General features: G+C 41.6%; 54 protein-coding genes, 5 tRNA genes and 7 pseudogenes (2 of these 66 only partly in view). 35 read left to right on the plus strand and 31 right to left on the minus strand.

All coding sequences use genetic code 11. The features are described 5' to 3' along the window. The 3 genes from KUA50_RS16230 to KUA50_RS16240 form a co-directional block, all read left to right on the plus strand. On the plus strand, positions 1-421 hold the 3' portion of the coding sequence (locus KUA50_RS16230; RefSeq protein ID WP_256624202.1) for a hypothetical protein. 374 nt of this gene lie to the left of the window's left edge; only the last 421 of its 795 coding nucleotides appear in the window; the start codon falls outside the window, past its left edge; it ends in the stop codon at positions 419-421. Positions 422-811: 390 nt separating this feature from the next. Next, positions 812-1,165, plus strand: a complete 354-nt coding sequence (locus tag KUA50_RS16235) for a hypothetical protein (RefSeq protein WP_218456529.1) — start codon at positions 812-814, stop codon at positions 1,163-1,165. Positions 1,166-1,729: 564 nt separating this feature from the next. Next, a complete protein-coding gene (locus KUA50_RS16240; RefSeq protein WP_218456530.1) occupies positions 1,730-2,098 on the plus strand; it encodes a hypothetical protein in 369 nt (122 codons plus the stop codon). 58 nt (positions 2,099-2,156) lie between these two features. Here KUA50_RS16240 and KUA50_RS16245 read toward each other — a convergent pair whose 3' ends face one another. The 11 genes from KUA50_RS16245 to KUA50_RS16295 all read right to left on the minus strand — a co-directional run bounded on the left by KUA50_RS16245 (position 2,157) and on the right by KUA50_RS16295 (position 10,349). Continuing rightward, positions 2,157-2,759, minus strand: a complete 603-nt coding sequence (locus tag KUA50_RS16245) for a hypothetical protein (protein WP_218456531.1) — start codon at positions 2,757-2,759, stop codon at positions 2,157-2,159. 12 nt (positions 2,760-2,771) lie between these two features. Continuing rightward, positions 2,772-4,004 carry a relaxase/mobilization nuclease domain-containing protein gene (locus KUA50_RS16250; protein WP_218456532.1) on the minus strand — a complete coding sequence of 411 codons (1,233 nt, stop codon included), beginning with the start codon at positions 4,002-4,004 and terminating at the stop codon, positions 2,772-2,774. After that, positions 4,001-4,396: a plasmid mobilization protein gene (locus tag KUA50_RS16255; RefSeq protein ID WP_218456533.1), complete on the minus strand. Its 396-nt coding sequence runs from the start codon at positions 4,394-4,396 to the stop codon at positions 4,001-4,003. The genes KUA50_RS16250 and KUA50_RS16255 overlap by 4 nt, the downstream gene beginning before the upstream one ends. Positions 4,397-4,681: 285 nt before the next feature. After that, entirely contained in the window at positions 4,682-5,506 is an 825-nt protein-coding gene (locus KUA50_RS16260; protein ID WP_218456534.1) for a hypothetical protein, read from the minus strand. 64 nt (positions 5,507-5,570) lie between these two features. Then, positions 5,571-5,882 carry a hypothetical protein gene (locus tag KUA50_RS16265; RefSeq protein ID WP_250700101.1) on the minus strand — a complete coding sequence of 104 codons (312 nt, stop codon included), beginning with the start codon at positions 5,880-5,882 and terminating at the stop codon, positions 5,571-5,573. An 8-nt stretch (positions 5,883-5,890) separates the two neighbouring features. Next, the gene (locus KUA50_RS16270) at positions 5,891-6,208 is read right to left on the minus strand and encodes a helix-turn-helix domain-containing protein (RefSeq protein WP_004302115.1); all 318 of its coding nucleotides are present in this window, start codon (positions 6,206-6,208) and stop codon (positions 5,891-5,893) included. A 139-nt stretch (positions 6,209-6,347) separates the two neighbouring features. Further along, positions 6,348-7,616 carry a site-specific integrase gene (locus KUA50_RS16275; protein ID WP_218456535.1) on the minus strand — a complete coding sequence of 423 codons (1,269 nt, stop codon included), beginning with the start codon at positions 7,614-7,616 and terminating at the stop codon, positions 6,348-6,350. 28 nt (positions 7,617-7,644) lie between these two features. Then, the gene (locus tag KUA50_RS16280) at positions 7,645-8,817 is read right to left on the minus strand and encodes a site-specific integrase (protein ID WP_218456536.1); all 1,173 of its coding nucleotides are present in this window, start codon (positions 8,815-8,817) and stop codon (positions 7,645-7,647) included. Positions 8,818-9,015: 198 nt separating this feature from the next. Continuing rightward, on the minus strand, positions 9,016-9,456 hold the full coding sequence (locus KUA50_RS16285; protein ID WP_218456537.1) for a DUF4134 family protein: 441 nt from the start codon (positions 9,454-9,456) through the stop codon (positions 9,016-9,018). A 61-nt stretch (positions 9,457-9,517) separates the two neighbouring features. Continuing rightward, complete coding sequence (locus KUA50_RS16290) at positions 9,518-9,871, minus strand: DUF4134 family protein (protein WP_218456538.1); 354 nt, start codon at positions 9,869-9,871, stop codon at positions 9,518-9,520. Between the two features lie 4 nt (positions 9,872-9,875). Next, positions 9,876-10,349 carry a hypothetical protein gene (locus KUA50_RS16295; RefSeq protein ID WP_218456539.1) on the minus strand — a complete coding sequence of 158 codons (474 nt, stop codon included), beginning with the start codon at positions 10,347-10,349 and terminating at the stop codon, positions 9,876-9,878. A 632-nt stretch (positions 10,350-10,981) separates the two neighbouring features. Between KUA50_RS16295 and KUA50_RS16300 the strand changes: the two genes are divergently transcribed. The 8 genes from KUA50_RS16300 to KUA50_RS16335 all read left to right on the plus strand — a co-directional run bounded on the left by KUA50_RS16300 (position 10,982) and on the right by KUA50_RS16335 (position 13,288). After that, positions 10,982-11,296, plus strand: coding sequence for a sulfide:quinone reductase (locus KUA50_RS16300; RefSeq protein ID WP_256624203.1), 315 nt, complete (start codon positions 10,982-10,984; stop codon positions 11,294-11,296). Beyond that, positions 11,277-11,846, plus strand: coding sequence for a hypothetical protein (locus tag KUA50_RS16305; RefSeq protein ID WP_218456540.1), 570 nt, complete (start codon positions 11,277-11,279; stop codon positions 11,844-11,846). Before KUA50_RS16300 ends, KUA50_RS16305 begins: the two co-directional genes overlap by 20 nt. Positions 11,847-11,898: 52 nt before the next feature. Beyond that, on the plus strand, positions 11,899-12,234 hold the full coding sequence (locus KUA50_RS16310; RefSeq protein ID WP_218456541.1) for a hypothetical protein: 336 nt from the start codon (positions 11,899-11,901) through the stop codon (positions 12,232-12,234). A 560-nt stretch (positions 12,235-12,794) separates the two neighbouring features. Continuing rightward, positions 12,795-12,880 (plus strand) — tRNA-Ser (locus tag KUA50_RS16315). A gap of 6 nt (positions 12,881-12,886) precedes the next feature. Then, a tRNA-Arg gene (locus KUA50_RS16320) sits at positions 12,887-12,961 on the plus strand. Between the two features lie 7 nt (positions 12,962-12,968). Next, positions 12,969-13,054: transfer RNA gene (locus tag KUA50_RS16325), tRNA-Ser, on the plus strand. A gap of 81 nt (positions 13,055-13,135) precedes the next feature. After that, positions 13,136-13,208: transfer RNA gene (locus KUA50_RS16330), tRNA-His, on the plus strand. 5 nt (positions 13,209-13,213) lie between these two features. Then, positions 13,214-13,288 (plus strand) — tRNA-Thr (locus tag KUA50_RS16335). A 240-nt stretch (positions 13,289-13,528) separates the two neighbouring features. Here KUA50_RS16335 and KUA50_RS16340 read toward each other — a convergent pair. Then, positions 13,529-13,808 (minus strand): annotated as a pseudogene (locus KUA50_RS16340) (hypothetical protein); the annotation flags it as partial. A 1,090-nt stretch (positions 13,809-14,898) separates the two neighbouring features. Between KUA50_RS16340 and KUA50_RS16345 the strand changes: the two are divergent. The 4 genes from KUA50_RS16345 (at position 14,899) to KUA50_RS16360 (ending at position 17,707) form a co-directional block, all read left to right on the plus strand. Then, positions 14,899-15,735, plus strand: a complete 837-nt coding sequence (locus KUA50_RS16345) for a hypothetical protein (RefSeq protein ID WP_218456543.1) — start codon at positions 14,899-14,901, stop codon at positions 15,733-15,735. After that, positions 15,683-16,072: a hypothetical protein gene (locus KUA50_RS16350; RefSeq protein WP_218456544.1), complete on the plus strand. Its 390-nt coding sequence runs from the start codon at positions 15,683-15,685 to the stop codon at positions 16,070-16,072. Before KUA50_RS16345 ends, KUA50_RS16350 begins: the two co-directional genes overlap by 53 nt. A gap of 574 nt (positions 16,073-16,646) precedes the next feature. Continuing rightward, on the plus strand, positions 16,647-16,964 hold the full coding sequence (locus tag KUA50_RS16355) for a hypothetical protein (RefSeq protein WP_218456545.1): 318 nt from the start codon (positions 16,647-16,649) through the stop codon (positions 16,962-16,964). A 194-nt stretch (positions 16,965-17,158) separates the two neighbouring features. Then, entirely contained in the window at positions 17,159-17,707 is a 549-nt protein-coding gene (locus KUA50_RS16360) for a hypothetical protein (RefSeq protein ID WP_218456546.1), read from the plus strand. A 202-nt stretch (positions 17,708-17,909) separates the two neighbouring features. Here the strand turns inward: KUA50_RS16360 and KUA50_RS16365 are convergent, their stop codons facing one another. From KUA50_RS16365 to KUA50_RS16390, 6 genes are all read right to left on the minus strand, one after another. Beyond that, positions 17,910-18,497, minus strand: coding sequence for a hypothetical protein (locus tag KUA50_RS16365; RefSeq protein ID WP_218456547.1), 588 nt, complete (start codon positions 18,495-18,497; stop codon positions 17,910-17,912). Further along, entirely contained in the window at positions 18,463-19,035 is a 573-nt protein-coding gene (locus tag KUA50_RS16370; RefSeq protein ID WP_218456548.1) for a hypothetical protein, read from the minus strand. The genes KUA50_RS16365 and KUA50_RS16370 overlap by 35 nt, the downstream gene beginning before the upstream one ends. Positions 19,036-19,242: 207 nt before the next feature. Further along, a complete protein-coding gene (locus KUA50_RS16375) occupies positions 19,243-19,782 on the minus strand; it encodes a hypothetical protein (protein ID WP_218456549.1) in 540 nt (179 codons plus the stop codon). A 22-nt stretch (positions 19,783-19,804) separates the two neighbouring features. Further along, the gene (locus KUA50_RS16380) at positions 19,805-20,830 is read right to left on the minus strand and encodes a toprim domain-containing protein (RefSeq protein ID WP_256624204.1); all 1,026 of its coding nucleotides are present in this window, start codon (positions 20,828-20,830) and stop codon (positions 19,805-19,807) included. 17 nt (positions 20,831-20,847) lie between these two features. Next, positions 20,848-21,564, minus strand: coding sequence for a hypothetical protein (locus KUA50_RS16385; RefSeq protein ID WP_218456551.1), 717 nt, complete (start codon positions 21,562-21,564; stop codon positions 20,848-20,850). A 25-nt stretch (positions 21,565-21,589) separates the two neighbouring features. Then, positions 21,590-22,897, minus strand: a complete 1,308-nt coding sequence (locus KUA50_RS16390; protein ID WP_218456552.1) for a hypothetical protein — start codon at positions 22,895-22,897, stop codon at positions 21,590-21,592. A 1,172-nt stretch (positions 22,898-24,069) separates the two neighbouring features. Here KUA50_RS16390 and KUA50_RS16395 point away from each other — a divergent pair. Further along, entirely contained in the window at positions 24,070-24,378 is a 309-nt protein-coding gene (locus KUA50_RS16395) for a helix-turn-helix domain-containing protein (protein ID WP_218456553.1), read from the plus strand. Positions 24,379-24,460: 82 nt separating this feature from the next. Here KUA50_RS16395 and KUA50_RS16400 read toward each other — a convergent pair whose 3' ends face one another. From KUA50_RS16400 to KUA50_RS16410, 3 genes are all read right to left on the minus strand, one after another. Beyond that, entirely contained in the window at positions 24,461-25,633 is a 1,173-nt protein-coding gene (locus KUA50_RS16400; RefSeq protein WP_218456554.1) for an RtcB family protein, read from the minus strand. A gap of 255 nt (positions 25,634-25,888) precedes the next feature. Beyond that, the gene (locus KUA50_RS16405; protein ID WP_218456555.1) at positions 25,889-26,263 is read right to left on the minus strand and encodes a hypothetical protein; all 375 of its coding nucleotides are present in this window, start codon (positions 26,261-26,263) and stop codon (positions 25,889-25,891) included. Between the two features lie 25 nt (positions 26,264-26,288). Then, entirely contained in the window at positions 26,289-26,732 is a 444-nt protein-coding gene (locus KUA50_RS16410) for a hypothetical protein (protein ID WP_318346089.1), read from the minus strand. Positions 26,733-26,838: 106 nt separating this feature from the next. Here KUA50_RS16410 and amrB point away from each other — a divergent pair, with 106 nt between their 5' ends. The 3 genes and pseudogenes from amrB to KUA50_RS16425 all read left to right on the plus strand — a co-directional run. Further along, complete coding sequence (gene amrB, locus KUA50_RS16415; protein ID WP_218456557.1) at positions 26,839-28,314, plus strand: AmmeMemoRadiSam system protein B; 1,476 nt, start codon at positions 26,839-26,841, stop codon at positions 28,312-28,314. A gap of 54 nt (positions 28,315-28,368) precedes the next feature. Further along, positions 28,369-29,256, plus strand: coding sequence for an AmmeMemoRadiSam system radical SAM enzyme (gene amrS / locus KUA50_RS16420; RefSeq protein WP_134844270.1), 888 nt, complete (start codon positions 28,369-28,371; stop codon positions 29,254-29,256). 209 nt (positions 29,257-29,465) lie between these two features. Further along, positions 29,466-29,801 (plus strand): annotated as a pseudogene (locus KUA50_RS16425) (arylsulfatase); the annotation flags it as partial. 87 nt (positions 29,802-29,888) lie between these two features. On the opposite strand, the pseudogene KUA50_RS16965 reads toward KUA50_RS16425, so the two are convergent. After that, positions 29,889-30,063 (minus strand): annotated as a pseudogene (locus KUA50_RS16965) (WecB/TagA/CpsF family glycosyltransferase); the annotation flags it as partial. 501 nt (positions 30,064-30,564) lie between these two features. On the opposite strand from KUA50_RS16965, the pseudogene KUA50_RS16435 reads away from it, so the two are divergent. From KUA50_RS16435 to KUA50_RS16450, 4 genes and pseudogenes are all read left to right on the plus strand, one after another. Then, positions 30,565-31,519: pseudogene (locus KUA50_RS16435) on the plus strand (transposase). A gap of 332 nt (positions 31,520-31,851) precedes the next feature. Then, positions 31,852-32,352 (plus strand): RNA polymerase sigma factor, encoded by a 501-nt coding sequence (locus tag KUA50_RS16440; RefSeq protein WP_218456559.1) that lies wholly within the window; start codon positions 31,852-31,854, stop codon positions 32,350-32,352. A 48-nt stretch (positions 32,353-32,400) separates the two neighbouring features. Then, positions 32,401-33,213 (plus strand): hypothetical protein, encoded by an 813-nt coding sequence (locus tag KUA50_RS16445; RefSeq protein ID WP_218456560.1) that lies wholly within the window; start codon positions 32,401-32,403, stop codon positions 33,211-33,213. A 27-nt stretch (positions 33,214-33,240) separates the two neighbouring features. Further along, positions 33,241-34,188, plus strand: coding sequence for a hypothetical protein (locus KUA50_RS16450; RefSeq protein ID WP_218456561.1), 948 nt, complete (start codon positions 33,241-33,243; stop codon positions 34,186-34,188). A 166-nt stretch (positions 34,189-34,354) separates the two neighbouring features. Here the strand turns inward: KUA50_RS16450 and KUA50_RS16455 are convergent. Beyond that, positions 34,355-34,468 (minus strand): annotated as a pseudogene (locus KUA50_RS16455) (IS110 family transposase); the annotation flags it as partial. A gap of 285 nt (positions 34,469-34,753) precedes the next feature. Here KUA50_RS16455 and KUA50_RS16460 point away from each other — a divergent pair. From KUA50_RS16460 to KUA50_RS16470, 3 genes are all read left to right on the plus strand, one after another. Continuing rightward, the gene (locus tag KUA50_RS16460) at positions 34,754-35,212 is read left to right on the plus strand and encodes a PaaI family thioesterase (protein WP_256624205.1); all 459 of its coding nucleotides are present in this window, start codon (positions 34,754-34,756) and stop codon (positions 35,210-35,212) included. Between the two features lie 128 nt (positions 35,213-35,340). Beyond that, positions 35,341-36,381 (plus strand): threonine aldolase family protein, encoded by a 1,041-nt coding sequence (locus tag KUA50_RS16465; protein ID WP_218456562.1) that lies wholly within the window; start codon positions 35,341-35,343, stop codon positions 36,379-36,381. Positions 36,382-36,401: 20 nt separating this feature from the next. Next, positions 36,402-37,163, plus strand: a complete 762-nt coding sequence (locus tag KUA50_RS16470; protein ID WP_022110911.1) for a YaaA family protein — start codon at positions 36,402-36,404, stop codon at positions 37,161-37,163. 42 nt (positions 37,164-37,205) lie between these two features. Here the strand turns inward: KUA50_RS16470 and KUA50_RS16475 are convergent, their stop codons facing one another. Then, positions 37,206-37,583, minus strand: a complete 378-nt coding sequence (locus tag KUA50_RS16475) for an L-rhamnose mutarotase (RefSeq protein WP_022110910.1) — start codon at positions 37,581-37,583, stop codon at positions 37,206-37,208. Between the two features lie 202 nt (positions 37,584-37,785). Here KUA50_RS16475 and KUA50_RS16480 point away from each other — a divergent pair, with 202 nt between their 5' ends. The 4 genes from KUA50_RS16480 to KUA50_RS16495 all read left to right on the plus strand — a co-directional run bounded on the left by KUA50_RS16480 (position 37,786) and on the right by KUA50_RS16495 (position 41,470). Continuing rightward, positions 37,786-39,441, plus strand: coding sequence for a carboxylesterase/lipase family protein (locus KUA50_RS16480; protein WP_218456563.1), 1,656 nt, complete (start codon positions 37,786-37,788; stop codon positions 39,439-39,441). Between the two features lie 83 nt (positions 39,442-39,524). Continuing rightward, a complete protein-coding gene (locus tag KUA50_RS16485) occupies positions 39,525-39,818 on the plus strand; it encodes a hypothetical protein (RefSeq protein ID WP_218456564.1) in 294 nt (97 codons plus the stop codon). Positions 39,819-40,063: 245 nt separating this feature from the next. Next, entirely contained in the window at positions 40,064-41,053 is a 990-nt protein-coding gene (locus KUA50_RS16490; protein WP_218456565.1) for a TerC family protein, read from the plus strand. 255 nt (positions 41,054-41,308) lie between these two features. Further along, entirely contained in the window at positions 41,309-41,470 is a 162-nt protein-coding gene (locus KUA50_RS16495; protein WP_218456615.1) for a hypothetical protein, read from the plus strand. Between the two features lie 13 nt (positions 41,471-41,483). Here KUA50_RS16495 and KUA50_RS16500 read toward each other — a convergent pair whose 3' ends face one another. After that, a complete protein-coding gene (locus KUA50_RS16500; protein ID WP_218456566.1) occupies positions 41,484-41,702 on the minus strand; it encodes a hypothetical protein in 219 nt (72 codons plus the stop codon). Positions 41,703-41,821: 119 nt separating this feature from the next. Here KUA50_RS16500 and KUA50_RS16505 point away from each other — a divergent pair, with 119 nt between their 5' ends. After that, on the plus strand, positions 41,822-43,267 hold the full coding sequence (locus KUA50_RS16505; protein ID WP_218456567.1) for an AAA family ATPase: 1,446 nt from the start codon (positions 41,822-41,824) through the stop codon (positions 43,265-43,267). A gap of 544 nt (positions 43,268-43,811) precedes the next feature. Here the strand turns inward: KUA50_RS16505 and KUA50_RS16510 are convergent. The 4 genes and pseudogenes from KUA50_RS16510 to KUA50_RS16525 form a co-directional block, all read right to left on the minus strand. After that, positions 43,812-46,472, minus strand: coding sequence for a C10 family peptidase (locus KUA50_RS16510; protein ID WP_218456568.1), 2,661 nt, complete (start codon positions 46,470-46,472; stop codon positions 43,812-43,814). Positions 46,473-47,122: 650 nt separating this feature from the next. Next, positions 47,123-48,241 (minus strand): PDDEXK nuclease domain-containing protein, encoded by a 1,119-nt coding sequence (locus KUA50_RS16515; RefSeq protein ID WP_218456569.1) that lies wholly within the window; start codon positions 48,239-48,241, stop codon positions 47,123-47,125. Between the two features lie 106 nt (positions 48,242-48,347). Then, positions 48,348-48,515, minus strand: a pseudogene (locus KUA50_RS16520) (type I restriction endonuclease); the annotation flags it as partial. Positions 48,516-48,663: 148 nt separating this feature from the next. Continuing rightward, positions 48,664-49,708 (minus strand): annotated as a pseudogene (locus tag KUA50_RS16525) (alcohol dehydrogenase). A gap of 287 nt (positions 49,709-49,995) precedes the next feature. On the opposite strand from KUA50_RS16525, the gene KUA50_RS16530 reads away from it, so the two are divergent. The 3 genes from KUA50_RS16530 to KUA50_RS16540 all read left to right on the plus strand — a co-directional run bounded on the left by KUA50_RS16530 (position 49,996) and on the right by KUA50_RS16540 (position 53,464). Further along, a complete protein-coding gene (locus KUA50_RS16530; RefSeq protein WP_218456570.1) occupies positions 49,996-53,028 on the plus strand; it encodes a hypothetical protein in 3,033 nt (1,010 codons plus the stop codon). Between the two features lie 21 nt (positions 53,029-53,049). Next, complete coding sequence (locus tag KUA50_RS16535; RefSeq protein ID WP_218456571.1) at positions 53,050-53,241, plus strand: hypothetical protein; 192 nt, start codon at positions 53,050-53,052, stop codon at positions 53,239-53,241. Positions 53,242-53,320: 79 nt separating this feature from the next. After that, positions 53,321-53,464 carry a hypothetical protein gene (locus KUA50_RS16540; protein ID WP_218456572.1) on the plus strand — a complete coding sequence of 48 codons (144 nt, stop codon included), beginning with the start codon at positions 53,321-53,323 and terminating at the stop codon, positions 53,462-53,464. Between the two features lie 185 nt (positions 53,465-53,649). Here KUA50_RS16540 and KUA50_RS16545 read toward each other — a convergent pair whose 3' ends face one another. Both KUA50_RS16545 and KUA50_RS16550 read right to left on the minus strand, forming a co-directional pair. After that, positions 53,650-54,693 (minus strand): alcohol dehydrogenase, encoded by a 1,044-nt coding sequence (locus KUA50_RS16545; RefSeq protein ID WP_218456573.1) that lies wholly within the window; start codon positions 54,691-54,693, stop codon positions 53,650-53,652. A gap of 322 nt (positions 54,694-55,015) precedes the next feature. Beyond that, the gene (locus KUA50_RS16550; protein ID WP_218456609.1) at positions 55,016-56,155 is read right to left on the minus strand and encodes a rhamnogalacturonan acetylesterase; all 1,140 of its coding nucleotides are present in this window, start codon (positions 56,153-56,155) and stop codon (positions 55,016-55,018) included. Positions 56,156-56,662: 507 nt separating this feature from the next. Between KUA50_RS16550 and KUA50_RS16555 the strand changes: the two genes are divergently transcribed. Beyond that, positions 56,663-57,671: the 5' end (the start) of a SusC/RagA family TonB-linked outer membrane protein gene (locus tag KUA50_RS16555; RefSeq protein ID WP_218456574.1), read on the plus strand. 2,099 nt of this gene lie beyond the right edge of the window; only the first 1,009 of its 3,108 coding nucleotides appear in the window; its start codon is at positions 56,663-56,665; its stop codon lies off the right edge, out of view.

Consider the following 57,671-nt stretch of genomic DNA (forward strand, 5'->3'; position numbering starts at 1 on the left):
GGACGGAACAGGTGCCATTGAGTATTTCTATGGCAAGATTGGCGAGGTGACGAAGACCCGCCGCACGATGATTGTGCCTAACCAGGCGATAGCAACCTACGTGACGCAATGGACTTACGACAGCCACAACCGTCTGTTGGAGATGATTTATCCTGATGAGGAGAAAATCACTTACTCTTACAATCTCGGTGGTCAGCTTGAAAAGGTCCATGGCTACAAGTCATACGGCTATGACTATGTGAGCAAGATTGGCTATGACAAGTTCGAGCAGCGCAGCTACCTGAAGTATTGCAACGGCGCGGAGACATTCTACACCTTCGACAACCGCCGCCGTCTCAGCAATCTCGCGGTCAACAGCGGCAACACGTCCATCATGGACAATGACTATACGTTTGACGCGGTGAGCAATGTCCTCTCTTGAATCTTGCTGATTGTTCGTAACGTACTGATAATCAACACTGATTGGAATGATAAAATGACGAAAGAAACAAATTAGGAACAACATAATTGAGAAAACCCCCAAAAAAAGTATGGGAAAACAAAAATTAACATGGAAAACAACGAAATTTTTCCGATTTTGGCATTCATAAATCAACTACAAAAGAAGAATCTTATAAGTAGGCACATCTGTTTTCATTTTAACAGAATATAGTGATATGCAAGATAAAGGTAACTATTCAGTTCACCACTACACAGAATGATAAGATTGCTTAATAAATACGAAATAGTATAAACTTGTTTAATAAAAATAACAACATGTTTGTTTTTGGACTATATTTACAACAAATTTTAAAATTTATCAATTATGTATATGGCTAATACTGCTACGGATACGTTGTCAACGGAAACCATGAATCCTCCAAAAGGTTCTTATGTCAATATGGTTGGTCAAGCGACAGGGAAAAGAGTAAGTGGAACTATCTCCAATGTTTCATATGATGTTCTTAATGCAAGTAAGAAAGTGTTGCTTCAAGATGTTTATCTTGCGACATATACTTCAAAAAGCGGTGATAGTGGGGGTATTGTATATGCTCTACGTTCAGCACACAATCAACGTCTAACTGTAGGTATAAATATAGGTTCTGCAAAAATTAACCGTACTACTTATGGCATGTGTGTAAAAGCATCGAATATAAATAGAATTTTTGGACTTACAAGATACTAAAGGGCTGTCATGAATTTCTTATTTAAGACATTTTGCATTATGGTCATATTCACGATGTTCGTGGATATGACCGCTCTAAGTAATAACATAACGAATAGAGATGGTTTATGGCGTGTTGATTCAGACTCCGTCACAATTACCACAAGCTATAGTGAGAAACAGCCAGAAAAATTAAATGTATGCATTTATAATCACAGCAATTCGACGATATATATAGGGCGAACTTATGGATTGTTGATGCAAGTAGATGGGGAATGGAAATACATTGCCAAAGGTAGAAATCAAAAGTGCATAACTATATGGCCAGCGTCAAAACGTAACTTTCAAGTCAGTCTATGCGCTAAGAAAATAAAAAGCTCCTCTGGATGGGCATATAGAACAGATTCACTTTACAAAGTAAGATTTGACATGTATGACAGCGATGGCGTTTTTATTGACAAAATGGACTCTGATTTCAAAGTTTCTGGTAATATTGTTTGGCATCTGACTGACGGATTAGTGATTATACATTTAGATTGAATATTCCAAATGCGACATCTCAATTCTTCAATATACGTAGATTGGTTGGATCCATCAATGCCCGCTCGTACATGTGGAAGAACAGCAGAAAATATAAAAGAGAAAATAAAAAAATATGATAAGTTTATACTTGTTGCTACAGAAGGTGCTATTGCGTCAAAATGGTGCAATTGGGAATTAGGCTTTGGTGATGCTCAAAAGTATGCTTACGGTAAAATAGCCTTATTTCCTATCCGTTATGACGAAAAGGATTGGTCAGAAAGTGAATACTTAGAACTATATCCTGTTATAGGATATATTGATAGTTGTCAATATTCGGATGAGTTTAATCAATCCCTTTTTACAGGTTATTATGTTTTTTGTCATTATGGCACGAAGAAGGCAATAAAATTGGTTGATTGGTTATCGAGATAATAATAGAAATCGCCTAACTTTAAGTGCAAACTTAATGTTAGGCAGTAACTCGTCTATCTCATATATAGTTCTGTGCAATTATCATTCCAACACCTCCTGCAACAACAAAGATACCAATCGTGAAGAAAAAACAAAAGAACCATTGTGCATAGTGACCGAGATAGCAACCATCATATTCCTTGTAGCGTTCACGGACTTTCTTCCGTTCATCGGCAAACATGGAATTGACCTCACGGATATGCATCTGCATCTGTGCGGTCATCCATTGGCGTTCTTTGGCAAACAGTTCTTGGATTTTCTGCCAGTCAGCATCATTGACATTTACAGACACCTTTAATTTAGTGGAAGCATTCTCCAAGACCTTGTCTATGTGCTGATTGATGGTATCTACCTTTTTGCCGATGGTAGTCACAGCACCACCCAATTGAACTTCCGAACGCTGATACTGCTGAATGGCAGACTCCAGTTCAAGTGTGGCATTGATGAAGGTGTCGGTTGCCTTATCAATGTCCTTACTCAACTGCTTCAACTCAGGAACACGGTTTACAAGTCCGTCTTCGGCTTGCTGTTCCTCGACCTCGTTTTCGACATCATTCATCATGTTGTCGAAGTCGGATCTTTCTTCTGTGTCTATGTTTATCTTGCTTTTTCTGATTGCCATATTGTTATTGATTTATCGGTGGAAACTTCTACTGCGTGGTTTAGGCTTGCACATGGAATGAGCCATCTGTGCGCAACGGTGGGCAAACTTCCAGTCATCTTCATCGTCTTTCTTTCCCCAACCAGATTCAGGAGAAGAACCGCCACCGCCACATGACTCAGACATGGAAGTGGCTGCATCAATGTACCCTGCAAACAACAGCATTGCTACATGAGCGACATTCTCCGTTGTCGCTATATCATTATCCTCTGGAATCTGAGCCTCATTAGTAAAGACATCTTTGACAGAGTTCGGAATCCACACCTTCTTGACTCCATCGCCAATGTTAATTTGGAATGCTGTTTTTGAAGGTTGAACTTGTGCCTTTGGTTGTGATGCTGTTGAAGTCTGAGCGACAGGACGAACTGGGCGAGGCGTTGAAGCAACGGATGGTGAAACAGGCTTTTCCTTGACCTGTGTAGGTTGTGGGTGCAGTTTCTTCCATGTGTCTTCAATCTTTGACACCATGTACTTTCTGCCAATCTCAGAAGCCTTGAACACGGAAGCGTTCTTGCCGACTGTATAGCCGACAAGTTTCCGCTGCTTGTCGTAACGAGGTTTAACCTCATAGCCTTTCATGCGCAACAGATTGAAATATCTGTCAATGTTGAACTGCTGCATATCTTTGAGGATATGTTCGCAATCCTCCGCAAGTTCAGCCTTTCGCATATTCCGAATCTCCTGCGGTTGTTCCCATCCATGGCGCTTATTGATGATTTCCGCAGCCTTCATTGCCCGAAGGTGAATATCGTGTACATCATTGGTCTTACCCTCCATATCCACACGACAACAATCAATGTGAAGGTGCAGCATTCCAGACTTGGAATCAGAGTGCAGTCCGCCCACATTCATAGAATTGGTGAAGTTGGTCTTTATTTCATTGGAGAAACCGTTGGGCGAAAGTCCAACAGAATCCAAAACTCCCAATGCTTCGTCTTGGAGGTTTGCCCAATCTGCCATCGTGAAGTTTGCAGACTCTTCCTTTGATGGGGAAAGTACAAAAGTGGTCATGAACCTTTCCAACTTTCTGCCAACCGTCCTTTCCGCCTGATGATACTGGCAATGATGCTTCATCATGTACCAGATGGCGGTAGGGTCAAGACCATCGGGCATGTTGTTCACCTTGACCGTCTTTGCCTTCTCCTTTTCCAATGCGTACCTTACGGAATTGCCTCCATACGATACGACCTTTGCGAGCATAATCATGATTGTTCCTTTGATTTTGTCTGTACGTTTGTTGCGATATTCTCTTCAATGCTATACCAATGTTGGATAAGTCCTGCAACGGCATCAATCCACCAACGCATGAACTTCTCATTCTTGAAGAACCGAGCCTTTTCCTCAGCCGTTTTCTTGGATAGCACGTTGCTGATTTTTATCAAATCCGTCCTTGCGATGGCGAGAGAGTTGAGAGCGTCCACCTCTTCCTTGGTGAGCCTCATGCGTGGACGGTGCTTTAAGCCAGTCTCAACGACATAGCGGCTCAGGCTTAACCCACACTCCTTGGCATGTGTCTGGAGACGTTTCAATTCCTCTTCCGTGCATCGGTAGGTATGGACTTCCGTAGGCGGTTTTCTTATGATGTTCTTCTTTCTCATTTGTTCTTGTCTCAAATTAAAATGGGATGATTACAAGCATCTTACAAAGGTGGTCACGACTGCGAGCCTGCGAGTAGTCCGAGAAACTTTTAGGAATACAGAAAGACGGACACGGCTTCTGTATTACAAAAGGATTTCTCGAAAAGTACCTATAAAATGACGGCACTTTTAACAGCCTCCGTCCCCAAGGCTGCTTAAACGTATAACAGTTGGGCGGTAGCCTATGGCGGTTAATCGTCCTTTGGGATGATTTTTATGTATAGTGGCTTATTTGCCTCTGTATGCCTATTGATTGCCGTTATGGTATTCGTTAGGTTTGTAGCCATTGGCATTAGAACCGTTCGACTGTTGTGTTTGACCTCCAAACTGATGCTGTGGATATGTGTTGTGCTCTCCCTCATTCTGTTTGGCATCTGCTTCTTGCAGGGAAGAAGGATTGCCAACAGACTGTCTGGAGTAGTTTTGCTGTGGAGAAATTCCACCAGTAATAGCATCGGAAAGATTGCCATTAGTTCCGATCTTACCCACGCTTCCATTATCATTAGATGAAGCCGAATTTAGGGAAGAAGAAATATCTGCCGTAGAAGAATTGCCCTTTTTGTCTGTATCGGATATTCCATTGGAAAAATGCCCATCTTCCTTGTCCGACTTTGTATCAACCCCCGTTGTCGTAACAATTACTCTTACTTGTGGAACTTCCGTGTGGATGATTGCAGAGCCATCAGTATTGCGCTTCAATGAAAATCCGTTCTTGAAAAATCTTCCGTCCACATACCAACCAGAGAGGGAATGCAGGGTAATGATGCGGTTGTCTCCAACTTTTTGTGAAGAGGAAATCCCCACAGCCTCCATAGCCTGTAAAAGTTTGGGTACGGTCTTGCGGTCTTTATCCCAGAGTTTGGCAAGTTGGGTATTGTCAACCATACATTGCCCACACAAGATTTCCACTTGTTGGGTCTTGCTGATAGGTACAAGTGTTGTTTCACGTTCGGCAAGAGAGGCAAGAGACATGAAGCATTCCATGCGGTCAATCTTGTACTTCTTGCAGCGAAGATACTCCATCTGTACATCGGACAGCGTGAAGTAGTAATGTATCTTTTGTTTATCCATCTTCTGTAAATTTTGAATATTATAACCATAAATGGCAAGACTGTTTTTCTCAGTAAAGAGAAAATCATCTGTGCCGTCCTCTCCTTGGGGAAATGTCCTCTGCTATAACATAGAGCTCGCCTTGCAACCTGTCATTAGAATGGCTGCTTAATCGTGAAATGCACTCAATGCAGACAGACTGGGCAAGAAGTTTTCTTCTTCCGACAGTTGCTTCATCATTGATGCCCTTGTTGGCTCCGCATTGTTCGGCAAGCTGATTGAAAGCATCACGCATCCGAAAGTAGCCGTTGCCAGTATTGATGTAGCTCACGGCAAGGTCAGCGACATTCGCCAACTTGCTTCTGTACTCCTCATGGGAAATATCGTCCTTCATCATCGCCATGTCTATTTACAAAGTTCACTCATGTGCTTGGTCGCTGCAGCCTTGGTCTCAGCCTCGGACATACTGCGGTTCTGGCGCATCCAGTTCAAAAGTTCGGACTTCTCAAAGTAGATAATCTTGCCGTTGGGACGGAAGAACGGAAGTTCATGCTTGTGTGTCATCTTGTAGAGACTACTCTTTGATATACCCATGAATAAGGCTGCTTCCTCCAGTGTCAATACTTGCTTGGCATCACGGAGTAGGTTCTCCATTATCCCAATGCGGTGCTCATGTGACTCTACCTTCAAGAGAAGAGTCTCGGTGTCGATAGTTTTGTTCATTATCCTGTAATTTATTGTTTGTAATTCGTTGTACTGCTTGTTTTGAAAGTGTAGTCCCCCAAGACAGAGAGAATTCCCTGCCCGAAAAATGGGGACTACAAAAGTGAAATTTACTGGTTGTTATCCTGAAAAGTTCCGTTTACTTGTTATCCTGTAAAAAAGTTATTCTGCGTGGATGGGTGTTGGTGGCTGCTGTCCGCTTTGTCCTCGGTATTTGCTTGTTCTCCTCACGCTGTTTGCGACCTCGAAAGGCTTTCTTCGTGTTGTCAACAGCCTTGACCTTTTCATTCGTCAGCACATCTGCATAGATGGCGGTGGATTTGAGCGACTTGTGTCCCATCAGTTTCTTGGTAGTCTCAATGTTGCCGGTAACCGCCTGCACCAAAATTCCGAATGTATGTCGGGAACAGTGAAAAGAGATATTCTTCTCAATGCCCACCTTTTTGGCTATCCTTTTAAGGGCAGCATCCACATTAGCCTTAGCAGGAAGGTGGAACACAAAATCATCATCACCTTTGGGTGGCATCCATGACAAGGCGGTATTGCCGATTGGTACGGCATTGAGAGCCTTTGTTTTCTTTTGGACGATTACAAGCGTGTTCGTTTCCTTGTTTCTCTTGATGTCACTCCACCGCAGAGCCTTGATGTCGCTTATACGAAGTCCTGTCAGACAGGCGAAACCGAAAGCCTTTTGTGTCTCTGCAACTCCTGGACTTCTCTCATCTGAAGCCATGAACCTTTTCAGTTCATCGGGAGTGAGATACTGCTTATGTGATGACTTTGGCTTGGGAAAGATGTCAGACTTCTCCAACAGGTAGAAAGGGTTAGCCTTCAATTTACCGAACTTGACAGCCTTGTTGAATACCGCCACTGTGCGCTGTTGAACATTGTGAAGCGAGCCTTCACACAAAGGCTTGGCTTCAACTCGTACATACTTCTGTGGTACATAGTCGTTCTTCAGCCAAAGGAAGAAAGCCTTGAACCATTCCTTGTCGAACTTCCTCAGAGTGATGTGAGGTCTGCGCTTGTTGGCAAGGAACTCGCTCATTAGGTATTTCAAATACTTTGACTGGTCAACAATAGCCTTGGAGTAGTCTGTATTGTCGCTCATCCAGTCGATGTAAGTCTGGATCCAGTCCATGACTTCGGGAGACTCGTCATTGGGGATTTCCTTCACAATCATCAAGTGACCTACCTCTGGGATGGTCTCTGGATGAAGAATACGCTCTGCCCTTATCTGGTGAGCACGTTGCAATGTTTCTTCGTTTCTTGCTTTGGTCTCTGCATCAACCTCTGGCAACAAATAGAGAGAAAGAAATTCAAACTTGCGCTTGCCACCATCGTAGATGTCAAGATACAAGCTTATGTTGTCGTTGGCAAGTGCCTTTTGTCTGATAGTTATTGTCATGTCTATATATATATTCGTTGTCAATGATTTATGTGAACATACCGTCAATGAGGTTTATGGCTTCCTCCTTCTTCTTATCCACGATTTTAGCATAGATTTCCGTGGTCTGAATGTTGGAATGTCCCATCAGCTTGCTTGTGGTAAAAAGGTCTGCACCGAGAGTGAGCATCATCGTTCCGAACGTGTGCCGTGAGCTATGGAATGAGATATGCTTCTCTATCCCTGCCGCTTCCGCCCATTTGCGGAGAGCCCTGCCTATAACGGTCTGTGTGGTCGGTATGTCAAAGAAAGGAATATCATTTCCTCTTGGCTTTGGCAACCACCGCTTAGCCTCTTCCGAGAGAGGTATTATAACTGGCTTCTCCGTCTTTTGCATTTCCATGTCTATGTATTCGCCCTTTCCGTCAGCGGTCTTGAAGATGTGCATCGGAGCAAGATGGTACATGTCACTTAATCGCAATCCAGTAAAACAGGCGAAGATGAAAGCCTCCTTGACCTCTGGGCGGTAACTGTCCGTAGCCATGAGGGTACGAAGTTCCTCAATGGTCAGATACTCTTTCTTGCCGTCCTTGGGCTGAATGCGCTCACGTGCATCAAGTTCTTTCATAGGGTTGTTGCGAATAATGCCTTGTCGCACAGCGTTATTGAGAGCAGTGGAGAACATTCCGAGGTATCGGCTTGCCGTATTCTCGCTGATTGGTCTTGGCTCGCCATACTTGATATGGGAGTTTGGGAAGTTACGCAAGAACTTCACATATCCACGGCAGAACTCCGCATTGACCTCTTCAAGCGAAATGAAGCCTTTGTTGGTCTCGTCAAGATACTTCTCCACGGTGTGCAGCATTTCCACACGGCAATGGAGCGTTGACTTCTTGATGCCGACACCACCTTCACAATACTTCTTTATCCATGTGGTAAGAAGCATCGAGCCTTGTTTTACTGTCTCCCAGTCCTGTATGCCGTGACCATGCAGGGCTTTGATGCGCTCTGCCTTGATGCGTTCTGCAACTGCCATAGTCTGCTTGTTCTGTTCCTTGCAAATGGGATTGATTTCGGGAACGAGGTAGAGTTTGAGGTATTCATACTTCCTCACTCCCTTGTAGTAGATGTCAAGATAGATACTCTTGTTGCCATCTGCGAGCGACTTCAACCGAATTTTAATCGGTTCTTTCAGCTTTACTTGTTTCTTTGGTCTTGCCATGATGTATGAAGTGTTATTTTGTTTTTGTATTCTGCTACATTGGAGGGTCTTTCTCCCTCTTGTTGAAAGTTCATGTCAGATATGGTTTCCTATGCTGACATTTGCTTTTCTTTCTCTTCCCTTACTTCGGAAAACTGATGTAAAGATAAGAAAACAAACCGAGAAACGAGAAACAAAACGGAAACAAGAAACAGTCTTTTATGTCTTTTTAAGAGTGAGTTTAGCAAACATCGGAAAATTCAAATTGTCGCTTAAAGCATTGATACTTAGCGCATTTACTTTCATTTGCTTTCTTGTCTTTTCAAACGCATTTTGTAGGACTAAGATATTCTTGACATCCTGCTCCTCGTTGTTCATCTTCACATACACGGAGATAGCACCGATGATAGCTACGATACCTGCAATGGCATAGCAGAGGTTGGTGACCACAGGCACATACTTCTTCAAGCTATCTGTAGAGGTCTCGATGGCTGCAAGACCGGCATCCACATTCTGTGCGAAAGTGGAAATAGACACCACCAAGAGCATCATGGTCAACATACCCATGCGTGGGTTAGAAACGAAAGACTTGGCTTTCTTCACAGTGGCTGTGGCGCAACGTTTTGCGCCGCAAGCCAAATTACTGATTACTTTGTTCATTGCTAATTGTTTCTTAGATAAAATTAAATGATTAATATTGTTTTTAAATGAAAATTGATTCTTACCACAAATGATCGGTTACACCATAATGGAAACCGAAGAATGATGGGAAGACCACCGTGGAAACACATAGGAAAATCAAACTTCCTATCAGAATAATCACGCTCTTGGTGAATCCTTCCTCTCCAGTTTGCATCTTAATGTAGATGTTGGTAGCACTATAGAGCGACAGCAAGGTGGCAATAGCGTACATGAGCTGAGCCACGTAGGAGCACATGGTCAGCACATAGGTGACCATATCATATAGCCTTCCGGTATTGCCGCTATAATCTGTTGTACCACAGTTGGCCATCGCAACCTGAGAGCATAGAAGCATGAGCAGGGCTAATGCCAATAGTCTAAAGTTATCCTTCATACTTTTAACCCTCGTTTATTTGACTGAGTGAACCCAAGATTTCAGAAGAAGTTTCATCAAATTGCTGATGACCAATTTGAAAATCCTCAATAGAGTACTCTTTCTCAGCATCTGCCTTATATGTTATCATTTCCTCTTTTGCCTTCTCTATCTTTTCATGAAGTTCTGAGGCTTTGAGATTGTTGATTTCTTCTACCGAAGCTTGCGCAAAGGTGTCCTCTGAATGAGAATCGTTTTCTTGACTTGGAGATTGTTCATCCAAAGTGTTTGTTCCATGCATGAAACTATCCTCATCAACATCCACAGGCTTTTCTTCTTCCAAAGCTTCCGGAGCTTCCTGCTCCGTAGTATGGATGATTTCCACATCTTCTTTCTTTTCTTTTCGGGATTCCTTATGACAATCAAGAGTAATGATCACCACGTAATATCCCAATAAAATGATTGTTGCTACGATAGCAAATATGCCAAATGTTCCCATTGTAATTTAAATTGTTAAATTCCTGAATACGGCTGCAAAGGAATAGCTTTTTTCCCTCATAGCGAGCAAAAACATAATAAAACTCAATTTTTAACTAAAATCGGACGTTTTGGGGCAAAAAACGTCTGACAAGTGTTAAAATTATCAAGATACCATTATGAGATTTTTATCACCTCCAAGAACGTAATGGGAGAAAAACTGTCAGATTTGATAGATTTTATCCTATCTAGTTCTTCGTTTTGTTCTTGGATGGTTCACCTCAATCTTCTTTTCTTGTTATCCGGGTCGCATACCCATTTACTACCTGCTTTTTTCTTTGCAAAGGTACGGATGCCTTGACAGACACCAAACACCATCCCCAAAGGGGATTATGGCATAAAAAACTATTTGGAAGCCTTCCCGATTGCCTTGCAATAGGGTATTCCAAAAGTTTTTAATGGCATTGCTTGGTTTTCTGTCATCATTTGGCAACCGTATTTTAAAGCACGAAAAAAGGCATAGTGGTAAAGGATACGCCGGAATGTATCTTTTAAAAAAAAGCTCGGATTCTCCAAGAACAAAAGTCTTAAAAAGGCAGTGGTTGCAGGAAATCCAGAATATATTTTATTGTTGAACTTTTAAATTTTATAGAAATGGAAAGATTAATTTCTGAAAATGACCAAGAGTTTGCGGACGTGTTCTCACGATTTGTCAATGGGAAGATGGGCAGTGCTCAGCGAGTAGGGGAAAAGTTGGCTGATGACCACAGATTTCTCGTGAATGAGAAATTCAAGGTAGTCATGGCGTTTATTGACAAACTATCCTTCTGTTATGGCAAGGGTCACTATGACCTTAGAGACGAGTGGGCTTGTAAGTTGGCGGCATCCATCATGGAGCATTTGGAAGAGCATGAATTGTATTATTCACAAATAGATAATCAGGAAGAATATGACATATTGGGCAAGTAACAGCTATCGAATCGAGGGTAAGCAAGAGGACCTTCAGCAGATTTATGACCTTTTCGTTAAGTTTGACAAGGGAAGAAGAAAGCCGTTTGATGAGCAGACATCCAAAGACTGGGAAGGTAACATCGTTTGGGCTTTGGGAGGTGAAACAAAGGATTATTATCTCCGTGGTTTCATCCAGACTTGTGAGATTTCAGAGGGACTTTTATGCATCGAGGCAGAAGAGGCATGGGGAGCCACAGACTTCCGCCATTTCCTTGAAAAGCATTATCAAGACATGAGCGTCTATTTCTGTGTGGAAGAAGAAGGTGAAGAGATTTATGCCACCAATGACATTGAGGGCAAATACTTCAAATTTCGCTATATGGTTAATTCTTGCATTGATGGAGTGGATGAATGGGAATATTTCAATACTTCAGAAGAGGCACTTCAATATATTGCCAATCGTTTGGAAATAGACTCCTTAACCATTTCTCAGTTAGAAACATGGCAAGAGAACCATGTGAATGAGGATGATTACATCTGCTTCAATGAATATAAAATAGTAGCATAAACATTAAAGGTAACGGAGAGGCTAACCACCTCTCCACAAAATAACTCATGATATGAAATACGTAGATTTTACCAAGAAGAGAATGGAACTTCACAAGGAAATTGAGAATGCCATCAAGGACTTGATGAAAGAAAAGGAAGTGAAGGAGATAGATTTAACCACAGACGAGGATACCTATGATACTGGATGGATAGTAAGGTGCTTTTACGGTGAAAGCACAGTGGAAGAGGTTCAGGTTGCAGCTATCAAGTTAGATGGTAACACATTATTATATAAGGGGAAGAATACCTGGATAACAGATTCCGATTGGCTTCCATTTGATGTATCAGACAATGTCATTGCAGGTACAATAGATACAGTTTATGATGCGGTTTTCCAGCGTATCTAAGAATTTGATTATGGGTGGAGGGTGGGGAAGATGGGGGTGGTTAATACGGCGGCGCAGGCTCATTTCTTTGGATGGAAGAAATGAGCCTGCGCGCAGTTTATATCTAAGATGTATTCTTTGCTGTTGTTTTCGTGTCCTCATGGCTACCTATAGTATGATACAATCTGATATTTGATTTAATTTAGTTTACTCTGAAAAAAGTAGTACTATATCAAAAGAGTTAGTTACTTTTATAATGTAATGAACCTATGAGACCAATGGATATAACTCTCCTATAAGGAAATATCCAAATAATTAATGGCAATGATATAGCAGTTGGTATAGAACAATATTTTATACGTATAACGGAAAATCGCAAATGCTTTGCTTTTCGTAAATTTGCAATATCGTTTAAGAAAAGTTCAGCGTTATGATTAATTTCAAGAAGTTCAACAACATCATCTCACTTACAGCATACTTCAAAACGCAGTTACATTCCCAAAATTAACTTTTTTGAAACTTTTTTTGTGCTACGAAAAAAGACTTCACTCTCCCTTTATACCTTTGCATCGTCAAAACAAGGAAGTATGGGTGAGCGGCTTAAACCAGCACACTGCTAACGTGCCGGACCGAAAGGTTCCGAAGGTTCGAAATCCTTCTGCTTCCGCACTTTGGCTCGTTAGCTCAGTTGGATTAGAGCACGACGCTACGAACGTCGGTGTCGGGAGTTCGAGTCTCTCACGAGTCACAACATTGGAGGTTTGGCAGAGTTGGTCTATTGCACCGGTCTTGAAAACCGGCAGGCGGCAACGTCTCAAAGGTTCGAATCCTTTAGCCTCCGCAAACTTGCCCTATGGTATATGGTAGCACAACGGGTTTTGGTCCTGTTAGCGAAGGTTCGATTCCATCTGGAGTTTATATGGAGTTTGTAGCTCAGTTGGTAGAGTGCCAGATTGTGGCTCTGGTGGTCGTGGGTTCGATTCCCATCAAACTCCCAAATGCTTCAATAGCACAGTGGTAGTGCAGCTCACTTGTAATGAGCAGGTCGTAGGTCCGAATCCTACTTGAAGCTCCATATAAGAAAGGCTTCTCTTCAGGCAGTTTTGCTTGAAAAGAAGCCTTTTAGCTTTTTTGTAAGACGATGTTTTGTTGATATTCGTTCATAATTTCCTCCTTTATCCTTACACGAAGTTCAGAATAGATTTGAGTCTGTCCTGTGCCTTGTTGAGCACCTGAATGGTGTCTTCGTTATTCTTATCCTTCTTGTTTTCAAGAAGAATGATAGCCTTCTTTATCAACTTGCAGTCCTCTATGGATAAAGGCATTTCAGTGATAGAATAGTCAGGATCAGCGTATCTGTAGTATATTCTATCATAAACCTCGATAGGAGCATTGTAGCCCAGTTTGTCAGATCTCATAATCTGTATATCCATCTGAACAGTTCTGGCGCATACTCCTTTGATGATTCCCTCCATGTCGTAGAGAGCGTCGCTACATGCCTCCACGAGATCTTCGAGAGTCCATCTTCTGTATCTGTTTCTCAAACAGTTGTCTATAGTTTTGTACCTTATTAAGGCATTCTTATTTGCTGGCATAGTTCTTTCATTTTAAGCGTAAAAAATGGTTGGATTTCATCCAGCTTTTTCTCGCCATGTCAGAGCAGATGCAAGCATTTGGCTAAAATGAAAAAGTTGGATTCTCCCGGCAAGGAAACTCCAACTCTTTCGTATTATCTTTGTTCTCTGTGGGGCACGCTGTTACGATACCCGATAGAAATAACTATGCGAATAATGATGTGGGAATCCTATACCGGCTGTATCTGATGTACTTGATGTATGTACATAACTATTCCGTTCAAAGCGTCGATAGCTCTGAACGAATGATTGTGATGTTATGTGCATATTTAAATTCATTTCCGTATAGGATTTTTATTGTATTTTACTTCTAAATTCTTTTAATGGGTGCAAAGATACAAAAATAGTGCGAAATCTTTTTGCGTAGCAACAAAAAAATGGTATAAACATGCGGATTTTAAGCAAAAAGAGCAGTTCTGATAGTGATAATCGGCTGATTTTCCCTGATAATGCTTCGCCCCTCGCCATGAAGGAAGCTACTGGAGTTCCACCTGATAGACTTTGCATTTATGTCAGCAGAGCATGACGTAAGTGCAAAGTCCCTCAGTCGGAAGGTGCCCACGAAACGACATCCGGTAGCTTACAAACTGAGTAGGTGGGACGCAAGCGATTCCCACTTAATCAGTTTGCCACTACTGCATGTCCATTCGTCGAGAAGGGCACTGGCTCACAGCATCCTCCTTCATTTTCCCTCCCTTCCACCTTAATTATAATATACTGGTCTTCCTCTTTATAAGCATTCTGTCTTTCCTTCTTACTGAAACCAAAATCTTTGATTCCGTATCGTCTTTGGGATTTCGGGATTCTTTTTCTTCAAAGTTATCGCATATTTGGCAAAATCCTTTTGGAGTTGTTAATTAACGCAAATATGTAAAAATACTGGACTTATTTTTCTTTCTTTTCTCTTTCTTTTATTATAATTTTCTTTATCTATTTCTTTCTTTCAGAAAGTTTTTTTTTTACCGTATAGGGTAATGTTAATGGACTTTAATGGGATTTGGTGCGTAAATAGAAATGCCCTAAATTTGCTGCCAAGAAAATTTTTGGAGTTATGAAGACAAACAGAAACAGAAATGCAGAACTCATGCTTAGAATATATGAGTCTGTCATCTTTCCTGGCAAATGCCAGCACCTATCAAGAAACGAGCGAGAAGTATTTCGCTCAGTGTGGTCATACGACATCACCTATCTATATCCGTCGGTATACAAAAAGAATGATACGGATTGGATGGAGTTCGGCTTATTCGATTCCAAGAAAGTGGGACGGATGGTGCCGTTCTATAATATACAGCAAGAAAGGTTCTTGCAGCTTTCAGAAGAATGTGTTTGGATAGAGAACTTTGTGGAGTGTCCAATGGAAATTATATATCAGGATGACTTCACCTTGACATTTACCCCAGATTATCTTCTGAAGTTAGCGGACGGGAGCATCGTCATACTCATGCTGCAGTCTTACAAGTTGTTCTCCACGCAAGATGTGCAAAAGAAATGGCATAGTCTGATGGAATATTGCAAGAAACATGGCTACGGATGCGTCATGTTTGACCTAATTAAAGGCATCAGTCTCAAATGGCTTCTTGGAATCTGGCGAAACAAGGACATGAGCAGGTTTGAAAATGAGGTATTATCTATGCTGGACAGCAAGAATAGTCATTGGATGGATGGGATTACCCTATCTAAAATCATGGATAAGCATCATGCCAACTTGTTCGACTTTCAAGTACTAGTGCTTAAGAACAATCTCTTGTTCCTCCCACAAAATGGAAAAAGAAAAGTAGATCTAATAAAGAGCCACGAACAAAACCTCTTTGATTCACAACTAATGATAGACAGTTATGCAGAAAATAATACAGCACAAAGACGAAACCATATACGAGTTAGGATGTAGTTCTGAAGACTTGGCTTTTTGGTCATCTTTTGGTTTTAAGCCATACCTATATGACAAGTTTAAGGACAGTTATTCAATAAGGAAAGTCTGTCCCTTTAGAATTCATAGGAAGGTTAGCAGCTTATCCGTAGTCTCAAATGGCAGCAAGGAAGGTCTTGCCGATAGATGGGGAAATATCATTTTGGCCTGTAAGTACGAAAGGATAGAATTATGTATCAACGATGAAGCATCAGGTATTCATGTTTTACACTTTATGGCATATACCTCTCAAAGGGTAGAAATATTTAGATATATTGGTGGAAATCCGAAGAAAGTGCTTCAATTAGAAAAACTTTGAGATGACATCTAAGTTGTCATTCTTTCTCCAGTGGGCAATCCTCACCTTTTTATGCTCTTTAAAAGCAAGTCTTTACCTCTTTAGCTTTTTACGTAGCAAAGGTAAGGCAGCTAGCTTAGATGCCAAGTACCACCGTAAGTTAGATAACAGAAATCCTGCGGCAGCCTTCCACAATCAAAGATTGGGTATTCCGCAGGATTTATGTCATCTTCCTTGGCTTTCTAAGGCATTAGCCGCCTTGTGATAGAGCACGTAAAAAGGCTATGGTGTAAACGGACATGCCGGAATATCATAAAAAAAAGTTCGGATTTACTGGAAAAAGAAGCATATAAAAAGGGCTGATGTACCAGAAATCCAGAATCTTTTTTTGAGGAGTTTGAGAGTGTGTGGATGATTGCATTCCCTTTCACTTACTTCTAAACTGAAAATGGATAGATATACGCTTTAGAGGATTATTCTTGCATATATGCAGCATATAACCTCCAAGAGTGTTAAACTGGAGCTTTAATTCTGCAGAATGAGGATACCCGGATGAAATCCATTAACTTTGTACAGATATTTAGAGTGGAAAAATATGAAAGCAACGGAGATTATATGGAAGGAAGAGAGCATCTTGCCACATAGTGCAAATGCCTATCCTAAGGGGAAACCCTATATGGTACAGATGGTGCAGGGCAATGTATTTCCTATTTCCAAGGCTCAAGCCATCAGTTTTGTCAAAATGGGATGCTGCTTGGGCGTATTGAACAGCGAAGATGTAAGAGTTGTTGAACTTTTGCTGAAGAGACATCAACTTGAAGTCTGTTATAGATATACCAAAGGAAAAGACTTTGTCAAGCTCATCAACCAGCGTGATTTAGACAAGGCCCTTCAGGCTGAGTATGGGTTTTAAAGAAATGCCCTCCGAACTCATGTGAGAACAGAGGGCTGCCAAAGGAATTATATTTCCAGAAGCAATGGAATTTCCATCGCTGCTAAAATAGATGCAAAAGTACAAAAATAATTTCCTCAGCACAAGATTTTAAGTGACATTTTAATAATTAAATAATAGAATTAGAGTATTAATAGACAAAAATGAAAAAGATTATGAAGAAAACAATGGTAGCAATGATGATGTTCATCATCTCCAGCAGTGCTTCTGCACAGAACGTGAAGGAGCCAGAGTACAATGGGCAAGTGGCAATTCTCCAAGCGGACAGTTCTTTGGTGGTGCTACAAAAAGAAGTGGCCCAAATGAAGACCAAAACCACAGGTTTTGGATACATTCCCATACCAGGCAGCAGCTTGCTTGACAAGGGTAAGTCATTTTTGCAGGTCAAAGGCAATGCCTCACCTAATAAAGTGACCCAAGGAAAGGTAACCTTGGTCATTAGAGTCAAGGACAATAATGAAGACCCGAAGAACGCAATTGGGGTGTTTCAATTCGAGGCCAAGAAGAAGGAACGCAGATATCAACTGGCTGAAGTGGGTGTGCTATCCGGCATGAAGGCTACAACATCCTTCAACACCGTTGACTATGAAGTCAAAAAGTGGGGAACAAGTTCTTATCTTATAGCCATCAAGCATCTGCAACCAGGAGAATATGGGGTGACTGCAGCCGATTTGGGCAATATCACAACATTATCAGTTAAGTAAAAATACCAATCATTTAAAATTCAAAAGTATGGGAGCAATATTTTTAGTTCTGTTTTTCGCATGGCTCTTCAAGGGATTTGGCAAAGCCATGAAGCATAGCGGCGATACCTTCAGACCAGACAAATAATCATAGGTAAAGTTCAACATTTATCATAACTCCAGCCCACCAAGCCATCGTGAGAAGGCAGGTGGGCATTTTCATTTAGTCACACTCAAAACATATTTTTTTCTTAAGCTCATAGACTTTTTCTTCGGACAGAGGTCCACATAGCCTTTCTAACAGTGGTACCATCTTGCTGGACTGAGGAACATATCTTTCATAAATTTCCACTGGGATAGTACATCGCTTCAAGAAGGTCATCAGCAAATCCTTCATTAGTTGTCCGTTTACAGTTGAATGATCATCATGATACAGGGGAATGGCCAATGAAGTAATTCCCTTGTCCTCATAGGTAGCCAGTAACTTATCAAAGCTTTGACGAATGACATCCAAATCAATGAGTTCATTGGAGTTACAAAAAGGCATCGTCATAATGAGATGCTCCGTACTCCGATATATCCATAGCAACCCAGGTCTCAGAAGCTCTCGCTCGCAGAGGCTTTGATATTTCCTAACCATTTCTGGATACTTACGAATATAGCGCAAACCGGCCTCGCCCAATATAATGCCGTGGCAAGAAACAGGGACAACAAGGGTCTGGCAATGACTGAACAGTATGTCTCCATACAGGATTTTCACATTTCCCATAAACACACTATTTGACCAATCCCTCACACATAGCTTCCACATACAAAAGAATATCATCAAAGAGTACTTTCTCATCTGAATGAAGATCAGCTTTTTGTAACTTATCAGACAATCTTTGGAATACCTCAGGTTCATACTCAAAATGGTCTATCAGGAAATACCGAAGAAACTGCTTATCCTTGGGATGTGGCAACTGAAGGAAGCGATAGACAAAAGCCATAAGCTTTTTTTGTCGAAAGCGATCCATCGTGAAACTTCTGCCTGTATCCCAGTCGAACCATACGGTCAATAAGACAGCTTCACTCTTTAATCTGTCCAACTGGATTTGAATGACTTCTATCTTAAATTTCTCTGCCAGTACGGATTGCAAGGCTATGACATCCTCCAATTTCACATTCGGTGAAATTGGAAACCGAATTTCTCGAAAGAGTACCATATTGGCAAAACCGAGATTGTTATTAAACTGTCTGGCTCTTAAGAGGAGCTCGCGATGCTTATCTTCTACACTTACCCCCATCCAGAATTCATCCGACAGAGACAAATTTTTGCTCTTTGGTTGGATATTGAAAAAATGCTTCATAATTTCTAAACTCTATAACTACTTTTTCCAAAGGTCACCATCCCTATACGTATGCTTAATCTCGTAATAAACCGCTACCAGAATAGCTACAATGACAATGCCTAAAGCTACTATCAGTCCCATAACTCCTACAAACAAGTTGGAATTTCAGCAGAGGATAACTCCTTGACGAACTCCATAAGGTTTCTGTGTCCCTTATATAGGACATCACAGTTCTTGGTTTTTTTTTTGGTTCCTTTGCTGAAGGGTCTTGGAAATCGTTTTCCCCAAATCTGTGTTTGGGAAGAATAGATAGACTTCATCAAAGTCATCGCTATCCACAACCATGTGCATGAAGTTAGAAACATGTGACATGATGATACAGGTTGCTGCTTGAGGTAGGCGGAAGTGATTCATACCCTTGAGTTCACAAAAGGCAAGATAATCCAAGAAATCATAAAACAAGCAGCACACGTGTGTTACATTCTGCCTATGTGGACGAAGTGTTATGGTTGCCGTTGTCTTCAATGAAAAAGGGCGTTGCGTATATTCAGGATTGAAAACTTCATATCCTCCAATATCATTTTTCATGCCGATTCCCTGATAGCATTTATTTACACAGAGAAACTCTACCCTTGACAGGCTCAGCGGTAATCTTGAAAAGCCCATATCCTTGAGCATTTCCTTGTCTGCTTTGTTAAGCCTCACAAGTCTTATGTCATCAGTAGTGTAAATAAATGATGAAATTTTAAGGTTGTTCATTGTCATGTTTATTTTGGTTGTTATTATTTTATATTGCATCTACCTGATGGAGCATTTCCCAGAGATTCTCAGAATTGCCTCCACCTGCAAAAAAATCACTCACGTCTTTTGACTGTTTACTACCTGGCAACAGTAAGTCTATCTTAGCTACAGGATACTTATCCTTCAATTCACGGACTCTTGAACTTGACTCTGCTTTACCAGTAGAGTCCGTGTCGTACAGGAATATTATCTTTGAGAAACGCCTGGCAAGATCATCCATGATAGATGCATGCATCTTGGCGGTCTCACTATTCAAGCATATGGCAGGAAATCCATGGGCAGCCAAAGCTAGTACATCCTTTTCGCCGCCAGTTACGATTACATATTCACCAGAAGAGGGCAGTTGCTCCTTTCCAAAGAGATAAGGCGAAGGTAGCTTTCCTGCATATAGAAAACGGTTCTCAGATCTAGGTCTATAGACCTTGAGCCCCTGACCACCATCAAAGAAATAACCATAGCAGGGAGTCAATGCAGTGGAATAGATTCCATATTGACCTCCAGATGGGTTAGTAAACAAACAACTCTTCAAACTTCTAACATGATATTTTTGAAGAGTATCTTCGCTTATACCATAATGTTCCCAATAGGAAAGTCCATCCTGCGAGAAAGTTTTCTCTTCCGTCGCAAAAGTAATCAAACCGTCTTTCTTGGAAGACGGAATTATACGAATTTCATTGCAGGTGCCCTTTATGGGAAGTCTGGAGGCATCATGCTGATCACCAAATACCCCCAGGCACATATCTTGGTCGATAGCCTTCAACAGTCGAACAAACTCCATCTGAGGATTGATGCCAAGAACCAAACCGGCCACAGCAAAGCAATTTCCTGAGAACCTGCCATCGCCAAAATCCTGCAAATAATAATAGGGCAGACCACCCGGTTTCTGATTACAGTAGAGCTTGCATGATGGACGAATATCATCCTCACGGAAAGGACTACGAAATTTTGGCTTGAGACATTCCTTACCCAGATAATGGACAAAGATATCCAAACCACCTGAAGTCTTTCTCAAGATTATCTCTTTTTCAGTCATACTAAAACCTTGCTAAGCAATTGTGAATAATTGCGATAGTTAGTATCAGGCATGGTCACGACCTCCATCATATGTTTCACTCTATCTGCCGCTCTATCGCCATAACGATTTCGAATAACATCCGATGGCAAGTTTGTGGTAACGATGGTAATCAGACGATTCTCATAACGAAATGCCAATAACTCTGCAAACGGGTTGCATTGCTGTCCATAGTTCAGAATCTTCTCTGGCTCCGCACCCAAGTCGTCAATTGCCAAAAGTGCCTCTCTTTGATATCTCTGGAATTTCTTAGGCTCATTCACATAGACATTGCAAAGCTGAGTGGCAGATATGACTACAAGACCAGCCGAAACTTGATGGGATGGGTTTGACTTGATAGGATCTTGTATATCCAATGATAAAACGAGTTTCTGAATAGCCTTGACTATTGTCGTCTTACCAGTCCCACCTAAACCACATAGCCATAACCCACACTTATAGCTATATCCCACAAGCCATCCTGAAATCATAGCCAAAGCATTCTCATGCTCAGGGCGATGAATGTAATGAATACTGGCATCATTCACGCAATTTACATAAGCCTCCGTCAAGGCATAGTGGCAGAATGATTGGTTAAGGGGCAATCTGAAAATACCTTCTGGGGTTCGTGTTGAACGAAGGCGATTCATAATCCCAATCTGCTTAAATGTCAAATTCGTTTCTATTAATTCCATTTGTAATTGATGTATAAAATGTTAGTTAGAACTGATTTGTGTATATCTTTCCTGAACTTGATGACTTTGGGGTAAACTTGGAACCATACTCCAGAGTACCAGTTCGCGCCTTCTGTTTGTTGACCCAATCACAGAAATGACTCATATAATCTTGAAAATTTTCATGGGAATCTTTTCCTCTGCACAGTATATCAAGCTCAAAAGATTCCAGTAAATGCCTAACCACTTCAACTGAATCCAGCCGATAACGCTTACAAATACCTGAAAGCCATCTGCTGTTTTGGATCAAACTATCGTAGTAGCTTTCTTTGCTTGGTTTCTTTGCTTGGTTTCTTTCAACCTCCACCAATCCAGGGCTTTCTTGAAAAGCATCATACGCACACATACACGCGGATGATGATATTTTATCTTTTTCTTCTTTATATCTTTCTATATTATGTGTCAGTTGTTCGTCTCCACTTTGTCGGAAGTTCGTCGGTCGTATGTCTGTGCTTTGTCGGTTGTTTGTCACCAGTTTGTCACCTCTAAAATTTTCAGTCTTATAACCGTATGGTACACAACTGGTTACAGGATTACACCCGCTGGTTACTTCTTGTCCAAAATCAACATTTTGGAAATAAATATTATTTTGTTGGACAAAGTTATTTTGGATAATGTTTGTGTTTGATTCTGTATTGTTAGAACTGTCTTGATAATGGCAATAATTAGAAATAGTGATAAGGTTGGAAAGGAAAGCAGAGTTTGGAAGGATTTCAATCTCACCTGTATTCTGTAACTTTTTGAGACAAGTCTTTATGCTTTGCACAGAAATACCAGTTTCATGTTGGAGGATATTCTTGCTGAGAGCCAGCTGAGCACGCCCAAGGGGACCATTAGGCAAATCTTGTCTCTGATAAGAGGCTCTTAAAAGCAAGTGAACAAAAAGGTGAACCATTTCAGCATTGGCATACCAACTCCAATCAAGAATCTTTCTATAAAGTTTAATCCACCCCACAGCATTGCTTTCTTCATCGAACTGCTGAAAACTACCATAATCCAGCATGGTAATAATAGTACCGCGGCTGTTGGAAACAATAGTAACTTCATTTGTTTTGGACAGCTTTTGCAAGCAAGTGCGCACATTACGTGGTGAAAGACCTGTTCTGCCTGAAATCTGAGCATGGCTTGTCACCAATTGTCCAGGCATAATGGTCAAAGTTTTGTATTCGGTCTTTTTCACATTAGCCTGGAGCAACAAATACAGATATAGGTGAACCATATTGGACTCACTATACCATCGCCACGAAGTAAAACTTCTTGGCAGTTTTAGCCATGTACCATTTGTTTGTATCATTTCATTTCATTTAAAAACACCTACTTGGTAGGTTGATAATTTATTAAGTTAGTTCCTGAACAATTTTAAAGGAGAGACTATTTCTACCACTTTTTGTAGATAAAACAAGACTATCATCCAGGACTTTAACCACTCGGATCTGTGTGAGGTTTCTGCTTCCACGATGCCATCTCACAGAGGTGTTCTCTATAATGTTTTTAATAATGGTCAATCGCTTCTTACAAGCGTCTGTTGAGTCTTGCCAATCATATACCGTTGGAGGAATCTTATATAGCAGACACACCATCCAGGTTGGTTTAGTATCACAATGTATTGTTTTCTTTATCTTATACATTAGGAATGCAATTTATAACACCTATTAGTCAAGAGCGTATATATCCCTTATGGGGAATCATTCTGAAAATACCAATGATACTCCTTACTTAATTCTACATAAAAAGTAACTTAACTATATTTCAATCCTATGTTGATTTGACACAATATATATTTGGCCTTATTCTTCTATTTATTGCATCTATTTTCTTCTAGGTGTTGTTGTTAATACTTCTATTCTTGATATTATTATAATGTCAAACTATAAAAGTCTAAACATTTTTCATGTTGCAAAAATAATAAAATCCTATCATATCTATAATAAATATGTAATATATTAACATATTTTATAAACTTAAAGATACATATTTTAATAGCTTACTTACAATATGATTATTTTACATGACTTTTTAAGCCTAATTTTAACAAACTGTTACTTTAGTATATTATAACATTAGTTTATGATATAATCAGTATGCGTAGTCATAATGTCAACTATATTTGCTAATAAAGAAAAAAATACAGATAATATGACACGTATTTAAATCTTTATTCGTACCTTTGCATCGTCTTTCGAGACATCATTTTCGTGGGAAAAAGTAAAGTGCCTCAACACTGTAAAATCGCCAAAATTTAACATTAATGCATGAGGCACGGAGCAACTCATATACGTGGGTTGTCTTTACGTTATTTGCTGCATTATGGGGTTTGGCGATTCCAACAGTGGGTATGGTAGGCAGCCCACTTTTTATTTTTAGGAATTTCAGTATTCAGAAAGGCTATAGGGAGGAAATAATTTTCAACAAAATAATATATATCCTTTATTTAATCATTTTTTTGCCAAATTATAATTTGACTATATGAACGGAAATGAACTAAGGAACATACTTGCAGCAAAGGGAATCATACATAAAGACCTTGCGGAGAAAATGGGCATCACACAATCTTGTTTCAGCCAATTGTTAAGAGCACAGGACATACGAACAGGATTGCTGGAGAAGATTTGTGATATTTTGAATGTTCAAATGGATTTCTTTTATGGAGACACAAAATATCTAGCACAAAACAATCAACTCATAAGAGAAGACATCAAGTCTCTAAGTAAACAACTGGACAAGATACAAATCCAGTGTTCTCAAATCATTTATCAAAATACTAAAGCCAGGTAAAAGATATATATAAAGACGCCCTCATAGCCAAGTATATCTCAACTTTAGCATGAGGGCTTACAAAAATGTTAGACAAAGACTTTTATCCCTTGATGACGGCAATAGGCAGAAGATGGGTTCTTATTTTAACCAAGTCCATCTCTTGTGATAGAACCTCCTCGATGTTCTTATATGCAGAAGCAGCTTCCTCCAAATCCTGCTGGCATCTGATGGCATGAACGATGCCTTTTTCTTCAAGCTTGTTAATCTCATCCTCAAGGTTCAATGTTCTCACGGCCTCGGTACGGCTCATGGCTCTACCTGCCCCATGGGAACAACTCATAAAACTCAGTGGATTGCCAAGTCCCTCCACAATGTAGCTGCTGGTACCTTGTGAACCTGGTATGATTCCAATTTCACCCTCACGTGCGCTAGTTGCTCCTTTTCTATGCACTATACACATATCGTCAAAATGGGTTTCCCATGCCGCATAGTTATGGGCAATATTAATCATGGACTCAAACGTCACTTCCGGTAAGGCATCAGCAATGACTTCTTCTATACGCTCCATCATCAGTTTTCTATTGCACAGTCCAAAAGCTATGCAGTATTCCATCTCATGCCAATAATCATTGAATTCCTGTGTCTTCAACGGAAGGAAAGGTAAATTGATCTCTGGCTTGACCACAGAGAAATATCTCTCATTGAGCACGGCAGCCTTATTGTTATAATAGTCACCAACTTGCTTGCCTAGGTTTCTGGAACCTGAATGAATCATAATCCAAAGAAAGCCCTCGTCATCTTTCTGCAACTCTATGAAATGATTGCCTCCTCCAAGTGTACCCACCTGTTTGGTGGCTGAAACATATTGACGCTTGACCACTGTCATATTCTCAATATCAAATTCTTGAGGCATATACTTCTCGTCCTGGGCCGTCTTGTGATGTTCCATTCCAAGAGGTATCTGCTTTCTGATTCCACGCATAATTTTCTTGCGTAGAACGTCCTGTGCTATGGTCTCTACCTTAATATTAGTCTTAACTGCACACATGCCACATCCAATGTCCACGCCAACGGCATTTGGTATCACGGCATTCTTAGTTGCCAATACTGAGCCGATAGGCATACCTTTACCACCGTGCAAGTCTGGCATAAGCGCCAAGTGGTGATACAAAAAAGGCAAGCTACAGAGGTTCGTTATTTGCCTCCACGCCGTTGCATCACAAACAGATGCCCACATCTTAACAGGGGTGTTATTAATCAAAAATTCTTTCATTACTATAGTCTCCTATTCTTTAAAATTTGTACTGCAAAATTAGTCTATAAGTGCGCAGTATTTTTGCGCAGTTGGAAATAATTTCTTGCTTGGGTCAAAAAAAACTTAAGTGCGCAGATAGATTGCGCAGTTTTTGTTTCTCTTTGCAGCTTAAGAACAAAAGAATAGGATTATGATATTATAAGGTGGAGAATTGTCTCTCCACCTCTTTATGTTTATACTCAAATCCTTTATATGTTATTGCATGGATATCAACTACTCTGTTGGGGAGTATGCCAATATTCCAACTTGCATCCTAGTCAGATTGTATATGTCCTCGATAACAGACCAGGAGCATTTGTCTGAACCAAACATCTTCTGAGCTTGAATCAGTTGATGCAGTTCTTTTTGTATGTCTCGCTTACCGTAAGGAATACGAAGCACCATGTTGATGGTGCTGGCCAGTCTAGCTGAAGGATTTAGTAATGCATGCATAAAGAACACATTCAGATCACTATCACAATCATTTATAGCGAACCTATAGTTTCCTGTTTCCAAAATTTTGCAGATGTTCGTATATCCTTGTGCCCCAGCAATGATTATATCACCATCAAAGAAGAAATCCAATATATCTTTTTTCTCTTCATCCATATAGTAATATTTTAAATCATCATGCTTAAAAAGGAATCACTATACCAGGATTGTGCGATAACAATGTTTTCTCCTGGAAGTATGAAGGATTGTATGAAATGATCCTTTTACCTCCATAATGCGTAGAGGAGAACAGAGACTTGCATCTATCTTCCCAGTTTTTGAAAGCCTTTTCCGAATATACTTTTTGTGGGTACAGTTCGTCGAGTTCTTTTTCCCGGCCTACTTTCTCATTGAGAAATGATGGTCGTGAATTTCCTTGCTCGTCATATTTGCTCTTGGAGCACAACACGTAGGAAGAGAATGGCATTTCCCTGGATTTTTTCTCCATCCAATCAACACCCTTAATCAGACTTTCCATGTGAGCTTCCCTTATTCTAACCCATGCTCGCCTTGTTGGTTTTGCTGTTTCTTGCATGAAGTCAGAATATGCCCATTTTTTAAGTGGCCCCAGAAATAATTTAATCATTGCCGACATTTTTGCATTTTTTTAGCTGGATTTGTACATTCTATCATATTATTTTGTATCTTTGCCAAAAGGATGGAAAGTTGCCATTCTTCTCACGCTTTTAGATATGAGAAAAATTGTTTTAGTCGTTTTATTAACCATGTGTATGATGATGGAAGCAAAGATACGTAAACCTGCCGTAGCAGGACAATTTTATGCAGGCGATACCCGGGAACTTCGCCATGACTTGAAGGAGTGTTTTCTGCAATGCAAGGCTTCACCCTTGAAACCTGTGCAAGCTATCATTGTCCCACATGCCGGTTATGTCTTCTCTGGCGTAACCACAGCATCTGCTTTTGCCTGCATCCAACCAGACGCACAATATGAACACATTTTCTTGTTGGGACCTAGTCATCATGTTTATCTTGACAAGGCTTCGGTGAATATTGAAGCGACAGAATATGCAACGCCACTTGGTAATGTCCCGGTGGATACTGCACTCTGCAAATCTCTGTTGGAACAGAGCGATGCTTTTACCTATAATAATAAGGCACACGACAGCGAGCACTGTCTGGAAGTGGAGCTTCCTTTCTTGCAGTATCACTTCAAGAAGGTAGTTCCCATCGTTCCAATCATCATTGCCACGCAAAAGTTGAGCATACTTCAAAAGATAGCCCGTGTCCTCCAGCCATATATGAACGAAAGAAATCTGTTTGTCATCAGTAGTGATTTCTCACATTATCCAGCTTATCTTGATGCCAAAAGGGTGGATGGACTTACTAAGGATGCCATCATGACGGGCAAGGCGGAAGCATTCGTAAAAGCCATCTTGCACAACCAGGAATTGAACATCAACAGTCTTGCCACAAGTGCTTGTGGAGAAGCGGCTATTGCCACACTCCTGATGATGACAGAAAATGATGCCAACATCCATCCACATCACATCATGTACCGCAATTCGGGTGATTCGCCCTACGGAGGAAAGGATAGGGTAGTAGGGTATCATTCATTTATCTTTACAAGAGATGAAGTAAAGCCGGTTGAATCAAGAGAAAAAGACGAGGCAAACTTTTCACTAAGTGACGAAGACAAAAAGATGCTCAAGGAGATAGCTTACGATGCCATCAGGATGACCTTGGAGGGTAGGAGTTATCAATTTCCCAGCCATCTGTCGGAAAAACTAAAGACCCTATGTGGAGCTTTTGTATCTCTGCATAAGCACGGCAGGCTGAGAGGTTGCATCGGACATTTCGGAGAGGATATGCCACTTTATAAGACGGTCTGCCAAATGGCGAAGGCTGCAGCCTTTGAAGACCCAAGATTTCCAGCAGTCAATATAACCGAGCTTCCAGACATCGACATAGAGATTTCCGTGCTTACCCCGATGAAGCGCATCCATTCCATCGACAAATTTCAACTGGGCAAGCAAGGCATTTACATGCGTAAGGGCAATCGTGCAGGAACCTTCTTGCCACAAGTTGCCGATGAGGTGTCTTGGACTAAGGAGGAATTTCTCGGACATTGTGCGCAAGATAAAGCTGGCATTGGCTGGGAAGGCTGGAGAACTGCCGAACTTTATACCTACGAGGCAATCATATTCTGATTTTAAACATCCAAAGAATTCAAAATCGTATGATAAAACAAAAGGTTAGGAAACATGAAGGAATGTAGATATTATACGAAGATAGAGGAGGGCAAAGATGGAGGCAAGAGCCTGAAGGTAAGATGCGAGCTTTGCCCCCATCGTTGCGTCATCCCGGATGGAAAGCATGGGATATGTGGAAGCCGATGGAATTTCAAGGGCAAATTGTATTCCATTGTTTATGGCAAGCCATGTGCCTTGGCAGATGACCCTGTCGAGAAGAAGCCTCTCAATGAGTTTCATCCCGGCACCCGATGCCTGTCCTTGTCATGTACGGGGTGTAACTTTCGGTGTCTTAACTGTCAGAACTATGACATTTCGCAAGCGCTGCCCTCTGATGTGAATTTTTATGAGCTATCACCCCATGAAATTGTTGACATCGCCATGCAGCATCATCTGCCAGGAATCGCATTTACCTATACAGAGCCTCTTACCTATTATGAGTATATCCATGACATAGCGAAGGTATCACATGAGTATGGGCTATGGAATATTCTCGTCTCGGCAGGTTACATCAATCCAGAGCCCTTGCAGGAGCTCCTTCCTTATATAGATGCCGCTAACATAGACATCAAGGCTTTCTCCGATACGATGTATATGCATCAATGTGGTGGACATCTAAAACCAGTACTTGATACCTTGCTAGCCATGCAGAAGTCTGATGTTCATCTGGAGATAACCAATCTCTTGATTCCAGGTGTCAATGATAGTGAGAAGATGATCAGGAAGATGTGCCGCTGGCTCGTCTCGAATGGCTTTGCCCAGAATCCACTACATTTCAGCAGGTTCTTCCCTCTTTATAAGATGCAGGATGCTTCTCCAACGCCAAAAGAAACCATATATTTGGCAAAAAGGGTTGCATTGGAAGAAGGGATGAAATTTATTTACTTGGGAAATATATAGCAAATATATGATACCTGCACCATTCCATTTGTACCGATTGGAGCTATCATTGGCAGCAGCCGTGACAAGCTCTTCGTTATCAGCAAGGTCTGGAATACATGTACACATAAGGATGATTATGATAAATTATCTTTACGCCCTTATTCCTTGAACAAATATAGAAGTTTGTTATGGATAGCTTATGGCTACGTATGATGATGAATCCTGGAGGCACCCAATATCTGCCTCAGAACATCAACGGCATGAATATTCTGCCATTGTTCTATGGTAAGCAGATTGATACAGACGACCGAGTTCTTTATTGGGAATTCCCAGGTAAGCAGCGTGCTGCGCGCCACGGTGACTGGAAGGCTGTTACCATCAAGCCTAACAAGCCTCTGGAACTCTACAATCTGCATGAAGACCCAGAAGAGAAGCATGATCTCGCCAAGAAATATCCGGAAATGGTAATCGGTTTTGACAAGGTGATGAAGGAAATGCGTACTCCATCAGAGAACTGGCCAATACCGGAAGATGCGGAAAGTGGGAAAAGTAATCGGCTTTGAGTAAATATCAGTCACGCTATCTTTCAATTTAACATTCAACATTTCTCTTTCAGCATATTCCAAAGGAACAGCGCAACCATGCTCCTACCACCACATTGGCGCACGCTCCACAGTACCAGCGAAGAAATCAAACACAGCGCCTATAGTCCCCACATGACAATGGATGTTCGAGAGTACGTCCATTTTCCTGCTTTGGCGCTGTCATACCAATCCAGAGGAGATCAGGGTTAGCCGCATTGATAGCATCAATGATAGCCTTATTATAAGAATGAGCATTTACAGTATTAATGAGCAATTTGCCCTCTGGCAGCGAGGCGAGTTCCGCCTTACTACCCAAAATATCCAAAGATTTTAAACAAAACATTATAGTAATTTTTTAATTATCAAATATAAGCGAAGCTAAAGGAGTCTCAATCATAAGAATTTTACAGCGCCTTTCCAACCTCCGATAGGGAAACACCACAAAAACAGCAATCCTCTAGCAAGGCGGTCCCATCCCGCACAAAAAACTGACGAGACCTCTGATGGTCCGTCAACCCTAAAGCGAAGCGGTTAAGAGCGACAGGAGGGAGCGGTTACATCCTCTCCCTTCTGAGAAGGGCAGAGGCTTGGAGAGGGATGTGGAGCCCTCTTTGGAAAGAGCGGGCACTGAAAAAGTCCCTTTTGGGGTTATGGTAGTTTAACATTCTGCTTTTAAAAGAGCCTCCCTAAAAGTTGCATATGTGCAATATTTTTTGTATCTTTGTAGGAAAATGCAAGGACTATGCTAGAGCAACAACAGACCATATCATTCAGTGATTATTCAAGTTTGTATGACTTGATTATCCCAAAAGACAACCTGCTCCGCCAGATTAATGACCTGATGGACTTTAGTTTCGTATACCAGGAATTGCAAGACAAGTATTGTCATGACAATGGTCGTACAGCAGAGAGTCCTATTCGTATGTTTAAGTATCTCCTTTTAAAGGTGATCTATAACATATCGGATGAGGATGCCCGTACAGGACATAAAACAGCTCATTCTTCATTCTTTGGCTATAAGACGCATATGGCTATGAGCGATGAGAGAATTATCACCGCAGCTGCTGTCACTTCCAGCGAGAAGGGTGATGGACAGTAATTGCCAGAATTGATAAAAAAGACAGAGGAAGCAGGAATGGAAGTTGATTCCATAGTAGCAGATAAGGCATATTCCAGCAAGGAGGATCTCAAAATGGCAAAGGAAAACAATATGCGCCTCTCTGCTCGTTTAAGCTCTGCAATTGATGGTAAACGAACAAACAAACTCCCTTTTGAATACAATAAGGATGCAGATCTGTACGTCTGCCCAGCAGGGCATCTGGCGAAATGGAAAGAGATGAATAATCGCAAAAATGACAAGCGTCACAGAAACTCCAGCATTTTATTTTGATGTGGACAAATGCAAGGTCTGTCCATTACGTGAAGGTTGCTACAAGGAAGGAGCCAAGACAAAAACATATGCGGTTATCATCAAATCGGATGAACAGTTGGAGCAAATCGAATATCAAAAAACAGAAGAGTTTATAAATCTTTAGAGGAAACGATACAAGATAGAAGCCAAGAACTCCGAACTTAAGAATGTCTTAGGATATGACAGAGCCCTGTCATACGGTTTGTCGTGCATGGAAATGCAGGGAGCTTTGATTATTTTCGCTGCAAATGTGAAGAGAATCATCAAGTTGATGCAAAATGCATAAGGGGGAAGCAGATTCCTCTATATATTGCCGAATTAAGCGCCAGAAAACGCTATAGAAAGCTATTTGGGGCTATATTCCTGTCCCAAAAAGTATTCCACTTTTTTTAAAAGATGAAATGCTTCTTGGTCAAGAATTAAAGTTCAAAAACAAGCTATGCAACTTAAAATTGGGTACCTTTTTCAGTGCCTTCACTGGGCTAGGAACTTTTGGGCCTTCAGCCCGTACTTGAACCACATGCGAAGCTTCGTGTTAATATAGGTTAACTTCATTAACAAAAACACTTCTTTTCCGTTTATGTAGTAGTTTTGAACAAATAAAACAAGTGAGAGCAAATGACAGAGAATGAATTCATCCATATCGTTCCGCAGTTGCGGCAGATAGCCTTGCAAATCAGTCAGGGTTATGGCGTTGGCTGTGATGAGGCTGAGGACATCGCACAGGATGCGATGCTCAAGCTCTGGGCTATCAAGGAAGACATTCTGTCTGCTGCTCATGCCAAAGGTTCGATGGGCTGCATTACCAAGCATCTTTGCATCGACTTCTTTCGCAAGCGAAAGATGATTTCGATAGATGCCCAGCCTTTCGATAAGTCGCCTAGCTACTATGCGCCGCCCGATGTGGAAGTGGAAAACTCGGAGAACGAACAGTGGCTCCAAAAACGCCTCAAGGCGCTGCCCTCCAACCAGTATCAGGTGCTTTATCTGCGGCAAGTAGAGAAGAAAAGCTCTGAGGAAATAGCGCAAATCGTGGGTATCACCACAGAATCTGTATCCGTGTTGCTTTCGAGGGCAAGAAAGCAGATGTTGCAGGAAATCAAGAAAAGATGTCGATAGCCCTTATATATAAAAATAGGTATAATTAATAAAGGAGGAAAAATTGATATGAAAGAAAAAGATATACGTTTGTTGCTCAATTGGTTTATGGCTGGTGAGACTACTCTTGAAGAGGAGGCTCTGCTAAGGGAGTGGTTTCGCCAGCATCCCGATGTGAGCGATGACCTGAAGGAATACCAGATGATGTTTGGATATTTCGACGAGGGGATGCCCCTCGAACATGAGCCGGGGATGCCCCTCGAACATGAGGCTGAGAAGTGTGAAGAAAATGTCGCCCATCCAAAGACTTCAAGGACTTCAATGTCTAAAGCGAGAATGCGCCGCCTATGGTTGCCGATTAGCATGGCTGCATCCATCGCCCTGCTCATTGCATTTGCTGTTCCTCGCATAGGGAAACAGATAGGACAACAGGCAGGACATCAGGATGATTCGAAGATGGCTCAACTCGAAGGCAGAACGACTCCGGAGGATACAGATTCAGCTGTTGTTCAAAAGGAAAAAACGCCAGATGCCGATCTCTCCATGCCTGAAAAGATAAAAAAGTCGGGTGATTCCGTATCTCCCAAAACAAGGAAGCACAAGCAGAGGAAATATCGTCAGCATCTGTTTGCTCCTGCTCCTCCAAAGCTTTGGATAGCTCAGAATATTGCTACCGATTCTTTGTTGGCAGAGCCGGAAAAGCTTGCCGATAAGCATCTCTGTGAGATGGAGGCACAGCAGAATGAAATGTTCTTCAAACTCTATCTCATCAATGCTCTTCAGACCCAGTTGCTTAATGCCGATATTGCCAGTGCCTCGTTCGAAAGCGAGGAGAATGTGCATGATGAGGACCATGTGAGTGATGACCAGGAGGTTTATTAACAAGAAACAATTAAAAAGAAGAAGAATATGAAAACAACTTTTAAATTAGCATTTGTGGCTTGCCTGTTGGTGCTCTCTTCAGCTTGCCATGCCCAGAAGCCTATACCGAACATCGACCAGGCTTTTGATAAATTCGTACAGGATTTGTCGCAAGACGACCTCGTTACTTCTTCCACGATGAATACCTATAATATAGGTATGATGAAGGGATTTGAGTTCGCCGTTCCCAGGAAGAAGCAGAAAATGGTGGATACTTTTCATAAGGCTTTGTTGAGCAATAGTCGTCTCGCTTATATCAGTTTTACCAAGAAAGCGGGTTCTGCCAGCATTGAGACGAATCGGGTGGGATATGGCAATAACAATTCCACGACCTACGAGTTTGGTGCTCACAAGGACCGCAACTATAACCTGCAGTATTTCCGTGACTGCAAGGATTCTACCATGCGATATGTTTATGCCTTGGTATGGTATCCAGGAAAGAATGATGTGGTATTGGGCAGTGTGTATAAGTTCCACTCCAAGGATCCGCAAACCTATAAGAAGCCATCCGCCAATGTGAAGTCATTTTCTTATACGCAGCCATTCTCTTATACGAAACCGTCTGTTCAAAGTCTGGATTCTCTTGTCTTGCTGGCCAAGAACTTCAAGTTTGACAAGAGTTTGGCTGGCAGTTATTATTTCGATGAGACTCCTCCCAAGGATGCGGCAGAGTTTATGATGCAACTCAATACGCTTCGCGCTGCCTTTAAGAATGCCAAGGATTTATACCCTTATCTCGGAAATCAGGTGTTTCGGCGTACCCTCCAGACGGGCATTGCCAACAAAATAGTCAAGCTTTGTAAGGGATACGGCAAGTTGCTGAATGCTGACGAGAAGAAGTTCTGTGCCACTTCGCTGAATAAGATGAAGAAGGATACAGACGATGAATATCTGCAAAGTCTTCTGGAACTGACTGCCAATTCTTTGAGAAAGTAGTAAGTTCTTGATGTATAAGCTTTGGAAAATGTGGAATTCTCTCTCAAAATATCGCTTTTAAACGATATTTTGAGAGAGAATTCCACATTTCCTAGACTATAGTCTTGCTATAATTTTGTATCTTTCCTCTATAAAACGAAAATGATTTCCCTCGCATAGGGTAACCTTCCAGTTGAAATGTTAAAACTCCGAAAACTTGCTCAAACAATTCACCATCACTGTGCAAAATACAAAGAAAAATACTATCTTTGTGCACGTCAAGACCACATACTGCTTTCATAAGCCTACATTTTTGAAGTTTAAAAAATCAGTTTACGAACACTGCTTCAAAGATAATTAATATTTTTGTGACTCAGAGCACGTTAGTAGGATTTTTTGCAGTTGTGGTCTTGATTTCTCAAAAAATAAGGCAAATCTCGCACAATTCGAGGGAAATCATTCAAGTTTTTTATTATACTGGCTTATAATTCAGAAATTTTATCTAAATTTGCAATGCTAAATGATATTTTAAATGTGGGAGATTGAATCTCCACTTAGAATAGGAGTTTTTTGATATGAAAAAATATTGAATCCTTATCTGAATAAGGAAGGTTACAACTGCGTTTGCTGCGCACCAAACAATCCGGTAGGATTGCACCTTGAGTTTTGGGAAGAGAATGAGGATGTTCTTACCATCTGGAATCCTGGTGAGAATTATCAGGGATGGGTAAATACCTTGCATGGCGGCATCATTAGTATGCTGATGGACGAAGTGGCAGGCTGGGTCATCAACCGCAAGCTGCAGACTACTGGTGTTACGATGCAATTGAACGTGAAGTACAAGAAGCCTGTGATGACCACCGATTCGCAGATTACGGTGCGTGGTCACATCGCCAGGCAGCGCCGCAACATCGTCACCATCCACTTGACCCTGGAGAACTCCAAAGGCGAGGTTTGTGATGAGGGCGAAGCCGTCTATTTCACTTTCGGATCAGACAAAGCCAGAGAAATGGGCTTCGAAGGTTGCAAGATTGAGGGGGAGTAATAGCCTTCTATTTGCTGATACCACTACACCCTTGCTTAGAGCGTTCTGTGGAATTGAAATATCAACCATCAAAATCAGTTTTTACAGCATGCTACTCAAATAAAAATAGAATAAATAATTTATAAAATATGATTTCATTTGAAAGTGACTATAACAACGGAACCTTGCCGGAGATTTTGGAAGCGCTAGGCAAGACCAATGACGAGAAGACTTCCGGATATGGATTTGACCCCTATACAGAAGCCGCCAAAGAGAAGATTCGCAAGACCATCGGCATGGAAGATGCGGATGTTACCTTCCTCGTGGGTGGAACCCAGACCAACACGACAGTCATCGATTCCGTCCTCTTGGGATGCGAGGGAGTTATTTGTGTGGAGACAGGACATATCGAGGTACATGAGTCTGGAGCCGTGGAAGCCTTTGGCCACAAGGTCATTACCTTGCCCTCCACAGATAGCAAGCTAAATCCTAATACATTGGCTTCCTATATGGATATCTTCCTGGCCGATGAGACCCACTCGCACATGGTTCAACCAGGTATGGTATATGTCTCCATGCCTACCGAACTGGGCATGGTATATACCAGAGAAGAACTTGAGGCACTCTATACCACTTGCCAGAAATATGATCTTCGTCTTTTTGTTGACGGAGCACGCCTGGGTTATGGACTGATGTCTGAGGCATGTAATTATGACCTGCCTTTCATAGCCCGACATTGCGATGTATTCTACATCGGTGGCACCAAGGTGGGAGCCATGTTTGGCGAAGCTGTGGTATTCTCCGGCATGAAGACTCCCAAATACTTCTTTACCAATGTGAAGCGACATGGGGCATTACTTGCCAAGGGAAGAATGCTCGGCATCCAGTTTGATACCTTGTTTACTGACAATCTTTACTTCAAGGTGTCTCGCCATGCCATTGCCATGTCTGAACGTATCCGAAGCATCTTCTGCAAGCATGGCATCAACATCGCCTACGACTCGCCAACCAACCAGCAGTTTGTCATCCTCTCCCCTACTCTTTATGAGAAACTCTCGCAAAAGGTGGCGTTTGAAATTTGGGAGAGAAAGAGCGAGACTGAAATCATCTGCCGTTTCGTGACCAGTTGGGCGACCCGGGAGGAAGAATTGGAAGAGTTGGACGAGATCTTACAGAATATCCTATCATAAAGAATATAACCGACATCAATATGCAAATACTCTTAGCATCAGCCAAAATCATGAATGCTGCCACATCTGTGGACATTCCGATGAAAAGCAAGCCTAAGTTTCAGGAACAAGCCGGACTGTTTGCCTTGGAACTTTCCACATGGGACACAAATCGTCTCATGAAGGAATTGAAATGCAGCCAAGCCATCGCCCTGGAGAATCAGCAACGATATCAGAGTTTCTGGAACGAGGAAGAACTGTTGCCTTCCATCCTTGCCTACTATGGCCAGGCATATAAATATCTCCAGGCAGACAACTTTAGCCAAGATGATTTTGCTTTTGCACAAGATCATCTCTTCATCACCTCTTTCCTATATGGTCTGTTGCGTCCTTTGGATATGATTCATCCTTATCGCATGGAAGGAAAGGTAAGGCTGGATGCTACTAAGGGAATGAATCTCTTTGCCTTTTGGAAAACTTATCTTACGAATATGTTGATTGAGGCTGTGAAAGCAAACGATGGCATCCTCATTCATCTAGCCACCGAGGAGTTTGAGCATCTCTTCGACTGGAAGCGAGTTTGCCAAGAGGTAAAGGTGATTCAACCTTTATTTTATGTGGACAAAGGTGACACCATCAAGATGTTATCCGTCCATGCCAAAAGTTGCCGTGGAGCCATGACTAAGTTCATCATTCAAAATCGGATAGACCAGCCTTCAGATATATTCAATTTCGAGTTGAATGGATTCAGATATGCTCCCAACTATGGAGATGAACTCCATCCTCACTTTATTAAGAAATAAATTTTAATTTACAAACGATAAAAGACTTACGATTATCGAAAATTAATCGTAGAGATAGAATATGCGTTCCATCATGTGCCACTTTTCATCGCTGGTAGCACCTTTGCCGCATTTTTGAAATTTGCCTACCACTTCTTCCCATTCTGCTTGTCTTGGGAGTGTGGCAAGTTCTGCCATTGATTTGTCCCAATCGAAATCTTCCGGCGCATCAACTATCATCACCAGTCTGTTGCCGAAGATGTAAATCTCCATCTCCAGAATGCCTACCTGTCGGATTCCATCTCGAATTTCCTTCCATTGCACACCCTCGGAATGCAATTTGCGATATTCACGGATAGCCTCTTCATCCGATTCTAACTCCAACCACTGTACGTAGCGCTTGGTGGCTACGGGATATTTCTTCTGTTTATAACCTTCCATCAATTTCTATATTTAATTCATGTTTTACGTTCGTATTCTGTTTATTTTTGCAAAAATATAAAAAAAGTATGAGGAAAACAAGTCAAACTATTGATATTTTGTTTATTTTTGCAATATCGTTTTGCAAATGCGGCATGATCACTAAGGAAATACGGCACATTAAAGCATATTTTAAAATATATCACCATAAAAATTATATCAGATGAAAAAACTATTTCTATCACTCGCCTTTCTGCTCCCTGCTATGGGAATGATGGCACAGACACAGGTAAAGACTGCTGAAGGTATCCTCGAAGGAAAGGATCTCTCTGGCATCAAGGTTTTCAAAGGTGTTCCATTTGCTGCACCTCCTGTAGGTAATCTCAGATGGAAGGCTCCGCAACCTGTACAGAAATGGGAAGGTGTGCGCGAGGCTAAGGAATTCGGAGCGAACCCGATGCAGGAACCTATCTTCGGCGATATGAACTTCGGAACAAAGAAAAATAGCGAGGACTGTCTCTATCTGAATATATGGACTCCCGCCAAGACGATGAAGGAGCATCTGCCGGTATTGATTTATTTCAATGGTGGAGGATTGATGGCTGGTAGCGGAAGCGAACCTCGATATGCGGGCGATGCGATGGCGAGAAAGGGAATCATCTCTATCACTGCCAATTACCGTGAGGGCATCTTCGGATTCTTTGCTCATCCTCAGCTCTCCAAGGAGACTTCCTATAAGGGCTCAGGAAACTATGGTTTCATGGATCAGGTGGCTGCTATCCAATGGGTAAAGAATAATATCGAGGCTTTCGGTGGTGATCCTAACCGCATTACTATTGTAGGAGAATCGGCTGGTTCCATGTCGGTTAGTGCCCTGATGGCTTCTCCTCTCTGTCAGGGGCTTTTTGCACAAGCTATGGGTTCGAGCGGTTCGGTGATGGGATTCAAGAAGATTGCTACCCAGAAGGAAGCCGAGGAGAAAGGCGTGCAGCTTGCCCAGAAAATAGCCGAGAAGATGGGCAAGAAAACGGGCAAGAAGGTGAAAAAGAACGTAGGTATGAAGAACCTCAACGAACTTCGTGCCCTGCCTGCCGAAGAACTGATGATGCTGGCGGGAGTAAGAGCGGTTCCTGTCTATAATATCGACGGATATTTTATGAAAGAACAGCCTGTAGATGTCTTCGCCAAGGGCGAGCAGACCAAGGTGCCTCTGCTCATTGGTGGCAACAACCAGGAGATGACTCCATGGGCGGTGTTGATGGGCAAACAGCCTACCGTTGAAAATCTGAAGGCTGGCGCCAAGGCTACTTTCGGAGAAGAGAACATCGATGAACTCTTCCGTCTTTACGGAATCAACAGCGACAAGGATGTGTTGGAGCAGCCGGGTGTGAATCTGGCTTCGGATATCTTCCTGGATTATTCTACCTGGAAGTGGGGCAACATGCACAAGCTGACCGGCGGACAGCCAGTTTACCGCTATCGCTATTGTCATCCTCGCCCAGCAATGGCCATCAAGGGCAAGGTGGCAGCTTTGGCTGGCGGCGTGGTAGATGCTAAGGAAGGTGCAGCTCCTGCTCCACAGGATAAGGGAGCCGTTCACTCTGCCGACATAGAATATGCAATGGGCACTTTGCCTACCAACCGCGTGTTCAACTGGCAATCGGAGGATTACATGATCAGCGACATCTTCAGCCAGTATTATGTAAACTTCGTGAAGACCGGAAATCCAAACGGTCTGGGTCTGCCGGAGTGGCCATCTACCAACGGCAAGTCCGTAGCTCCTGTGCTTCAGATAGATGTGAATACTGAGGTAAAAGCTGATGCCCAGATGGAGAAGCGCTATGAGTTTATTGACCAACTGTTTTGGAAAGAAAAATAATCTTTTTGCTGCATTCAAAAGCTTTATAATTTTGTCGTAGATAGAATGATAAGGCTGATAAAGCAGAATAAATAATAGAATTCATGTTTCAGAAATTCATCATCAATAGAGAGGGTGTACTGAAATTCGGACACGTCTATTTGCATCGTGATATGCTGGCTCCAGGAGAGCAATGCACATACGGTGGAGGACTATGGAAAATCGACGAAGGTCGGGGAGCCATAGTCCTCTATGGTCGAAGTTTCGATTTCGGTCCTCCCGATTTTGACTACGTGAAACAGATAGACTGGTCGGGCTTGGGGGGCACCCCTCGCCCACTGCTCTATCTGCCCCATTGGCCTAATGAAGAGGAGATTGTGCCAATCATCGTGAAGTAATTTACCGACACCAGTTATTACAAACCTATTACATTCCTCATTATTCACGTTAAATTCAATTAAGTTTCCACTTGGAACTTTCGCTATTTCGGATATTTTTCCTAATTTTGCGCCACGTTTCTAACGATAGAAATGAATATGAAAATTCTATGATAAAGAATCTGATTATTTTATGATAGGAATCAGATTCGCAGGAAAATAGAAATAATTAAGTATTATATATAAAATAGGTAAGAAAAGAAAAAATGGAACATGTTTTTACTGAATCGATGTTTTTGGTGGGCTTCGTGATATTCATTGCTGCCATTCTCGTATTAGACATGCTGGTTATCGACCGAAAGGCGCATGTAGTTTCCATCAAGGAAGCTGGCTCCTGGACAGCAGTATGGATTATTCTCGCTCTCGCCTTCGCCGTATTCATCTACTTCCATGGCGATATGGTGCACGGCATAGAGAACTTTGACGATTTGAAACTGATAGCCTCACGCTATGCTTCTCATCTCAAACTGGATCCGAATGACTATGAGGCAAGTCTGCAGCAATATCGCCACTACATGACCATCTCTTACATCTCAGGTTATCTGATAGAGAAGACGCTCTCGGTAGATAATCTTTTTGTGATGATGATGATCTTCAGTTCATTCGGAGTGGATAAGAAAGATTATCAGCACGTATTGAACTGGGGAATCTTGGGAGCCATCGTACTTCGCTTCGTCTTCATCTTTGCGGGTGCAGCCCTCATCAGCCGATTTGCCTGGATATTGCTCGTATTCGGAGGATTCCTGGTTTACAGCGGAGCCAAGATGTTCCTGAATAGAAATAAGAAGGAAGAAATCAATGCTCTCGATCATCCGGTGGTGAAGTTCATGCAGCGACGCCTGCATCTGGGTCCGCTGGTAATGACGGTAGTGTTCATCGAGTTCTGCGATTTGATATTTGCTTTCGACAGTATTCCAGCCGTATTCTCAGTATCACTCGACCCATTCGTGGTGTTCTTCTCGAATATCTTCGCCATTCTGGGCTTGCGTGCCCTCTTCTTCCTGCTGGCAGCGATAGCCGATAAGTTCCGCTATCTGAAGGTGGGTGTAAGCGTGCTATTGGTGTTCATCGGTATGAAGATGCTCATCCACGATTTCTTCGAGATTGATGCAGTAGCTTCTCTCGTCATTATCCTTCTCGTATTGCTCGTCAGCATCGGAGCATCGGTTGTAATTCCAAAGAAACAGGAAGCTTAAATTACAGAAAATTGTATAGCAAAATAAAAGGCTAAAGCAAAATTCATATTGATATTGCAATATGGATGAAAGAAATTCCCGATAAAGAAAGTTCTGTTTGCAAACGTTAAGTTGCAGGCAGAACTTTTTTGTATTGTTAAATCTAAGTATCCACCATTCCGTATAAGAACATATTTATTCCATTTATGAAGATATTTGTAAAGTTTATGCCAAATTTATCTGTATTTATGTTAATTCTGTGCCGTAGCTATGGCTATGGGAAGTCTAACCAGTTGCCATACGAAAGAGGCTTCTAAGGATATTATCCAAGACAACGTTGATAATGCTGTAGCTCAACTTACGCTACAGACCGACATTATCGAGAAGAGCGGTAAATTCCTCAATCCTCGTACGTATGAAAAGGGTAAGATGAACTAGAAGTCATCTTCTATCAGCCAGGCACTTTGGCTATAGGATCTACCACCTTTAGCTTGTCTGCCTTAAATGATTTCAAGTATTTGTTATCTATAATCTGCTGGATGGCAGCATTTTCTTGAAGCTGGTACGCGTCATCGACCTTCAGAATACAAAAAAGCTCGATAGTGGTGCCAAAAGTGCTTAAAAAAGCAATTTTTGGCACCACTATCGGCGCTTTTTGCGTATTTTCCATCGTTTTTCCATTATTTTACATTATCTTTGCAGAAGATTTGCTGCACTCGGCAATCTGAAAGCAAGCTTTCATTGCGCTCATTTGCAGCATCTTTTCCGCCAGATTAAAGAAATAAAGATATGCTACAAAATATCATTGGAAGAAAACGGGAAATTGAGCTAATCAAAAATTGCGTCAGTTCCAACAAACCCGAATTCATCGCCATCTATGGTAGAAGACGAATCGGCAAAACATATCTCGTCAAACAACTATTGGGCGAGAAGTTTAGTTTCTATATGACGGGTGTGTACCAATGCACCAAAAATGAAATGCTCGCTTACTTCAGCGAGCAGCTGTCGTTGTATTCAGGAAAGAAACAGGCAAGACCTAAAAACTGGTTCGAGGCATTCTCTCAACTGCGTGCTTATCTCTCCACCCTATTGGCAGAAAGAAAACAAATCATCATCTTCATAGATGAACTGCCATGGCTGGATACACCGAAGTCTAATTTCATCCGAGCCCTAGACCTGTTTTGGAACGGATGGGCTTCAGACCAGCCAAACATCAAGTTCATCGTCTGCGGTTCTGCTACCACCTGGATGACCAATAAGCTTTTGGGCGACAAAGGCGGCTTGCATAATCGGGTAACCAGAAAGATTTACCTCGCCCCCTTTGACCTTAACGAGACAGAGCTTTTCTTACAATCAAAAGGTATCGTATGGACACGCCATCAGATAGCAGAATGCTACATGATTATGGGAGGCACGCCATTTTACCTCAATATGATAGACAAGCAATATAGCTTGCCTCAAAATATTGATATGCTTTTTTTCGCAGAAGGCGCAGAACTCTCCAATGAATACGAGTTCCTGTTCCGCTCACTCTTCAAGGATTCCATACTTTACCGAAGAATTGTGGAACTTCTTGCCAAAAAAAAGATGGGTATGACAAGAGAAGATGTGATGAAAGCGTTACATCTCACATCAGGCGGAAAACTGTCTGAGGCATTCAATGATCTCATCAGCTGCGACTTCATCAGAAAATACAATTCTTTCGGGAACAAGTCGAACGGTGCCATGTATCAGTTGACCGACCTCTACACCTTGTTCTATTTACATTATATAAAAGGTAAAGAGGAGACCGACGAACATCTTTGGAGCAACATGATAGACTCTCCGTCCCATCGTGCCTGGAGCGGTTATGCCTTCGAACAGCTCTGCCTTCACCATATCTCGCAAATCAAGAAAAAGTTAGGTATCCTGGGAGTACAGACGAATGTTTATTCCTGGCAACAGAAAGCCAACAAAGAAAAAGGAATTGAAGGTGCACAGATTGACCTTATATTAGACCGCAGAGACCAGATTATCAATCTCTGCGAAATGAAGTATTCTCTCCAGGCATACGACATCACCCCTGCTTATCTGCAAAAGCTGCTGGACAGAAGAGAAATCTTCCGCCAAGCTTCCAATACTAGCAAGGCACTTCATCTTACTTTCGTCACAGCTACAGGAATAAAAAAGAATGCCCAGGAAGGCATGATTCAGAGCGAAGTGGGATTAGACGATTTATTTGGTGAGAAAGTTTGAATTTGTACTTTTGCCATGCCATTCAGAGTTTTATTTGTTATTTTTTACTACACTAAGATAAGTGAAATTTTAGACATAAAAATCCTGAGCAACTTATTGTTGCTCAGGCACTTATAAGATATTAAATTAGAGTGTTGCGAAATTAGGGATTATTATAAATCCTCACCATTAGCATGATTGTATTCATTGTCATAAAACATTGTTATGTAGTATTCTCCATAACTTTCACAAATTCTAAACCATACAGGTTTCATAAACATCATTTTCATGCCTATTTTTATTGCTGCATTTTGAATTTCCTTTGTCTTTTGGGTACAAAACCTTTACTTACCAGTTTTTGTTTCATCTCAGATTTAAAACTGTTATGCTCTTCAAGCGGTCCCTCGGGGATCACGTGATGGGGAACTGGTGAACAAGAGACGAGCAACGAGGGATCACGAGGCGGGCAACGAGTGCCCAAACAAATGGCTATGATTTGGGCAACGCATCTATCATCATCAGTCGCTTTTTTGACAGATTAATCCATTTAATTGAATCAGATTTGTTATTTTTTTGCAACAAGATAAGTGAAAGTCTGCTTATCAGTAACTATACGCAACAGATAGATACCTGCAGGAATGCCTTGCAGAGAAAGCGAGGCTTGATTTCCATTTATATTCTCAGACTGTTTAAGGAGACTGCCACTTATCTGATAGAGTTTGATGTTTCTCAAACCACTACCGGAAACTGATAGTTGATGACTTTCGAGACGGACATCAATGGAAGGAGCTGCATTTACAGAGGCTCCGATTCCTGTAGATGTGTCCTGGGAAATAGCGAGGAGGTCGCCTTTACGCTTCAGGTAATACACGGGTCCCTGCGGATTGCCAAGTTCGATTTCCTTGCCTTCTATCTCCCCCATCACCCTCATGCGATAAGTATGACCATCTACAAAAGCCAAATTGTTCTTGCGCAGCCAATAACTGTAAAGGGGAACCTCGAAGGTTGAAGAAACACTCACTTCATCATCGATTCCCCGCACCTGTATCTTTTCCTTTGTCTCTGTGTCTTCACCCATCAGCGTTATACGTCCTTCATAACTTCTGCCTTCGGATGCGAGCAGCGAGACTCCCAATTTGAAATTAGCATATTTCGTCATATCAATAGTGCCTGATTCTATTTTCTCGTGGGAATCATCAGCTAAAAAGACTTCTGCTTTCGCCATTAGCGGCTTTTCCTGCGCTTTCTCCACCTGGATAAATGCAGCCTCCCGGTCGTGGATTAGGTTGACAGGATAGAACATCGTTTCTGCTTCATCGCCTGAGATGATGAGTTTCACTTCGTAGCATCCTGGAGAAAGATTTGAAGGCAGAGAAAGCAAAATTGGAATTTCGGTTTCGGTAAAACCTTCGATTTCGCTGAGCTGATCGACACGGGTATCCATCACGACCTCTCGACTATCATTGAGCAATTGTACTCTCAAATAACAGTCACGAGGTACTCCATTGAGATTTTTCAGCGAGAAGAATGCCTGTACTTTTTCCCCCTGTTCTACGCTGCCGATGAGTCTTGGCTGCGCCATTAACTGGAAATGAGGTTCTTCCGAATAGATTTCAGATATGCGCCCAGTTCTATCCTTCAGTTCCACTTCTACCACAGGCGCCTTTTTTATCAGAAAGAACTCATCCCACGACTGATCTTCTTTTCTGGCAACACATACAGGAAGGAGACGATAATATCCATCCTGAAGACCTGAAAAATTCAACTTGACAGGTTGTGCTTCATTGATAAGATAGTCGTTCCCCATCCATCCGGCATGATCGGCACCATAGATTCGCTGCGTAAAACCTCCCAGAGCATGATCATCAGAATAGGCAACCTGCATGAGGTTCCCATCCACATCATAGACTGCTACACCAATATCTCCCCGGAAAGGCTTACCCCTGTTGACGAATGAATTCATTTCCACTGTAATCGTCTGTGATGGGTTGAAATTCTTGCCAGTTGCCTCTTTTATCAGTAGCGAACCACCCTCATTGAACATCAACTGTGGGGAATTTTCCAAGAGACTACGGTCTATCTCCGGATATTTCCCATTATCGGGATGTGCTAAGATAGCCATGATAGCACGGTTGAATGCCAGCGGCTTACCTTGGAACTCACTACCTGTCTGCGAAACACTGAGGTTGGTGAGTGAATAGTAGCCATCACCCTGTCCCTCCCAACCGAAATTCATGTGGAAGAGTCCATTTTCATCAAAACCATCTGTCACCCATGCATGTCCGGAAGCAGCACCAGCCGGTCTGCCTTCCAGATAGACAGGACATCCATTGAGGAGTTCCTGCCGCAGGATTTCTGCAAAACGGGTAGGCCCTTCTATTGCTTTGGTTGCGTAGGCAGCCGAATAATCAAAGTTTTTTAGCAGAGCCTGATAGGCAAATATGCCCTGTGTTCCGCTGGCATTAGGTGTATATTGCATGAAAGAAGCCACGCCCACATCACTCATCAGCAAGGCAACGGCATCTTCCTGTTCTGATGTTGCACGAACAGGATAACGGTAGTCGGGCAACATATTCGCCCAATCATAATGAGACTGACTGAAGTCTGCACTTTTCTTGGTATGATAATAAGTTACCTCATACTCATTCTGTCCCTTTCCCTGAAGAGGCCATTGATGGTAATACATCAATTGTGCGATGGCAGTAGCCACACATCCGCTATAGGGGTAACCTGTACGGGCATTAAAAGGATACGACTGTCCCCATCTGCTTTTCAGTAGAGGAGATACGGTTTGAGAAAACAGACCAGAGCGGGTTGCATTTCCGACAACTACCTTTCCTTCTTTCAGCACCTCGTATGTCTGGCGATACCCCTCCAAGAGGAGTTTTACGCAGGGGTTGGCATTCAGCGTGTCGAGTGTTCCCTCAGTACTGTAAGCCAAAATTTCCCCCATCTCATCATCGCCAGAGACAATCACAAATCCGCTTCCCCTGGCATCATTATATATATAATAAGGTGTATCAGCTGTTTGAGAGAAACCTTTAGATTTTGCCTTTACCTCTTGGGATTGAGGTAAGGTGACGTATCTTTGAGCTATCTTCGCTGCTTTGCGAGGATTGATATTTTTACTATATACTGCCGGACTAAAGGCTAAAAGGAAACAGACGATGGCCTGTGAAAGGGCTATCGAGGGGGAAAAGGACAGGATACTATGAATAACTTTCATGATGACTGTAAGTTGATAATTATTAAAATCTAATAGTTTTATTGATTGTAGAAATATCCATTTCTATATTTTTGCAAAGATACAAAAAATATTCATAATAGGCTCGTTTTGAACAATATTTTATAACAAACTCTAATTCCGCCGCCCTACACCGCACCCATATTGTCATGAGTTGTTACGTTAATACTGTGAGTCAACGTGTATTATTAATAAAGCATAAAGTGGTCAATTTTTTTTTTTAGTTTCTATCAGAATAATGCAATAGGCTTCAACTGCTTACGAAGCTGCTTTCATTGCTCTATGAAATAGGCTTCATTGACTATCGAAGCCGCTTTCGTATTTCGAGGCTTTACTATTCAAGTTTATGCTTTAGTAACGACAAGTTTTCAATAGGGGTGCTGAGTAGTTACTTATAGTGTTTGCCGTATAATGTAGGTTTTGTAAATTAAGTATTGGCATATCTGTTCTTGCCGATAAATTATCATTTATCTGACGATTGAGTTCTATTTTTGTTTCAATGGCAGAAAGGACAGATGCAATTTTTCTTTAGTATCATCATTATTTTTCTAAAATAAACATGTGGTAAGAGTGAAAAATAGCACTTACTTTTTGAATATTGCAGTTGCTGCAATATTCAAAAAACCTCCATTTTATTCTTCCTCCATTTTATTTTCTATTTCTTCTATCTGTGGCAAAGCCGAAGCGACATCAGCAAAGAGTTTTTCTGTTTCGTATTGTGCAATGCCCATTGGTTGAGTAATGCCACGAAGCGAGAACTCTGCTTTCTTGTTGCTCTTAGTACGGCAGAGAAGCAAGCCAATGGTAGGCTTGTCTTCAGGTGACTTTACCATGTCGTCAACAGCAGAAATATAGAAGTTCAGTTTGCTAACGAACTCAGGTTTGAACTCCACGGCTTTTAACTCCACAACAACATAGCAATGCAGTTTGAGATGGTACATCAGCAAGTCGATATAGTAGTCATCACCATCTACCGAAATGTGGTATTGCCTGCCAATGTATGCAAAGCCACGTCCCATTTCAAGGAGAAAGTCTGTAATCTTGCTTGTCAATGTTTTCTCAATGTCAAGCTCATTTTGGAGTGCCACTGTACCCAAAAAACTAAAATTGTATGGGTCTTTAAAAATATACTTCGCCAAATCGGACTGAAGAGGTGGCAAGGTTTGCTCAAAGTTATTGATTGCATGCCCTTTAGCATGGATATATCCATTTGCTATCTGCATAAGCATCACATCACGACTCCACCCATTCTGCGCAGTTTCTGTAATGTAATAAGCTCGTTCGGCAATGTCTTTTACTTTCGATAGAAGCGAAATGTGATGATACCAAGTAATTTGTGCAAGTGGAACTTGCACAAAGCCTTTGTCATCTTCTTTAAATTGGTCAAGTACCACTTGACCAATTGGAATATTTTCCATTTTTGCAAGCGGCACTTGCAAAAATGGAAAATCTGGATACGCTTCAGCGAAACGTCTCATACTTTTGAGATTACTCAAAGAGTATCCTCTATCATTAGGGAACTTTTGGGATAAATCAACAGATAATTTTGATATGATATTTGCTCCCCAGCCTAATTGTCTCTGCTGTGCTAAAATTCGTTTGCCCAAAGTCCAATATAACGCCAATGTGTCAGCATTGACATTAATTGCGGTACGTAGTTTTGCTACCTCTATAAGATGCTCTATGTCTTTGCGCCATTCTGCATAACCATCAGGCAGCAAATCGGTATTTGCGTTAATAATTTCATTCATGCCTTTATTCCTTTCCTACATTTCTATTAAAGCTAAGACTTCCGAGTTGCTTCATTATCTCATCTTCCAAACGATGACTTTCAGCGAATTGTTGTGCAAGCGTAGTTCTATAATCATTCATTCGCTTACTTTCAGCCACCATTTCCCCATGGTTGTTTGGCTTTTTTACCTCCACGAAGCAAAGAGGTAAACCATTGACAAACAAAGTGATGTCTGGGCGGAATTCATCTTGACCATTCTTGCAAGTGAACTCAGCCGTAAAATGAAAAATGTTGGTTTAAATCTTTCATAACATTCAATTTGTTGCTTTAAATGCAAATATAGTGATTTCTTTTTATAAATATATGTCAACAGATTAATCTTTAACAAGATATAACAAAGAAAGGATAGCCCGTGAAAGGGCTATCGATCTACACCATTTATTATTTCACATCCGGATATATCGCAACTTTAATGACTCCATCCTTTCTGTTTTCAAAGATATCGTAGGCTTCTTCGATTTTTGAAAGAGGGAAACGGTGGGTAATGAGAGGAGTGGTGTCTATCCTGCCCTGAGATATCAGATGCAGGATTTCCTCGCAGTCGCAACCATCTACACCGCCTGTCTTGAAGATGAGATTTTTGCCATACATATCTGGGAGAGGTAAGAGCTGAGGTTTATCGTACATCGCCACAATGGTAACTATCGCATTAGGACGGGCACATTGCCATGCCAACTGGAAAGTATCAGGACCGCCTGCTACCTCCATCACCACATCCGCACCACCGTGCAAACTCTGTTCCTTGACAAAAGCCTCGCAATCCTCTGGTTCTACCACCAAAACCTGCGGATAATGCTCCTTGATAAAAGCTCTTCTGGCTTCTGACTTCTCGCAAACGATGATTTTCTGCGGATTCTTCAACAACGTGCAAAGCAAACAGCACACTCCCGTAGGTCCTGCTCCGATAATCAAAACTGTATCTTCTTCCTTGATTTCAGAAATCCTTGTTGCCCAGAAACCCGTGGCAAGAATATCTCCAACAAAGAGTGCCTGCTCATCACTTACATTGTCAGGAATCCTATTTAAGCCCGTAGTGGCATAAGGAACCCTTACATATTCGGTCTGCCCGCCATCAATACGACAGCCCAAAGCCCAACCGCCATGAGGAGAAGTACAGTTGTTCACATATCCATGTTGGCAGTAGAAGCATTCCCCGCAGTATGTTTCCACATTCACGGTTACTCTATCGCCTGGTTTCACATGGGTAACCTTCTCCCCTACTTCTTCTACGATACCCACCATTTCATGTCCCACAGTAATTCCGGGAATGGCACGAGGAACAGAACCGTGCTTGATATGCAGGTCGCTGGTACAGATACTGCTCATGGTAACTCTCACGATGGCATCGTGTTCATCTATCAGGATTGGTTTCTCCTTTTCGGTGAACCCAAATACACCTTGTTTTAATATATGTAAATGCTTTCATTATGACTGTAAGTTGATAATTGTTTTTATCTTTGTTTATCGGACTATTTTTCTTTTTGTTATCTGGCCGTTTTGTCAGATTGTCGAAATATTCATTTCTATTTTTTTGCGGAAATATACAAAAAATATTCGGAACCAAGTATCAAACGTTTACCCAAAAGCAACATGCTCAATCGTTTGCACAAAAAAAAACAGATAAATGGCTGATATTCAGGATAACGACTTTAAATTTTAGATAACTTTGCAACCGAAAAAGATGAATAATAAACAATTTAAAGATTATAAAAGATGATAAAAATTAATGATTCCAAACATTTAAAAGCACTACTAGCGATATGCTTCCTGCTTTTACTCCCTTTACAACTTTTTGCAAAGGATATCACGGTTTATTTCCGTGATGTAAATAATGAAAAACTTTCCTTGTACATCTGGTGGTACGGTGATAATAATAAAGAAGAACATCCAGTTGGAGATTGGGATGCGGCATACAATCACCACTATGATACCAAAACAATAGGTGGTAAAGAATGGAAATACTGCACCGTTACCATTGATGACAATAAGACAATGAATGTAATTATCCGAAAGGAAGGAGTAGCTCAAGGAAAAACACAAACTGTTGATATCACTGGTATAGACAAGGATACGTATTTGGAAACAAATGGTCATTTTCCAACTCCATGGTCCGGAACCTATGTACAGCAGCTGGAAGATAGTAAGACTGAAGATAGGCATAAAGAAATCATGATTTTCAACGAACTGACTCGCTCTGAAGCAGAAGGCAAGACCATCAACTACGAGGTGCGCATGAAGGCAGGTAATACTACCAAGAAGTTCTATATGACCAATGTGAGAAATCAAGAACCAGGTATCCACTCTATCAGTTCCAGTCTCTTTATGGTAGGTATCGCAGACAAGGATTTGCCAGGCGAAAACGGTAATCAAGTTGAATTCTATGTAGCAGGATCTGATGACGGACAGAAATATGACGATGGTACAACCATTACCAATGTATTCAGACCATGGGATAATAATTTTGATTTTACACAGCAGAAAGATCAAAATGGCAAGATTAAGCCCTATGCAGATTATTACAATTGCAAAAATGAAAGCGACAATACCAATACTTTCAAAATCACTAAAGGTTCAGGTGTGTCATATACCATTTGCCTGAATAACAGCAATTGGACAAAATCAGATTTTGAAACCAATAGTATAGGAGGAAATTCTAACCAATATAATACAAATAAACCAGTCGGTGATGACGATCATACTCGCTATGGAATCCGTAGTGTCAATGTTTATACCAACAAGGGTTTGACAGAAGATACAAAAGGCTATACGCTGATAGGTAACTTCTTGAAAACCAATGACCCTAACACGGATAACCAGGGCTTAGATATTGATGATAATTGGGCGCCTGATAATTCAGAGCGACAATACAAAATGGAAAGGGCAGAAAAGTTTGACAGTTCTGTAGGTGATCCTGGTGACATTGTCTATGAACGCATACTCAACAAGCCAGCCAACGAAAGCAATACTATGTTTTTTAATATCTGTCCTACCTCATTGCTGGAAGAAACAAGTAAAAATTGGGGAGGCTCTGAAAACTGGGATGGTACTGAAGCAAATAAAGACAAAATTATAAATGATAAGTGGAACTATATTATTCGCCCACAGATACAGGCAGGAAAAGATGCCATCTCATTGCAAGGATGCGTAGAAATAACCCCGACCGACGTGTATAAAATCAAGAATGACAAAGGTGAGGAAATAGAAACCTGCATCATGAACCGCAGCCAGGCATTCAATGCCAACATGGATGATAACAACTATTCTCAGTTCACTGTCTATCTCAATGTCACTAAATCTATGTACACTATTGTTCCAATGGAATCCATCGACCTGATAGGAAATGCCGTCGGCATCATCAACCGTGGTACGGGAGAGTGGCAGCAGGGACAATGGGAAAACGGTGAGCGCCAGTATCATTATGTGAGAATGGCAAGAAATGCTAAGCTTGACAAGACAACTTACAAAGATACAGACAGCGAGCAGACCACAAAATGCTGGGAATATACAGGTAAGTTCTATCACTATGATGTGGCAGGAGGTCGCGGCGGAGACAATGCAAGTAATGGTTTCCGATTCCTCACCAACCAGACTTATGTACGTAACTATATAGAGGATGCTTATCGCCCAGAGCATTTCACGGAAGAACAAAAGACGAACAGTGATTATCAAGAGAAGCTGGCAGTCAACAACCCTTATTGGAATGAGGTAATGCTTGACCCTTACAATGGCACAGACATGAACAATCCTATCACCCCATATAATCCAACCGGAAGCCCGATCTATGGAAGTCTTGGCAATGAGCGTGATGAAGGATTGCACATTGGTTTCGTACTGCCAGAGGATATTTATACCATGCGTTTCTGGCAGACTACCGACAAAGACGGTAAGGTTGTGAAGGCTTGGTACACATTGGGCGAGAGCGTGACACCTCCTGATCCATTACCAGCAAACACGGAAGTATATGATAACTTGAACTGTATCCGCACATTCAGTTCATCTGTGGCTTATCAGAAACCAGAAAAGATGAAAGTCTTCATCGTGGACCAATATAAAAATGGTCAGGCACACCTGAAGGAAATCAATTACATTCCTGCCAATACAGGAGTAATCTTAGCTTACAACAAAGCTGATGCTAAATATATGAAGAAGGATTCTGCGAACTTGGTATTTGTAGGCGATGCAGATAAAGAAGACCAACAGTATATCTTCGAGAAATTCCCTTCCATCAACTTTGTGGAGAAGCAGAATGCAGGCGAGGATATCGGTCAGAACTATCTGATGCCATCAGTTGCTTCGAAAGAAGTAAAAACAACAGAATACAAAGAAGAAAACACGAAGGAAATTGCTTATCGCAACTATATGTTTACCGCCTACAAGAAGAAGGGTAAAGAAAATTACACCTTATGTTTCAAGCGTGTGATCACAGGTAAGACATCGAAGAATAGTGCTTATCTCCGCTTGCCAGCAGATTTGTGTGGTGGCACAAAGGTAACAACCAACGATGAGAAGATTATCGGATCGTCAGCCCAGTTCCCTGAATATACTCCAAGTGCCAGCAAGGAGTGTTTCGCCAGCATCTTATGGGGAGATACTGAAGCTACAGGCATCCAAAATGTGAATACAAATAATGCCACAACAACTTCTACAGTGGCTGACATTTATTTCACTCTTCAGGGTGTAAAGATTAATAAGCCATCAGCTCCTGGCATTTATATTAAGAATGGCAAGAAAGTAATGGTTAGATAAAAAATCAAATATAAAGAAATTATGAGAAAAATATATCAGATGCCGAAGGTTAGAATCATCACCCTACCGACCATAGAAAATTTAATGGCCGGTTCTAATGAACCGGGTGTCGTTTCTTCTGAGCAAGGTAAAGGAGAAACCACAGGCGGGGATAGTTATATCGTCTTAGGTAAGCAATACAATGCTTGGAAAACATGGGATGAAGAAGAATGAAAAAGTACTTTGCTTTTTTACTCGCAGCCATAAGCATGATGCCTGTAGCTGCTAAGAAACAACCCCAACCGATGGGCGTATGATGCCATCGTATATTGGAATGCTTCACCTGAATATCTCGCCCAATGCCAGCCTTCGCTGCGACGTACTCCACTTTGATGCGAATGGAGCACTGGAGTTGGGCAACAAGATGTTCCAATTCATAGAGAAAAAGAAATTTTAGAAACCATAAGCAATTGCTTATCATATTAAAAAAGGTTTCGTTCCGTAGTATGGAACGAAACCTTTTATTAGTTATAAATACATTTACCTATATAAGATACTTATTCTATAGCTTATCTTTTGTAATAATCATAGAGGAAAGCGTCAAGAAGAGTCCATGACGAAGAGTCTCTTCTTCCCTTTTTTTTATTTCTCATCCGGATATATCGCAACTTTAATAACTCCATCTTTTCTGTTTTCAAAGATATCGTAGGCTTCTTCGATTTTTGAAAGAGGGAAACGGTGGGTGATGAGAGGAGTGGTGTCTATCCTGCCCTGAGATATCAGATGCAGGATTTCCTCGCAGTCGCAACCATCTACACCACCAGTCTTGAAGATGAGATTTTTGCCATACATATCTGGGAGAGGTAAGAGCTGAGGTTTATCGTACATCGCCACAATGGTAACTATCGCATTAGGACGGGCACATTGCCATGCCAACTGGAAAGTATCAGGACCGCCTGCTACCTCCATCACCACATCCGCACCACCGTGCAAACTCTGTTCCTTGACAAAAGCCTCGCAATCCTCTGGTTCTACCACCAAAACCTGCGGATAATGCTCCTTGATAAAAGCTCTTCTGGCTTCTGACTTCTCGCAAACGATGATTTTCTGCGGATTCTTCAACAACGTGCAAAGCAAACAGCACACTCCCGTAGGTCCTGCTCCGATAATCAAAACTGTATCTTCTTCCTTGATTTCAGAAATCCTTGTTGCCCAGAAACCTGTGGCAAGGATATCACCAACAAAGAGTGCCTGCTCATCACTTACATTGTCAGGAATCCTGTTTAAGCCCGTGGTGGCATAAGGAACCCTTACATATTCGGTCTGCCCGCCATCGATACGACAGCCCAAAGCCCAACCGCCATGAGGAGAAGTACAATTGTTCACATATCCATGTTGGCAGTAGAAGCATTCCCCGCAGTATGTTTCCACATTCACAGTTACTCTATCGCCCGGTTTCACATGAGTTACTTTCTCCCCTACTTCATCTACGACACCCACCATTTCATGTCCCACAGTAATTCCGGGAACGGCACGAGGAACAGAACCATGCTTGATATGCAGATCGCTGGTACAGATACTGCTCATGGTTACTCTCACGATGGCATCGTGTTCATCTATCAGGATAGGTTTCTCCTTTTCGGTGAAGCCAAATACACCTTGTTTAATATAAGTAAATGCTTTCATTATGATGATAAGTTGAAAATTGTCAAAATCTGATTGTCCTGTGAAGTGATAGAAACATTCATTTCAATTTTGTGCAAATATACAAAAAATATTCGTAATTGGCTCATTTTGGACAAAATTCCATGATAAAGAATTTTAAAACTGCAGATTTTCTGCTCATAAAAGCCGAATTTTTATCCTTAGATGAAAATGATGCACAGTACAGACTGGCGAAAGAAGATAAAAAGAAATTATGGAAACGATAAGTGATTGTTTATCATACCTAAAAAGAAAGTTCCGCTCCGAAGTACGGAGCAAAACTTTCTCTTAGTTATGAATATCTTTAATTTCCATCTGGTTTGGTAACATCCAGGTCTGTGGATGGATACCAAAGGAACTTGTTGAAGTCGTCAGGCTGGGCTGGATTGAAATCCTGCCAGTCTGGACGGAGATATTTCAGGAATGGCAGATGGAGCTGCTTCATTCCCATCACCACCATCTTGGCCACCTCATAGGCTCCGTATGGATTGAAGTGGGTATTATCCTCTAATGCCTTCGGCTGATTAGGATAAGTGTTGGCTGGATAGTGAACCAGCGATTTCTTACTGTTCTCATAGCCCAATGTCTCGAAGAAAGTACGGGTCATATCATGCAGTTCGATGACAGGCACACCCTCTCTTTTGGCCACAGCTCTCATGGCATCAGGATAATCGCCATGCGTTTCCTGTATTTTGCTGCGGGTAGCTTTGTCAAAGAAACGGCGCTGGGTAGGAGTCACAAAGATGATGTTTCCACCCTTAGCGCGTACCTTATCTATATACTGCTTCAGATTGTAGGAGAAATTATACCAGGCTCCACTTCCTGGAGTCTTCTCTTTCTGGTCGTTGTGTCCGAACTCACAAATCACATAGTCACCCTTCTTCATCATGGCCAATACTTTCTCCAGACGGTTGGAAGCTAAGAAGGATCCGGCTGTCAATCCGCTCTCTGCATGATTGGAAATAGCTACTTCCGGACCAAACCAGCGTGGAATCATCTGCCCCCAACTGGCGTATGGTTCATGAGCCTGATCCACTACGGTTGAGTTACCACAGAGGAAGATGGTTGTGGCAGTCGTGTCACGCTCTATCTTCACCTGTTTTACAGCAGGAGCAGCACCATAGAAGTCAAGAGTCAACTTGTCATCCCAGTCAGGTGTGCCCTTCTCACGAGGTTTGATACGTACGTTCATCTTATCAGAAATCTTTGGTGAACGCTTGTTGACGATAAACTGGACAGTCTGGAATTTACCCTTCTTGGTAGAGATTTCATCCACCATGAGTCTTCTGGCTTCAGCACGCACCACCGTCTTGGCAGCCTTTTTCTTGGAGCCGAGGACAACCGTCACCTTGTAGTTGCCATCAGGCACTTCCACTGCGTAACTTTTAGGATTTTGCTTACTCAGATCTACATCGAAAGTCTGGGCTTTCACATTTGCGGACATCGCCAGCATCATCATACCAGCGAGTAGCCATTTCGTTTGTTTCTTCATTATATGTTTTAGTTATTTGTTAATTTGGCTACAAAAATACAATATCTTTTTCAAAAACATTAGTTTTTCCGTTCATTTTTTGATTATATAGTACAAAAAGCAATTGAGGGTGTGTCATGAATTTATGGCGCACCCTTTTTTTTATTTTACCAGGTTCTCACTATCACAAACCTGACAAGAATAAGACTTTAGGCATGCTGACACAATAATAAATCAATCTTTTTGAAAAGCACAAAACAAGTATTAAACGAATATAGCATAAAGAAATTAATTGGTTATCAAACCAAATTTAAAAGTAAGAAATCTATTTTTTTAAGCTTATCTCCGTTTAATTCTGTAGAATATTACCTCATTTATGGTAAAATATTCATTAAATATATATTTAATTTCTAAAAAAGTGTTATCTTTGCAAAGAAATATAATATTAATACGAGAATACTCAATTTAGATTGTAACTTTATGCAAATAAACAATTTAACTCCATGCGCTTGCCGCTGGATTTTGCTGAGTTGTTGTCTTACCCCTCCATTCTTTCAGTCTGCATCCGCACAGAATGTAAATGGAGAAACAACTCCACAAACAGAGATCGCTGTGAAGCAAGGATTTGTTGAGGGTAAGGTGTTTGATGGCGGTGACCATGAACCGATGATTGGCGTTACCGTGGCCATCGAAGGTACTACTAACGCTGTAACAACGGATATCGACGGACATTTCTCCTTGCCAGTCAACAAGGAATGCAACATCGTACTTTCTTTTATCGGTTATAAGAAAACAGTCATTCGATATACGGGTAACAACCAAGCCGACTTTGCCAAAATCATGTTGAAGTCGGAAGCTCAGAACATCAAAGACGTGGTGGTCACTGGTGTCTATCGCCGTAAGAAGGAGAGCTTCACCGGTTCTTCTGCTACTTTCAAGGGCGATGAACTCAAGAGCGTGGGTGCACAGAACGTGCTCCAGAGTTTGAAGACCCTCGACCCTTCTTTCAAAATCATGGATAATGCCCTCTCCGGTTCCAACCCTAACAAGATGCCGGATGTGGAAATCCGTGGTAAGTCGAGCGTGGCTGGTCTGAAAGAGGAATATGGTTCTGACCCTAATCAGCCTCTCTTTATCCTCGATGGTTTCGAGACAACTCTGGAAACCGTGATGAACCTCAATATGAACAGAGTAGCCTCAGTTACTCTGCTCAAGGACGCTGCATCTACTGCCATCTATGGTTCCAAGGCTGCAAATGGCGTGGTAGTCATCGAGACCAAGGCGCCTGTTAAGGGTAAACTGCAGATTTCCTACAAGGGAGACTACAGCATGGACTTTGCCGACCTCTCTGATTACAACCTGATGAACGCTCGTGAAAAATTGGAGTTTGAGAAATTAGCTGGTGTATATAAGGACAATACCAACGATCCTTTCAACCAGATTAAACTGGATAATCTCTACAATTCCCGTCTCCGCGACATCGAGCAGG

Origin of the sequence: Segatella hominis (assembly GCF_019249725.2) — a bacterium.
Taxonomy (GTDB): Bacteria; Bacteroidota; Bacteroidia; order Bacteroidales; family Bacteroidaceae; genus Prevotella.

What these genes read in the sequence shown, in the direction of transcription:
- KUA50_RS16235 (WP_218456529.1), top strand. Translation starts at nt 812, where the DNA reads ATGGCTAATACTGCTACGGATACGTTGTCAACGGAAACCATGAATCCT.
- KUA50_RS16245 (WP_218456531.1), bottom strand. Translation starts at nt 2,759, where the DNA reads ATGGCAATCAGAAAAAGCAAGATAAACATAGACACAGAAGAAAGATCC.
- KUA50_RS16250 (WP_218456532.1), bottom strand. Translation starts at nt 4,004, where the DNA reads ATGATTATGCTCGCAAAGGTCGTATCGTATGGAGGCAATTCCGTAAGG.
- KUA50_RS16255 (WP_218456533.1), bottom strand. Translation starts at nt 4,396, where the DNA reads ATGAGAAAGAAGAACATCATAAGAAAACCGCCTACGGAAGTCCATACC.
- KUA50_RS16260 (WP_218456534.1), bottom strand. Translation starts at nt 5,506, where the DNA reads ATGGATAAACAAAAGATACATTACTACTTCACGCTGTCCGATGTACAG.
- KUA50_RS16265 (WP_250700101.1), bottom strand. Translation starts at nt 5,882, where the DNA reads ATGATGAAGGACGATATTTCCCATGAGGAGTACAGAAGCAAGTTGGCG.
- KUA50_RS16270 (WP_004302115.1), bottom strand. Translation starts at nt 6,208, where the DNA reads ATGAACAAAACTATCGACACCGAGACTCTTCTCTTGAAGGTAGAGTCA.
- KUA50_RS16275 (WP_218456535.1), bottom strand. Translation starts at nt 7,616, where the DNA reads ATGACAATAACTATCAGACAAAAGGCACTTGCCAACGACAACATAAGC.
- KUA50_RS16280 (WP_218456536.1), bottom strand. Translation starts at nt 8,817, where the DNA reads ATGGCAAGACCAAAGAAACAAGTAAAGCTGAAAGAACCGATTAAAATT.
- KUA50_RS16285 (WP_218456537.1), bottom strand. Translation starts at nt 9,456, where the DNA reads ATGAACAAAGTAATCAGTAATTTGGCTTGCGGCGCAAAACGTTGCGCC.
- KUA50_RS16290 (WP_218456538.1), bottom strand. Translation starts at nt 9,871, where the DNA reads ATGAAGGATAACTTTAGACTATTGGCATTAGCCCTGCTCATGCTTCTA.
- KUA50_RS16295 (WP_218456539.1), bottom strand. Translation starts at nt 10,349, where the DNA reads ATGGGAACATTTGGCATATTTGCTATCGTAGCAACAATCATTTTATTG.
- KUA50_RS16300 (WP_256624203.1), top strand. Translation starts at nt 10,982, where the DNA reads ATGGAAAGATTAATTTCTGAAAATGACCAAGAGTTTGCGGACGTGTTC.
- KUA50_RS16305 (WP_218456540.1), top strand. Translation starts at nt 11,277, where the DNA reads ATGACATATTGGGCAAGTAACAGCTATCGAATCGAGGGTAAGCAAGAG.
- KUA50_RS16310 (WP_218456541.1), top strand. Translation starts at nt 11,899, where the DNA reads ATGAAATACGTAGATTTTACCAAGAAGAGAATGGAACTTCACAAGGAA.
- KUA50_RS16345 (WP_218456543.1), top strand. Translation starts at nt 14,899, where the DNA reads ATGAAGACAAACAGAAACAGAAATGCAGAACTCATGCTTAGAATATAT.
- KUA50_RS16350 (WP_218456544.1), top strand. Translation starts at nt 15,683, where the DNA reads ATGCAGAAAATAATACAGCACAAAGACGAAACCATATACGAGTTAGGA.
- KUA50_RS16355 (WP_218456545.1), top strand. Translation starts at nt 16,647, where the DNA reads ATGAAAGCAACGGAGATTATATGGAAGGAAGAGAGCATCTTGCCACAT.
- KUA50_RS16360 (WP_218456546.1), top strand. Translation starts at nt 17,159, where the DNA reads ATGAAGAAAACAATGGTAGCAATGATGATGTTCATCATCTCCAGCAGT.
- KUA50_RS16365 (WP_218456547.1), bottom strand. Translation starts at nt 18,497, where the DNA reads ATGTGGAAGCTATGTGTGAGGGATTGGTCAAATAGTGTGTTTATGGGA.
- KUA50_RS16370 (WP_218456548.1), bottom strand. Translation starts at nt 19,035, where the DNA reads ATGAAGCATTTTTTCAATATCCAACCAAAGAGCAAAAATTTGTCTCTG.
- KUA50_RS16375 (WP_218456549.1), bottom strand. Translation starts at nt 19,782, where the DNA reads ATGACAATGAACAACCTTAAAATTTCATCATTTATTTACACTACTGAT.
- KUA50_RS16385 (WP_218456551.1), bottom strand. Translation starts at nt 21,564, where the DNA reads ATGGAATTAATAGAAACGAATTTGACATTTAAGCAGATTGGGATTATG.
- KUA50_RS16390 (WP_218456552.1), bottom strand. Translation starts at nt 22,897, where the DNA reads ATGATACAAACAAATGGTACATGGCTAAAACTGCCAAGAAGTTTTACT.
- KUA50_RS16395 (WP_218456553.1), top strand. Translation starts at nt 24,070, where the DNA reads ATGAACGGAAATGAACTAAGGAACATACTTGCAGCAAAGGGAATCATA.
- KUA50_RS16400 (WP_218456554.1), bottom strand. Translation starts at nt 25,633, where the DNA reads ATGAAAGAATTTTTGATTAATAACACCCCTGTTAAGATGTGGGCATCT.
- KUA50_RS16405 (WP_218456555.1), bottom strand. Translation starts at nt 26,263, where the DNA reads ATGGATGAAGAGAAAAAAGATATATTGGATTTCTTCTTTGATGGTGAT.
- KUA50_RS16410 (WP_318346089.1), bottom strand. Translation starts at nt 26,732, where the DNA reads ATGATTAAATTATTTCTGGGGCCACTTAAAAAATGGGCATATTCTGAC.
- amrB (WP_218456557.1), top strand. Translation starts at nt 26,839, where the DNA reads ATGAGAAAAATTGTTTTAGTCGTTTTATTAACCATGTGTATGATGATG.
- amrS (WP_134844270.1), top strand. Translation starts at nt 28,369, where the DNA reads ATGAAGGAATGTAGATATTATACGAAGATAGAGGAGGGCAAAGATGGA.
- KUA50_RS16440 (WP_218456559.1), top strand. Translation starts at nt 31,852, where the DNA reads ATGACAGAGAATGAATTCATCCATATCGTTCCGCAGTTGCGGCAGATA.
- KUA50_RS16445 (WP_218456560.1), top strand. Translation starts at nt 32,401, where the DNA reads ATGAAAGAAAAAGATATACGTTTGTTGCTCAATTGGTTTATGGCTGGT.
- KUA50_RS16450 (WP_218456561.1), top strand. Translation starts at nt 33,241, where the DNA reads ATGAAAACAACTTTTAAATTAGCATTTGTGGCTTGCCTGTTGGTGCTC.
- KUA50_RS16465 (WP_218456562.1), top strand. Translation starts at nt 35,341, where the DNA reads ATGATTTCATTTGAAAGTGACTATAACAACGGAACCTTGCCGGAGATT.
- KUA50_RS16470 (WP_022110911.1), top strand. Translation starts at nt 36,402, where the DNA reads ATGCAAATACTCTTAGCATCAGCCAAAATCATGAATGCTGCCACATCT.
- KUA50_RS16475 (WP_022110910.1), bottom strand. Translation starts at nt 37,583, where the DNA reads ATGGAAGGTTATAAACAGAAGAAATATCCCGTAGCCACCAAGCGCTAC.
- KUA50_RS16480 (WP_218456563.1), top strand. Translation starts at nt 37,786, where the DNA reads ATGAAAAAACTATTTCTATCACTCGCCTTTCTGCTCCCTGCTATGGGA.
- KUA50_RS16485 (WP_218456564.1), top strand. Translation starts at nt 39,525, where the DNA reads ATGTTTCAGAAATTCATCATCAATAGAGAGGGTGTACTGAAATTCGGA.
- KUA50_RS16490 (WP_218456565.1), top strand. Translation starts at nt 40,064, where the DNA reads ATGGAACATGTTTTTACTGAATCGATGTTTTTGGTGGGCTTCGTGATA.
- KUA50_RS16495 (WP_218456615.1), top strand. Translation starts at nt 41,309, where the DNA reads ATGGGAAGTCTAACCAGTTGCCATACGAAAGAGGCTTCTAAGGATATT.
- KUA50_RS16500 (WP_218456566.1), bottom strand. Translation starts at nt 41,702, where the DNA reads ATGGAAAATACGCAAAAAGCGCCGATAGTGGTGCCAAAAATTGCTTTT.
- KUA50_RS16505 (WP_218456567.1), top strand. Translation starts at nt 41,822, where the DNA reads ATGCTACAAAATATCATTGGAAGAAAACGGGAAATTGAGCTAATCAAA.
- KUA50_RS16510 (WP_218456568.1), bottom strand. Translation starts at nt 46,472, where the DNA reads ATGAAAGTTATTCATAGTATCCTGTCCTTTTCCCCCTCGATAGCCCTT.
- KUA50_RS16515 (WP_218456569.1), bottom strand. Translation starts at nt 48,241, where the DNA reads ATGAATGAAATTATTAACGCAAATACCGATTTGCTGCCTGATGGTTAT.
- KUA50_RS16530 (WP_218456570.1), top strand. Translation starts at nt 49,996, where the DNA reads ATGATAAAAATTAATGATTCCAAACATTTAAAAGCACTACTAGCGATA.
- KUA50_RS16535 (WP_218456571.1), top strand. Translation starts at nt 53,050, where the DNA reads ATGAGAAAAATATATCAGATGCCGAAGGTTAGAATCATCACCCTACCG.
- KUA50_RS16540 (WP_218456572.1), top strand. Translation starts at nt 53,321, where the DNA reads ATGATGCCATCGTATATTGGAATGCTTCACCTGAATATCTCGCCCAAT.
- KUA50_RS16545 (WP_218456573.1), bottom strand. Translation starts at nt 54,693, where the DNA reads ATGAAAGCATTTACTTATATTAAACAAGGTGTATTTGGCTTCACCGAA.
- KUA50_RS16550 (WP_218456609.1), bottom strand. Translation starts at nt 56,155, where the DNA reads ATGTCCGCAAATGTGAAAGCCCAGACTTTCGATGTAGATCTGAGTAAG.